Origin of the sequence: Spongiactinospora gelatinilytica (assembly GCF_003236385.1) — a bacterium.
Taxonomy (GTDB): domain Bacteria; phylum Actinomycetota; class Actinomycetes; order Streptosporangiales; family Streptosporangiaceae; genus Spongiactinospora; species Spongiactinospora gelatinilytica.
This window is the reverse complement of sequence record NZ_POUA01000010.1, coordinates 1-49,267: the sequence shown is the minus strand read 5'-3', so window position 1 is coordinate 49,267 and position 49,267 is coordinate 1. Positions and strand designations below refer to the sequence as shown.

Sequence of the window (49,267 nt, the reverse complement as noted above, 5' to 3'; positions counted from 1 at the left end):
CGGTGTTCCGGGTCGGTGTTCCGGGTCGGTGTTCCGGGTCGGTGTTCCGGGTCAGGGGGAGGGGGGCTCGCCGGCTTCGCCGCGTTCGTGGATGAGGGCGGTGAGTTCGGCGACCTGGCGGCGGGCTCGGCCCTTTTCCGAACCCTGGATGCCCATCGCGCCCACCGTGGAGCCGTCGGCGAAGTCGATCTTCGCCCAGGGCTCGCCTTCGATCAGGGTGACGTCGATGACCTCGGGCCAGGTGTAGCGGTGCGAGCGCAGGGCGTTGATCAGGGTGATCCCCGCGTCGTCGGCTTCGACCCGGCAGCGGCCGAGGAGGTGCAGCACCCCGGCGAAGACGCAGCCGAGGCCGACCATGGCGATCTTGTCGGCGAGGCCGAACGGCTCGGGGAGCGCGATCGCGAAGATCAGCGCCCCGATCACCGCGGCCGCCGCGAAGCCGTACGCCACCAGCCTGCCTCTGCGTGGCCGCCAGGTGACGGGCAGGCTGGGCGGAGTGACGATATCTGGCATCGGCGGCGCTCTCATCGGGTCGTTTCCTCGGATGCCGCCATGTGGGCGCGCGCCCGCACGGTGGCGAAGACGGAAGGCAACCTACCGCACCCGCCCACCGGTCCCGCGGATCACCTCACCCCGCCCCCGAAAGCCCTTCGGCCCGCGGACGCTCACGCCTGCCGCAGCCCGCGAAGGGTCAAGGCGGTCTCCAACGCCGCCACCGTCGCCTCGTAGCCCTTGTCCTCCTTGCCGTGCGGGCCGGAGCGGGCCGTGGCCTGGTCGAGGTCCTCGCAGGTGAGGACCCCGTTGCCGATGGGGGTCTCCTCGTCCAGGGAGATCCTGGTGAGTCCCGCCGTGACGGAGTCGCAGACGTACTCGAAGTGGGCCGTCTCGCCGCGGATCACCGCGCCCAGGGCGACCACGGCGTCGTGGGAGCGGGCGAGGGACTGGGCGACCACCGGGATCTCCAGGGTGCCCGCGACGCGCACCACGGTCGGTGTCGCGCCGCAGTCGCCGGCGGCCTGTACGGCTCGCTCCACCAGCCGGTCGGTGATCTTCTCGTGCCAGCGGGCGGCCACGATCCCCACCGTCAGCCCCGCCGCCGGCACGGCGTGGGCGTCCGGGCGTCCGCCTGAACTCATGAGATCTCCTGTGGGATGTCGTGGCCGAGGCGGTCGCGCTTGGCCATCAGGTACTTTCGGTTGAACGGTGTGACGGCCGCCTCCATCGGCTCCCGGCCGAGCACCTTGATGCCGTAGCCGTCCATCCCGCGCGTCTTGGCCGGGTTGTTGGTGAGCAGCCGGACCGACTTGACGCCCAGGTCGGCCAGTATCTGCGCGGCGTTGGAGAACTCCCTGGCGTCCACCGGCAGGCCGAGTTCCAGGTTCGCCGAGACGGTGTCGCTGCCCGCGTCCTGGAGGCTGTAGGCGCGGAGCTTGGCCAGCAGCCCGATCCCCCGGCCCTCGTGCCCGCGCAGGTAGACGATGACCCCGCGGCCCTCGGCGGCGATCGCCGCCATGGCCGCGTCGAGCTGGACGCCGCAGTCGCAGCGCAGCGAACCGAGCACGTCGCCGGTGAGGCATTCCGAATGCGCCCGGACCAGGACGTTCTCTCCGTCGGCGAGGTCGCCGTAGACGAGCGCGAGGTGTTCGCCGCCGTCGAGCGTGCTGGCGTAGCCGTACGCGCGCCACTGGCCGTGCCGGTTGGGCAGCGCGGTCTCGGCCACGCGGGTCACCATCCGCTCGGTACGGCGGCGGTGGTCGGCCAGTTGCTCGATGGAGATGAGGGCGACGTCGTGCTCGTCGGCGAACGCGCGCAGCGCGGGCAGCCGCTTCATGGTGCCGTCGTCGTTGACGATTTCGCAGATCACGCCCGCGGGCGGCAGCCCGGCCATGACCGCCAGGTCCACGGCGGCCTCGGTGTGGCCGCGCCGGGCCAGTACCCCGCCTTCGGCGTAGCGCAGCGGGAAGATGTGGCCGGGCCGCACCAGCTCGTACGGCTCGGTCGCCGAGTCGCACAGCGTGCGGATGGTCCGTGCCCGGTCGGCGGCGGAGATCCCGGTGGACACCCCGTCACGGGCGTCCACGCTGACCGTGTAGGCGGTGCGCATGCGCTCGCGGTTCTCGCCGACCATCAGCGGCAGCCCGAGGCGGTCGAGCTCCACCCCGCGCATCGGCACGCAGATCACGCCGCTGCCGTGCCTGATGGTGAAGGCGACCAGCTCGGGGGTGGCCTTGGCGGCGGCGAAGATGAGGTCGCCCTCGTTCTCGCGGTTCTCGTCGTCCACGACGATGACGGGCCTGCCGTCGCGGATGTCGGCCACGGCCCGCTCCACCGGGTCCATCTTGATGTCGCTCATGCGCTCACCACCTTCTCCACCGGCACCGCGGTACGGGACCGGTACTCACGCGTCCAGGTCACGAAGCCCACGGCGACGAGCACGAGGAACACCCCGTACACGACACCGGAGACCACCAGTCCGGCGCCGAAGGCCAACGGCACGCCGACCAGGTCGACGAGCACCCATATCCACCAGAAGTCGATCAGCGCGCGTCCCTGGGCGAACGTGGCCACCGCGCTGCCGACGAAGATGTAGGCGTCCGGGAGCGGGTTCCAGGAGATCTCGAAGAGGTTCTGGTTCACCAGGTGGAAGGCCAGCGCGACCACCCCGGTGCCGGCGATCATGACGCCGATCAGCGTCACCCGTTCGGCGATCGTGCCGGGGCGTACCGGCAGCGTGCGCTCGGCCCGGATGCCGCGCGACCACTTCCACCAGCCGTACACCGCAAGCGCCGCGAACAGCGCCTGCTTGAGCGCGTTGCCGGTCACGTGGGCGCTGATCGAGGCCGCGAACAGCAGCGAGGAGGCGAAGAGCTGGACCGGCCAGGTCCAGATGGTGCGCCGGATGGCCAGCATGACGGTCGCCAGGGCGCCGATGTTGCCCACCAGGTCGATCCAGACGACGTGCTGGCCGAACAGCTCGAAGCCCGCGGTCGCCCATGTGGTGCCGCCGCTCATGCCCGGCCCTTCGGGCGGTGGGCGACGGTCAGCCGCTCGACGTACTTGGCGATCACGTCGACCTCCAGGTTCACCGGCTCGCCGGGCGCGCGCAGGCCGAGCGTGGTCTCCCGCAGGGTCGTGGGGATCAGCGCGACGGCGAACTCGCCCGGGGCGACCGCGGTGACGGTGAGGCTGACGCCGTCGATGGCGATGGACCCCTTCTCCACCACGTAGCGTTCCAGGTTGTCGCCGAGGGAGAAGCGCACGTCGTGCCAGTCGGTCCCGGGCTCGCGGGAGAGCACCACGCCGGTGCCGTCCACGTGGCCCTGCACGATGTGGCCGCCGAGCCTGCCGTCGGCGCGCAGCGCGCGTTCCAGGTTGACCCGGTCGCCCGCGCCGAGCCCGCCGAGCGTGCTGCGCCGCAGCGTCTCCGGCATCACGTCGGCGGTGAACACGTCGCCGTCGAGTCCGGCGACGGTGAGGCAGACGCCGTTGACCGCGATCGACGCGCCGTAGGCGGCGTCGGCGGAGACGGTCGCGCCGCGGATCGACAGCCGCGCCGCGCCGTCGCGCGGTTCGACGGCGACCACCTCGCCGAGCTCTTCCACGATTCCGGTGAACATCCCCTTCAGTTCTCCTCACTGGGTGCCGGCCGGGCGGTGACCCGTAGGTCCGGCCCGACGCTGACGACTTCCTCGAACACCAGCCGGTGGGTCTGCCCGATCGTCCGCACCCCGGCGGGGCCGAGCGCGGCGGGCCCGTCGCCCAGCAGCGCGGGCGCGAGGTAGCCGACCACGCGGTCGATCAGTCCTTCCCTCATGAAGGAACCCGCGAGGGTCGGCCCGCCTTCCAGGAAAATGCCGACAATGTCTCTTTTGTGGAGTTCGGCCAGGAGGGCGCGCAGGTCGAGCCCCGTTCCGGGGGCGCGCGGCAGCCGTACGACCTCGGCGGCCCCCACCGGCCCCGGCGCGGCGTCCTCGGCGACGGCCAGCAGCGTGGGGGCCTCCCGCGACAGCACTTCGGCATCGGCCGGGACGCGCCCGCGGGTGTCCACCACGACCCGCAGCGGCGGCCCCGAGGGCCGCTCCAGCGGCGGGCGGGCGGTGAGCCGGGGGTCATCGGCCAGGACGGTGCCGACACCGGCGAGGATCGCGTCGCTGCGCGCACGGAGCAGGTGTACGTCGGCCCGGGCCTCGGCGGAGGTGATCCACCGGCTGGTGCCGTCGGCCGCGGCCGACCTGCCGTCGAGCGTGGCGGCGAACTTCCAGGTCACGTGGGGGCGGCCGCGGCGCACGAAGGTGAGCCATTCGGCGTTGCCGCGCTCGGCCTCCCCGGCCAGCAGCCCGGTCTCCACCGCCACGCCCGCGGCGCGCAGCCGGGCGGCCCCGCCGGCGGCGGCCGGGTTGGGGTCGGACACGGCCACCACGACCCGCCGTAGGCCGGCCTGGAGCAGCGCGAGCGAGCAGGGACCGGTGCGGCCGGTGTGGTCACAGGGTTCGAGGGTGACGTAGGCGGTGCCGCCCCGGGCGCGCTCGCCCGCCTGGCGCAGCGCGACCACCTCGGCGTGCGGCCCGCCCGCGCGGGCGTGGAAGCCCTCCCCCGCCACCCGGCCTCCGGCGTCGAGGATCACGCAGCCCACGACCGGGTTGGGACTGGTCGTCCCGCGCCCGCCCGCGGCGAGCGCGATCGCCCGGCGCATGTGCATGAGGTCGCTCACCCCTGGCCCTCCTGTTCGCCATCGGCTGCCGAGCCGTGGCGGGCCCCGGGGGTGTGGACGGGATGCGTCAAAGCACATCCGTCTGGCAGCGGACGCGCTCGTCGCGCGCGCCGCCACCCGCGTGCCGCCTCCCATCCGGACTTTCACCGTCGGTACCGGAATTTCACCGGATCCACCGGCCGATGGCTTCGGCCGGGTCGCGGACTGTAACCGCCGGTTCGGAATTACACCGACCCCGGAGCACGCTTGCTCACCTCTCAGTGTGCCATGCCGGGATAAAACGCGCGCCTGGGATGGGGTGGTGCCGGGATCGGGCACCCGAGCCGGCCTCGAAACGATCTTCCTCGGGGACTCCTCGGAGGTGCCGAGCCCCCGGCCGCGTTCGCGCGCGGGCCAGAATGGCACCGCATTGTCAGTGCCACGTCATGGTCGTGTCACAAATCCGTGAAATTGAATTTCCAGCCTTACCGGATTCTCCCGCGGCACAACGCCCCAGGTCAATACACCGATGACAACAAGCCCATTTACTTTGCACAACAAAGCACGCCTTATATCTTGATCCTGTGACAATCCATTGATTTGCGGCCAGGCGTTTTGCAAGGGTTCCTCGTAGCCGGAGAGGTCCGTCCCCGGCACGTGACTCGGGGAGTCCTCACAGCGATGACCATGCCTGCGCCGGCCCTACCGGAAGCGTCCGCCGCCCCTGGCGGGCGCCCGCCGGACGCCGGATCCGTCGGACGCTCACCGGGCCGGCTCACCTGGATGCGTTTCCGCCGGGACCGCACCGGAGTGCTCTCCGCTTTCGTGGTGCTGTTCTTCTTCGTGGTGGCACTGGCGGCCCCGCTCATCTCCATGGCATATGGAAACGACCCGTACACGCAGTACGGCCAGGAGCGCGAGGGCCTGCTCAACGAATTCGGCTATCCGCTGCTGCCCAACGGCGGAATCAGCGGCGAATTCTGGTTCGGCCTGGAGCCGGGCCTCGGCCGCGACGTCTTCATGCTCCTGGTCTACGGGATCAGGACCTCACTGCTGATCGCCGCCGCCGCCACCCTGCTGACCACCCTGATCGGAGTGGTCGTCGGCCTCGTCGCCGGATACGTGGGCGGCAGGACCGACTACCTGATCGGCCGGGGCATCGACATCCTGCTGTCGTTCCCCTCCACACTGTTCTTCATCGCCTTCATGCCGGTGGTGGAGTCACTGTTCGTGTCGCCGCGCGAGGAGACGCCGGTCTGGCTGCGCACGGTCTCGCTGATCACCGTGCTCACCCTCTTCGGCTGGGCGACGATCGCCCGCCTGCTGCGCGGCCAGGTGCTGTCCCTGCGCGAGCGGGAGTTCGTCGAGGCGGCGCGGATCACCGGCGCCTCACCGGCGCGGATCATCTTCAAGGAGCTCCTGCCGAATCTCTGGACGCCGATCATCATCCAGTCCACGCTGCTGCTCCCGGCGTTCGTGACCGCGGAGGCGGGGCTGTCCTTCCTCGGCGTCGGCATCATCGAGCCCACCCCGGACTGGGGACGCCTGATCCAGCGCGGCGCGGAGGTGTACCGCGACGACATCACCTTCCTCCTCTTCCCCGGCGTGTCCCTGGTGATCTTCGTGCTGGCCTTCAACCTGCTCGGCGACTCCGTCCGGGACGCGCTCGACCCCAAGACCCGCCGGTGACCCCCCGGCGCCACCAGACCTGAACGACAGGACCTCCCGGTAAGGAAGGACGAGATGAGATATCCACGCAAGCGGGCGGTCACCGCCGTCGCGACATTGGTGGCGGGCGCGCTGGCCCTTTCCGCCTGCGCGCAGGGGGGCGGGGGCGGGCCGAAGACGACCAACGCCGCGCCGACCAGGACGCAGGACGCCCAGGCGGCCAGCAAGGTCAAGGTGGGCACCGCGGAGGACTCCAAGGGCCCCGCCGCGGCCGAGCCCGGGGCGACCAAGGGCGGCACGGTCAACATGATCGACCGTGACGACTTCACCCACCTCGACCCGGCCCGCATCTGGCTGAACTACTACATGACCGCGTCCAAGCTGTTCACCAGGCAGCTCACCGAGTACAAGCTGGCGCAGGACGGCAGCCTCACGCTCGTGGGCGACCTGGCCACCGACGCCGGCACCACCGAGGACGGCGGCAAGACGTGGAAGTTCACCCTCAAGGACAACATCAAGTGGCAGGACGGATCGCCGATCACCACGGCGGACATCAAGCACTCGTTCGAGCGCATCTACGCCGACTTCACCCCTGAGGGCCCGCCGTACGCCGAGGAGTGGCTGCTGCCCGAGGGCAAGAAGTACAAGGGCCCCTACGACGGCGAGCACCTGGACACCGTCGAGGCGGTGGACGACAAGACGATCGTCTTCCACCTGAACTCCCCGCACCCCGACTTCAACTTCACCGTGGCGATGACCGGCTACGGGGCGGTGCCCAAGAAGCACGACACCAAGGAGAAGTACGACAAGATGCCCTTCTCCTCGGGGCCGTACAAGATCGTCAGCCACGTCACCGACAAGTCCATGGACCTGGAGCGCAACGAGCACTGGGACCCGGCCACCGACGCGATCCGGAACGCCTACCCGGACAAGTGGCACATGGAGTTCGGTGTGCAGGCGCTGCAGTCCACCGACCGGTTCATCGCCGACAACGGCGCGGACAAGCAGACGCTGACCTTCCACAACCCGGTCGCCACCGAGCGGATCCAGCAGGTCGTGGGCGACCCCGAGCTGATGAAGCGCACGGTCCAGGGCCTGACGCCGTTCACCACCTTCTACAACATCAACAACAGCCGGGTGAAGGACGTGAAGGTCCGCCAGGCGCTGATCAGCGCGTTCCCGATGCAGCAGGTGCGCCAGTTGCAGGGCGGCGAGCTGGGCATCGGCAAGTTCGCCAGCACGATCATCAGCCCGACGGTCCTCGGCCACGAGCCCTTCGACCTGTACGGCCAGCAGACCAAGCCGCAGGGCGACCCGGAGAAGGCCAAGAAGCTGCTCGCCGAGGCGGGCCAGCCCAACCCGACGATCGTGTACGCCTACAACCAGACCCCCACCCAGGAGAAGGTCACCGTCGCGATCAAGACGGGCCTGGAGAAGGCCGGGTTCAAAGTGGTCACCAAGCCGCTGAACCCCGCCACCTACTACGACGCGATCGGCAAGCTGGACAACCCCTACGACGTGTACTGGTCCGGCTGGGCGACCGACTGGCCGACCGGCTCGACGGCGATCACGCTGACCTACGACGGCCGTAAGATCGCCGCGCAGCAGCCGAACTACTCCCACTTCAACGACCCGGATGTCAACGCCGCGATCGACAAGGCCAGCGCGATCGTCGACCCGGCCGAGGCGGGCAAGGCGTGGGCCGCCCTGGATAAGATGATCATGGAGAAGGCGCCCATCATCCCCGAGTTCTACCAGTCCTACTTCGGTCTGTACGGCTCGGGCCTCGGCGGGGTGAAGTTCCACCCGGTCACCGGCGAGCAGTACCCGAACGACGTCTACGTCAAGCAGTGACCACTCGCGCGGCGGGCGCCGAGCCCGCCGCGCGACCCAGAGGCGGCCGGCGGCGGCCGCGCCCGGGCCCACCGCCCGGGGCGGCGGGCCGGCCGGTCCGCCGTGTGAACCCGCATCCCCGGCGGGCGGGCCACCACCGCCCGCCGTGGGCCCACCGGAGAATCCATGTACCGCTTCCTGGTCCGCCGGATACTCGGCGCCGCAATGATCCTGCTGATCATCAGCGCGCTCACGTTCTTCCTGTTCTTCGCCATTCCCAGAGACCCGGCCGCGTTCGCCTGCGGCAAGCTCTGCACGCCAGAGACGCTGGAGATCGTGCGGCGCAACCTGGGCATCGACGAACCGGTCTTCCTGCAGTACTGGCACTGGCTGGTCGGCATCTTCACCGGCCGGGACTTCACCTACGGCCACTGTGACGCGCCCTGCCTGGGGTACTCCTTCGTCAACCAGGAACCGATCTTCCAGGCGCTGGTGGACCGCTTCCCGACCACGCTGTCGCTCACCTTCGGCGCGGCCGTGGTCTTCCTGCTGTTCGGCATCGGCATGGGCATGATCGCGGCGGCCCGGCAGGGCCGCCCGGCCGACAAGATCGCCAGCTCCGCGTCGCTGATCGGCGCTTCCATGCAGATCTACTTCGTCGGCGTGCTCGCCACGTGGGTGCTGGTCGACCAGCTCCAGATCATCGAGCGGCCCTCCTACACGCCGCTGACCGAGAACCCGTTGCAGTGGTTCTACGGGCTGCTGCTCCCCTGGCTGGTGCTGTCGATCATCTTCACCGCCAACTACACCAGGATGACCCGATCGTCGATGGTGGAACAGCTCGGCGAGGACTACGTCCGCACCGCGCGGGCCAAGGGCATGTCCGCGCGGACCGTGTTCCTGCGCTTCGCCTGGCGCGGCGCGATGGGCCCGGTCATCACGATCTTCGGCGTGGACCTCGGCGTACTGCTCGGCGGCGCGATCATCACCGAGCAGACGTTCAGCCTGCACGGCATCGGCGAGCTGTCCATCAAGGCCGTGATCAACCAGGACCTGCCGATGCTGCTCGGCGTGATCCTGGTGGCGGCGACCGCCATCGTGCTGTTCAACATCGTCGTGGACGCCGCGTACGCGTTCATCGACCCCCGCGTACGGCTGAGCTAGGAGCCCTTCGTTGACTGCCCCTTTCCTGTCGGTCCGCGATCTGACGGTCGACTTCTCCACCGAGGACGGCGTCGTCCACGCGGTGAACGGCCTGTCCTTCGACATCGAGAAGGGCACCACGCTCGGCATCGTGGGCGAGTCGGGCTCCGGCAAGTCGGTGACCAACCTGGCCATCCTCGGGCTGCACGACCCGGACTTCACCAGCATCAGCGGTGAGATCGTGCTCGACGGCCAGGAGCTGATCGGCGCGAGCCGCCGGGAGCTGGAACGGCTGCGCGGCAACAAGGTCGCGATGATCTTCCAGGACCCGCTGACCTCGCTCTCGCCGTTCCACACGGTGGGGCGGCAGATCGGCGAGACCTACCGCAAGCACACCGGGGCGAGCCGGGCGAAGGCGCGGCAGCGGGCGATCGAGATGCTGGGCCGGGTCGGCATCCCGCAGCCGCAGAGCCGGGTGGACGACCACCCGCACCAGTTCTCCGGCGGCATGCGGCAGCGGGTCATGATCGCGATGGCCCTGGTCTGCGACCCCGACCTGCTCATCGCCGACGAGCCGACCACGGCGCTGGACGTCACCGTGCAGGCGCAGATCCTGGACCTGCTGCGCGACCTGCAGGAGCAGACGGGCACCGCGATCATCATGATCACCCACGACCTCGGCGTGGTCACCTCCGCCGCGCACGAGGTGCTGGTGATGTACGCGGGCAGGGCGGTGGAGCGGGGCACGGTACGAGAGGTGCTCGGCTCGCCGCGCCACCCCTACACCTGGGGGCTGTTGTCGTCGCTGCCGAGGCTGTCCGCGCCGGTGGACGTCCCGCTCGTGCCGGTGCGCGGCACCCCGCCCAGCCTGATCAACGTACCGCCCGGCTGCCCGTTCCACCCTCGCTGCGACTACGCGGCGCTGGCGGGTCCGGGGCTGTGCGGGCAGGAGCGCCCCGAGCTGTCCCCGCACCGGGGGCACGGCGACGCCTGCTACCTGACCCCGGCGCAAAAGCGTGACATCTTCCTGGAAAAGGTCAAGGAACACCTGTGACGGACACACTGCTGGAGATCTCCGGCCTGACCAAGCACTTCCCCGTCATGGGCGGGTTCCTGGTGAAGCGGCGGATCGCGAGCGTCCACGCGGTGGACGGCGTGGACCTGACCGTGCGCGCCGGGGAGAGCCTGGGGCTGGTCGGCGAGTCCGGGTGCGGCAAGTCCACCACCGGACGGCTCGCCGCCCGGCTGCTGGAGCCCACCTCGGGGACCATCCGCTACCAGGGCAGGGACATCAGCCACGCGTCCAGGAGCGAACTGCGGCCGATCCGGCCGGAGATCCAGATGATCTTCCAGGACCCGTACTCGTCGCTCAACCCCCGCCACACCGTGGGCGGCATCATCCGCGGGCCGATGGAGGTCAACGGGATCGACCCGCCCGGCGGCCGGAACGCGCGGGTACGCGAGCTGCTGGAGATCGTCGGGCTCAACCCCGAGCACTACAACCGGTTCCCGCACGAGTTCTCCGGCGGGCAGCGGCAGCGAATCGGGGTGGCCCGCGCGCTCGCGCTGCAACCCAAGCTGATCATCGCCGACGAGCCCGTCTCCGCGCTGGACGTCTCCATCCAGGCGCAGGTGGTCAACCTGCTCCAGCGGCTGCAACAGGACCTCGGCATCGCCTTCCTGTTCATCGCGCACGACCTCGCGGTGGTGCGGCACTTCTCCCAGCGGGTCGCGGTGATGTACCTCGGCAAGATCGTCGAGGTCGCGGACCGCGAGTCGCTGTACGAGCGGCCCCGCCACCCCTACACCCACGCGCTGCTGTCGGCGGTGCCCGAGGCGGGCCTTTCCGCGCCCGCCCGCGAGCGGATCCGCCTGGCGGGCGACGTGCCCTCGCCCATCGACCCGCCGTCCGGGTGCCGCTTCCGGACCCGCTGCTGGAAGGCGCAGGACAAGTGCGCGACCGAGGAGCCGCCGCTGGTCCGCCTCGACGGCAACGGCGAGGATCACCTCACCGCCTGTCACTTCCCGGAGGCGCCCGGTGTCCAGGGCGGTGACGTGGTGCTCGACCCGGCGCTGAGCTAGCCGGCGGCGCCCTCGGCCAGCGCCCGCAGCGCGTCCACGGCCCTGGCCGGGTCGTCCGCGCCGTACACCGCGCTGCCCGCGACGAAGACGTCGGCGCCCGCCTCCGCGCAGCGCTCGATGGTCTCGGCGGACACGCCGCCGTCCACCTGGAGCCACACCTGGCCGCCGTGCGCCGTGATCAGCTCGCGCGTCCTGCGCACCTTCGGCAGCACGACGTCCAGGAACCGCTGCCCGCCGAAGCCCGGCTCGACCGTCATCAGCAGCAGCATGTCGACCTCGCCGAGCAGGTCGGCGTACGACTCGACCGCGGTGGCCGGATTGAGCGCCAGCCCCGCCCGCGCCCCCGCCGAGCGGATCTGGCGCAGCGTGCGGACCGGGGCCTTGGCGGCCTCCACGTGAACGGTCACGCTCCCGGCCCCGGCCTCGGCGTAGGCGGGCGCCCAGCGGTCGGGATCTTCGATCATCAGGTGGCAGTCCAGCGGGGTGTCGGCCGCCTTGCGCAGGGCCTCGACCACGGGCAGCCCGATGGTCAGGTTGGGGACGAAGTGGTTGTCCATGACGTCCACGTGCAGCCAGTCGGCATTGGACACGGCGGCGGCCTCGTCGGCGAGCCTGGCGAAGTCGGCGGAAAGGATACTGGGCGAGATCTGTACGGCCATGATGGGAAAAGTCTATTGGGCCGGCGCGGGCCGCCGCGCTATCGGGGCGATACGGCGGCCTGCTCCCGGCGGTCCGGGACGGCCAAGCCCAGCCGCAGGAACACCAGCGGCGCGCCGAGCACGATCCACACGGCGACCGTGGTGTACCTGAAGGTGCCCGCCAGCACCGAGGTGCCGAGCGGCCAGCCCGCCAGCCACAGCAGTCCTGCGCCGGCCGCGCCGATCAGCAGACGCAGCGCCCGCCGGCCCAGGGTGCCCGCCACGGAGAACCAGCCCAACGCCCGCATCGCCGAGGCGCCGGCGAGCACGCCGAACAGCGCGCCGGCCATGGCGGTGACCCGGGTGAGGCCGGACGGCCCCGCCTGGCTCACCGACCCCCAGGTGGGCGGAGATGTCCAGCCCTGCCAGAAGACGTCGGCGGCGAGCCCGGCCGCCAGCAGCGCGCCCGCCGGCACGGCGGACAGCAGCACCTGCGCCCGCAGTGGCCGCCCCCGCCACCAAGCGCCGATCCGGTCGGCGTACAGCAGGTGGCCGCCCAGCACCAGCGCCCCGATCAGGACGCCGCCGAGGACGTCGGTCGGGAAGTGGACGCCCAGATGGACCCGGGACAGGCAGATGAGCGCGGCCACCGCGAACGCGCCCCACCAGGCGGCCGGGCGGTCGAGCACGCGGGCCGCGACGCCGGTCGCCACCACGGAGGTCTGCGCGTGCCCGGACGGCAGGCCGAAGGACCGCTCCCCCGACAGCGCCTCCACCCTCGGGTCGATCCAGGCGGGCCGCGGCGCGTGGAACACCAGCTTGGCCACGGCGTTCAGCCCGGCCGACAGCAGGACGGCCAGCCCCAGCCGGATGCCCAGCCGCGGGCTGACGCACCAGTACACGGTGGCCAGCAGCGCCAGCACCGCACCGTCCGTACCGACGGCGGAGGCCAGCCACATGATCGGGGTGAGCCAGCCGGGGAGGTCCTGGACCCACAGGACCGGCCCGATCTCCCACCGATGCAACTCCTCTAAGAGGTCCACCGCCACACCGTACCCAGCGGCGAGGCGATAAGGCCCCCGGTTCGCCGATGAGCCGGGGCGATCAGCCCCCGGTGCGGCGCAGCAGCGCGAGGAACATCGCGTCGGTGCCGTGCCGGTGCGGCCAGAACCCGGCGTAGGGCCCCTCGCCGAGGTCGGGCACCTCGGGCAGGAACTCCCCGGCGTCGAGCCGCTCGGCGTCGTCTCTGCCGCCGAGCACGGCCGCCACCACATCGCGGGTCTCGGCCAGGTGCGGCGAGCAGGTCACGTAGGCCACGACGCCGCCCGGGCGCACCGAGTCGAGTGCCGAGCCGAGCAGCGTGCGCTGCAGGGCGGTCAGCTCGGCCAGGCTGCCGGGGTCGCGCCGCCAGCGAGCCTCCGGGCGGCGGCGCAGCGCGCCGAGCCCGGTGCAGGGGGCGTCCAGCATGACCCGGTCGAAGGCGCCGGGACGCCAGGCGGGCTCGGCGCCGTCGGCGACGATGACCGCCGCCTCGCCGATGGTCTGCCGGACCAGCCGGGCCCGGTGCGGCTGCAGGTCGGCGGCCAGCAGCCGGCCGCCGCCGCCCGCCGCGACGGCGTCCAGCAGCCCGGCCTTGCCGCCCGGGCCCGCGCACATGTCGAGCCAGCTCCCGTCGGAGCCGGTGACCGGCACCCGCGTCAGGGCGAGCGCGACGAGCTGGCTCGCCTCGTCCTGTACCGCGGCCCGCGCCTCGGCCACCGCCGGCAGCGAAGCCGGGTCGCCTTCGGTCAGGTAGGCGGCGTACGGGGAGAACCGCGCGGGCTGCGCGCCGTCCTTGAGCAGTTCCTCGACCGAGGCCCGGCCGGGCCGGGCGACCAGGGTGACCTTGGGTCGCTCGTTGTCGGCCGCGAGCAGCGCCGCGGTCTCCTCCCAGCCGCCCGGCGCGCCGCCCTCTTCCAGGGCGTCGCGGAACGCCGAGACGATCCACCGGGGATGGCTGTGGGCGACCGCGAGGTGCCCCACGGGGTCGTCGTCCGGGTGCGGGGCGACGATCGTGAGCCACGCGGGGAGGGCGCGCGTCGCGACCCGGCGCAGCACCGCGTTGGCGTACCGGGACGGGCCGATGCCGACCCGCAGCCGTACCAGCTCGACCGTGGTGCCCACCGCCGCGTGCGGGGGGACCCGGGTGCGCAGGAGCTGGTGGACGCCGATCCGCACGGCGTCCAGCAGCGGCGGGTCGATGTCCTCGGGCGGCCGGTCGCTGCACGCGGCGATGATCTCGTCGTAGGCGCCGAGACCGCGCAGCGTGCCGTAGGCCAGCTCGGTGGCGAGCGCCGCGTCGCGGCCGCTCAGCCCGCGCTCGGCGAGCAGGCGGGGCATCAGCAGGTTGGCGTAGGCGTCTCGTTCGTCGACCGCGCGCAGCACGTCGTAGGCCGCGTTGCGGGCCTCGTCTCGGGCCGGCTTGCGGGACCGGACGGCCTTGCCCGCCCCGCGTCCCCCTCGCTGTGCCATTCCCGTCCCCACTCGACCTTTCTGGGAAAACCGCTGAAACTACTCGAAGCGCTCGCCTGAGGCGAGCCGGACCCCTCTGGCCCACTCGGCGGCCGTCATCGCGCGCTTGCCCTGGGGCTGGACCTCACCCAGCTCCACCGGGTGGCTGGTGGTGCCGGCCAGCACGCGGTCCTTGGCCACCAGGATCTCACCCGGGCCCAGCGCGGCCGCGTCGGGCGCGGGCCGTACCGGGCCGAGCTTGACGCGGGCGCCGCGGAACTCGGTCCATGCGCCGGGCGCGGGGGTGCAGGCGCGCACCAGCCGGTCGACCCGGAAGGCCGGGGCCTGCCAGTCGGCCCTGGCGTCCGCCACGTTGATCTTGGGGGCGTAGGAGACGCCGTCCGCCGGCTGGGGGCGGGCGGTGAGCGTGCCGTCCTCGATGCCGTCGAGGGTGGCCAGCAGCAGCCCGGCCCCGGAGATCGCCAGCCGGCCCAGCAGCTCGCCGCTGGTGTCGGCCGGGGCGACCTCCTCGGTCGCCACGCCGAACACCGGTCCCGCGTCGAGCTCCTTGACGATCTGGAAGGTGGTCGCGCCGGTGATCTCGTCGCCGCTGAGCACGGAGTGCTGTACCGGGGCCGCGCCGCGCCAGGCGGGCAGCAGCGAGAAGTGCAGGTTGACCCATCCCGCGGCGGGGATGTCGAGCGCGACCTGCGGCAGCAGCGCGCCGTAGGCCACGACCGGGCAGCAGTCGGGCCCGATCGCGCGCAGCCGGTCGAGGAACTCCGGGTCCGACGCCTTGGCCGGGCGCAGCACCTCGACCCCCGCCTCCTCGGCCACCTCGGCGACCGGGCTCGGGTGGAGCCTTCGGCCCCGGCCCGACGGCGCGTCGGGGCGGGTCACGACGGCGGCCACCTCGTGCCGCGACGAACCGAGCACCGCGCGCAACGACGGGACGGCGGTTTCCGGTGTTCCGGCGAAGACCAGGCGCACGCTTCTACAACGCCTTCCCGTGCATGGGGTGCGGGGACAGCTTGACCGCGGGCGGGGCCATCCCGCTCCACTCGGCCTCGCGGACGGCCTTCATCGCCTGCTTGCGCATGGCGGGGTCCATCCGGTCGATGAACAGGACGCCGTCGAGGTGGTCGGTCTCGTGCTGGAAGCAGCGGGCCATCAGGTCGGTGCCCGTAAGGGTCACCGGGTCGCCGTACATGTTGTAGCCCTTGGCCACGGCCCGGATCGCCCGCGGGGTCGGGAAGGACAGCCCGGGGAAGGACAGGCAGCCCTCCTCGCCCTCCTCGTCCAGCTCGTCGGACAGGTCGAGATCGGGGTTGATCAGGTGCCCCAGCTGCTCGTCCACGTGGTAGGTGAACACCCGCAGGCCGACGCCGATCTGTGGGGCGGCGAGCCCGGCCCCCGGCGCGTCCATCATCGTGTCGGTGAGGTCGCTGACGAGCTTGCGCAACTCCTTGTCGAAGTCGACGACGGGCTCGGCGGCGGTGCGCAGCACGGGGTCGGGGAACAGGCGAATCGGCTGGATAGCCAACGGGCCACTCCGTTTCACATCACGACGATCGGGATCTGCCCAGTCTACGGCGGGCCGCCGGCCGGGCGGACGATCGCCGCGTCGGGGCGGGCACGCCCGTGCCGGTCAGCCGATCGCCTGGGACCGGGCGCGCATGGCGGACTTGCGGGCCGCCTTGGCGATCTCGCCGTCGGGGTGGTGGGCGGCGAGCATGTCGAGCGCGGGCAGCGCGTCCGGGTGGTCGACCCTCGGCATCTCCTCCACCAGGCGGGCCAGCTCCTCCTGTGAGGCGAGCACGTCGAAGCCCGCCATCTCCTCGGGGCCGCCCTCGACGTAGAGCAGCGAGGCCAGCGTGTCCACCGCGATCCAGTCGCCGTCTTCCGGGGTGAGCGCGGGCGCGGGCAGGTCGCGGACGTGCAGCCAGGAGGCGGCGTAGCGCCACACGACCGGGTCGCCGAGCGCGGCCCGGAAGGGCTCCTCGGCCTCGGGGCCCAGCTCCGAAAGGACGGTCACGGCGGTCGCCCGCCTGCCGGGGGTGCCGGACGCGGCGACCTCGATCAGCTCGCGGGCGGCGGCCTCGGGGGTGCGCCGCTCCAGCCACACCGAGACCGCGCTCGGCGCGCCGTCGCCGGCCAGCAGGGTGTCCACCAGCTCGGCCGCGCCGAGGTCGGCGAACACCGCGACCTCCCCGACGGTGGGCGCGTCGTGGCCCTCGCGCAGAAGGTCCTGGCGCACCGCCCACAGCCCGAGGGAGGTGAGCCGGTGCCTGCCCTCCGCGGTCTCCTCCAGCAGGCCGCAGTAGGCCAGCAGGGCCAGGGCGCGGGACAGCTCGCCGGGGAGCGTCGCGGTCAGCCGGCGCATGTCGTCGGGGCGCGCCTCGCAGGCCACCTCGTGCGACTGGAGGATGCCCTTGACCAGGGTCGGCTCGGCGATGCCCGCGCTGACGGAGTACATCGTGGCGAGCATCTCGGCGAGGTGGTCATCGACGACGGCCGAACCGGTCAGGCCCTCGTCGGCGCGGTCCAGGACGTCCATGACCACGCCGTCCCAGAAGTCCATCGTGGCGGTGTCGGTGACCGGGCCGGGCTCGGCCAGCATCCCGGTGATCCGCACCAGGCCGGTGTTGACCGCGACCACCCACAGCAGGTGGAGCAGCGGAAGATCGCGCGCGGAGCCCGCGGCGGCCAGGACGTCGCCGGGGATCGGCAGCCGGAGATGGGCCACGGCCGCCCGGGCCTCGGGGAGCGGCAGCAGGCGCTCGGCGGTCAGCTCCCTGGCGCCGGTCCAGGCCGCGAGGCGGCGGGCGTCGGCGACCAGCGGCACCGCGGGCACCGCGGCGGCCAGCTCGGCCGCATCGGCCAGCGCGACCGGCGGGAAGCTCAGCACCTCCGCGTCGCAGTCGGGGCAGCCGCACGCCGCGGCCTCGCCTCCGGCGTGGTCCGGGCCCGCCGCGCCGACGCCGGCCATGCCGGTCAGGTCGTCGAGACCCAGGTCGCCGGCCGCTCTCCGCAGCTCGCCGAGATCAAAGACGTTTCCCTTGTTCGCGCTCTTTGCCACTCACGAAACTTACTGCACACCGGCCACAGCCGCGTACGTCATCCGATGGATCGGGACCGCGCTTTGAAGGCCGCCTTGCGCGCGATCTTGGCCACCGTGTCGTCGGTCAGCGCCCTGCCCAGCAACTCCAGGACCTCGGCGACATCGGGGTGATCGACCCGCCACATCTCCTCGATCATGTGGGCGGGCGGGCCGGAGGCGGCGATGTTGGCGGCGAACTCGTCGAGGTCGTCGCCGGCCGCCGGCATCGCGAGGGCCAGCATGTCCACGCTCATCCACAGCAGCTCCTCCTGGGTGAGCGCGGGGGTGGGCAGGCCGCGCGAGGTGAGCCAGTGGATGACGTACGGGCGCAGCTCCGGGTCGGCCAGGTGGCCGCGTACGGCGGGCTCGGCCTCCGGGCCCAGCCGGTCCACGATGGTCACCGCCAGGCCGCGGGCCACCGCGGGCTTGCCGCCGGCGGCGGCGAGCAGGTCGGCCGCCGCGCCTTCGGGGGTGCGGTGCGCCAGCCATCGGGAGATGTCCTGTTCGGCCTGCTCGGCGGGCGCCCCGCTGAGCAGCGCGTCGATCAGGTCGTGCGCGCCCGCCCCGGCGAGGTCGGGGGCCTCAGGGGCGTCGATGCCGAGGTCGCGGTACAGCTCGCGCATCCCCCACACGCCGAGCGGGGTCAGCGTCAGCATGTCGCCTTCGATGACCTCGACGAGCCCGCAGTAGGCCAGCCGGGCCACGGCCCGGCCGAAGTCGGGGGCCGCATCGGCCTCTCCGCCCTCGCCGGCCGCCCCGGTCTCGGCCAGGCGGTCGGCGACCACCTGGGTCATGACCGGCACCTGGACCCGGTAGAGCATGTCGCAGAGGTCGTAGAGCCGGTCGTCCAGGGCGGGGCTGCCGGTCACCCGCCCGGCGGTGGCCCGCTCGACCAGGAACTTCACCGTGCCGGCCCACAGGTCGAGCAGGTCGTCGTCGGCGCGCGCCGCGGGCGGGGCGAACCCGCCGCCCGCCGCGACGGACGCGCCGGTGACCTTCAGGACGCCCGTGTGGACGGCCAGGCCCCACAGCAGCGCCGGTTCGGGCAGCGCCAGCGCGGCGGAGGCCGCGGCGGCGTCCTTCACCCGCAGCCCGCCCTTGACGGTCGGGATGCGGCCCTCGGCGAGCATCCATTCGGCCAGCCGGTGGGCGTCGGCGAGCAGCGGTACCTCGCGGGCGGCGGCGGCCAGGCCGGTGCGCCCGGCCAGCCGCACGGCCGGCAGCGGCGAGCAGGACGCGCAGTCGCACAGCTCGTGGGCGTCGCCGGCCTGGGCATCGTCGGCGCGCTGCCCGGGAACGAGGGTCACCGGCGTCGGGTCGTCGAGCGCTTCGGGGCCGATCGCACTGAAGATGCTCTTGGCCATGCCGTAGCGCGAGGTGTCGGCGAGGGCGGCGGGCATCTCCGGCTCGACGCGATCGAGCGTGGCCCTCATCCGCACCGCGGTGGAGCCGGGAACGTGTCCGGCCGACTGGAGGAAGTCGACCAGTGTGCGAGCGGCGGCGAGCGTTTCGCGCGCGCTCTCCGGCGGGGCGATCACCTTGCGCGGGTAGATGCTGAGCAGCAGTTCGTCGAAGGTCTCGGGGGCGAAGTCGCCGAGCCGCCTGACCTCCAGATAGTCGCTCGCGTAGTCGCAGAGCAGCCGCGCTTCGTCAACGTCCACGTCGACGCCGTGTGCGCGCCCCCAGGCGCGCAGATCGTCGATGGCCCTATTCACCCATTCGATCGACACAGGGAGAAACTAACGGCTTACCGAGGGCGCGGCGAATCGGGGCGATTCGCGATACGCCGGAAAACCCGCCGACTAGATCCCTTCAACGGGATCGACGCATACCCGGACGACGTCGGGTGCCTTACGCGCCGAACGCGCGCCCGCGACGGACTTCAGGGCGGCGGCGAGCGCCGTGCCGTCCGCGCGCGGGACGCGGATCAGCGCGCGCTCCCTGGTGGTTTCCTCGCCCGTAGTACGGCGTGGCGCGTCCACCGGCACCGGGCCGAGCACCTGGGCCGCGGCGGGCAGGCGGGCCTCGCCCAGGAGCTCCCTGACCGCCTTGGGGACCCCGGTCAGCGACGCCAGGCGCACGGCCGGGGGGAAAGCGAGTTCTATCCGCTCGGACAGCTCGCGTTCGGCGTGGGTCACCGGGTCCCAGCGCACCAGGGCCTGCACGGCGGCCAGCCCCGCGTCGGCGGGCACGACCAGCTCCGCGCCGGGGCGCAGCAGGGCGGCGGCGTTCATCCAGCGGCGCACGGTCTCCTCGGCCGCGCGCAGGTCGGGCCGGCCCAGCAGGGCCCAGGCGTCCAGCAGCACGCCCGCCGCGTAACCGCCCGCCGCGTGCGGCTCGGCGCCGGGCGTGGCCACCACCAGCGCCCTGCCCTCGCCGACCCGCGCGAGCACTCCGTCACGCCCCGAGGTGCGGATCGTCACCTGCGGGAAGGCGCGGCCCAGCTCCTCGGCGGTACGCCGGGCGCCCACCACGGCGGCGCGCATCCGCGTGGCGCCGCAGGAGGAGCACCGCCACTGCCCCGCGATCCTGCCGCACCACCGGCAGTACGGCACGGCGTGCCCGCCGCGCAGCGCCAGCGGCCCGCCGCAGCGCGGCCCGCCCGGCGCGTCGGGCACCTGGGGGCAGCGGGCCGCGGCCCGGCAGTTCTGGCAGGCCAGCACCGGCAGGTAGCCCCGGCGCGGCACCTGGACGAGCACCGGGCCGCGTTCCAGGCCCTGCCGCAGCGCCCGCCAGGCGAGCGTGGGCAGCCGCGCCGCCTGCGCGGCCTCGTCGCGGGCAAGTTCGGCGTCCTCGCCGGCGGCCCGCACCCGGGGGGCGCGCGCCCTGACCGTCGCGCGGGCGGCGACGATCGGCCGCGCCCACCGCTCGCCGACCAGCCGGGTGGCCTCCGCCGTACGCGCGTAGCCGCCGATCAGCAGGCCCGCGCCGGAGCGGTGGGCGCGGATGGCGAGCACCTCGCGCGCGTGGGGGTACGGGGCGAGCGGTTCGGCGAGCAGGTCGTCGCCGTCGTCCCACACCACCGCGAGACCGAGGTCGCGCACCGGCGCGAACACCGCCGCGCGGGTGCCCACCACGATCCGCACCTGGCCGCGCAGCACCCGCAGCCAGCGCCGGTAACGCTCGGCGGGGCCGAGGTCGGCGGTCAGTGCGACGTGCCTGCCCGGCCCCAGGACGGCCGTCAGCGCCTCGTCGGCCAGCGCCACGTCCTTGCCGTCAGGCACCGCCACCAGCGTGCCCCTGCCGCCCGTCAGCGCCGCCCTGGCCGCCGCCGCCACGGCCACCGCCCACTCAGGGGCGGGATGCGGCCGGCCGCCCCACTCGCCCGGCAGCGCCGACCACACCGCGCGCGGCGCGCGGCCGTCGGCCAGCGCCGCCAGGAACGACGGCCCGGCCGGGTAGGCGTCCCACACCCCGGCCCCGGAGTCGGCGGGCAGGCCGGTCTCCTCCGGCGGGGCCGCCGGCGCCTCGGCCTCCACGCGGGCGTGGCGCGGCGGTACGGCCAGCCGCAGGACGTCGGCGCGGGTGCCCGCGTAGCGGTCGGCCACGGCGCGGGCGAGGGCGGCGATCTCGGGAGTGAGCACCGGTTCCGGGGAGATGACGCGTTCCAGGGGGGTCAGCCTGCCGGTGTGCTCGGTGTCCTCGGCGCGCTCCAGCAGGAAGCCGTCCAGCAGCTTGCCCGCGAACCTGACCCGGACCCGGCACCCCGGCACGGCGCTGTCGTGCAGCGCCGCCGGGACGAGGTAGTCGAACTCGCGGTCCAGGTGCGGCAGCGGGTTGTCCACGACGACTCTGGCCACCGGCGAGGTGGGGGCGGGCACCACCGCGCCCTTGGCGGCCCCGCCGCCCGGCCGTGCCGCGGGGGGCACGGGGGCGGCGATCAGCTCGCCCTGCTCTCCCCCGCCGGCGTCCGTCGCGCCCGGTGCGCCGCTCCCCTTGCTCACGCACCTGTCCTACCAGACCCGCGAAGGCGGGAAGTGTTTTGGCCAGTGGGTGCCGCCCGGAACTGGAGCGATCCACCCTAGTTTCCTCAGGCGGCGGGGGACCCCTCCCGCTCGGCGCCTGAGCGCTGCGGAAACACATTGGCACATCTCGTCACCCACTGGCCTCACATAGTGTTGTGGCCCGGGAGAAATCGCACATCCGGAAAAGTGCCTAGGCGTCGGCCCATTGGGTGCGTTCGGCGAACCAGGCGGCGACTTGGGTGCGGGAGGCGAGGCCGCCCTTGGCGAGGATGTTCCGGACGTGCGCGTCCACAGTACGCTTGGCGATCAACAGCCGCACGGCGATCTGCGGATTGGACAGCCCTTCCGCGATCAGCTCGGCGACCTCCAGCTCACGCGGGGTCAGCGTGGACGTCACGGGCCGGCCGATCCGGACCGGCGCGGGGGCCGGGACCGCCGCCGCGCCCTGCGGGAGGCGGCTCCACCGCCCGGCGCCGAGCCGGTGGCCGAGCACCGCGCGGCCGGGGCGGCCGAAGTTCGGGTCGAGCCAGAAACGACGGTAGGTCTCCAGCATCCGGTAGCGCCCCGGCCTGCCCGGATCGCCCGATCTGAGCAGGATCGACCGGTCCACCAGTTCGTCCAGGCTCTGCCTGGTCACCAGTACGCCCTCGCGGGTCACCGCCCGGCGCGCGGCCTCCACGCCGAACTCGCCCTCGATCACCGCCAGCGCCTCCCAAAGCGTGCGCTGGTCCGGGCGGCACAGCTCGTGGCTCCAGGCGATGGCGGCGCGCAGGTCGCGGTGGCGGGGCGCGGCGGTGTGGGCGCCCCAGCCGGGCATGGTGGTCATGTCGTCGAGCCGTTCCAGCAGCTCGGGGATGGACAGCGAGCGGGTGCGCGCCGCGGCCAGCTCGATCGCCAGCGGCAGGCCGTCCAGGCACCTGCACACCTGGGCGACGTCCGTGAGGGCGCACGAGGTGAGCGAGAAGTCCGGATCGACGGCCACGGCCCGCTCGGCGAACAGCGCCACGGACGGGCAGGCGGGATCGGGGTCGGCCGGGTCGGTGAGGGGCAGCGGGTCCAGCCGCAGCACCCGCTCGCCGGGCAGGCCGAGCGGGCTGCGGCCGGTGGCCAGCACGCGTACCCGGGGCGCGCCCCGGAGCAGCGCCTCCACCAGCGGCCCGATCTCGGTGGGCAGGTGCTCGCAGGTGTCGAGCACGAGCAGCGCCCTGCGGTCGCCCAGCGCCTCGGCGAGCCCGTCGCCGTCCTCGGCGTGCTCGCCGTGCCGCCCGAGGGCGGCGGCGACGGCGGCGGCCGGGCCCGGCCCTCCGGCCGGACGCAGGTGCGCGGGCGCCACCTGCGACAGCTCGACGTGCCACAGGCCGTCGGGGAAGCGCCTGCGCACGCCGTCGGCGACGCGCAGCGCCAGCCGGCTCTTGCCCACGCCCGCCGGCCCGGTCACGGTGAGCAGCCGCCCGCCCATCAGCATCCGCCCGCCCGCGGCCAGTTCACCGGTACGGCCGACGAAGCTGGTCATCTCCGCGGGGAGGTTGCCGGGCCTTCGCTCGGCCATGGTCAGCCTCCTTCCCGGTGCCTGATCGCCCAGGCGGCGATCTGGCTGCGCGAGGAGAAGTCGAGCTTGGCCAGGATGTGCTCGACGTGGGTGTCGATCGTACGGCGGCCGACCACCAGCCGTTGCGCGATCTCCTTGTTGGTCAGGCCGTCGGCCACCAGGTCGGCGACCTCCAGCTCCCGCGGGGACAACGGGGTCACACGCTCCTTGGGGGCGGCCTGCGGCGCGCCGGGCCGCTCGCCGAGGGCGTAGGCGATGGCCTCGTCCATCGACATCGCGCCGCCCTCGGCCGCGGCCTCCTCGTACTCGGCGGGCGCGAGCGCCCGGCGCAGGGTCTCCTCGCAGCGGGTGTGCTCGGCCAGGAAGTGCGGCGAGCCGTACAGGGGCCTGCGGACCTGCCGCCAGGTGCCGTGCGATGCGTGCAGCAGGCGGGCCGCCCAGGCGGGGTCCTCCTGGCCGGTGACCAGCCAGGCCACCAGCTCCAGGCACAGGGACGCGCCGCTGGCGTCGTGCAGCCGCCGCTGGGTGCGCAGCGCCTCCTTGGCCAGCGCGAGCGCGCCGGGCAGCTCGCCCCGCGCCCGTAGCACCAGGCTGAGCCCGAGGTCGGCCCACGAGCGCGCCCACGACTGGCCGGAGTCCTCGCATTCGCGCTTGCACTCCAGCAGCACCCCGGCCGCGTCGTCGGGACGCCCCAGCCACAGCCGGGTGATGCCCAGCTCCACCATCGCGGCAAGCACCGTGATGTCCGGGGACCCGCCGGCGCGCAGCCGGCCGATCGCCTCGGTCAGGTGGGCGTCGGCGGCGGCGAGGTCGCCCTCGGCGTAGGCCAGGGTGCCGCGCATCTTCTCCAGGTGGACGTGGCTGGGCGGAGCGTCGATCCGCGACACCAGGTCGGCGCACTCGTCGAGCGTCTGCCTGGAGGTGCGTAAATCGCCCTGGGCGACCATCACGTACGCGAGCAGCAGCAGGAGTCGTACCCGGGTCACGTCGTCCAGCCTGGCCACCCGGACGAACCACTCCATGTAGTGCCGGCCCTCGCGGCCCATCCCGCAGGCGACCCACAGGAAGGTCAGCGTGATGACGAGCTTGACCCCGTCGTCGGTCTCGGCCGGGTCGGTCGCGCAGAACTCCAGCGCGGCCCGCAGGTTGGGCCACTCCTCGCGGACCCGCTGCCACTCCTCGGCCTGGTCGCCGCGCGGCGGCACCGCCGAGGCGGCGGCGGCCAGCTCGGCGTAGTGGTCGCGGTGGCGGGCCAGCAGCACCCGGCGGCGGTCGTGCTCGTGCATCTGCGCCGCGCCGTACTCGCGCAGGCTGTCGGGCATCCGGTAGGTGGTGCGGTCCGGGCCCTTGATGCACACCAGGATCGACTTGGCCACCAGGCCGTCCAGCGCCGGGTAGACCTCGTGCGGGGGCAGGCCGTCCTGGGCGCACACGGCCTCGGCCGCGGCGAGGTCGAAACGGCCGGGGAAAACCGAAAGGCCCGACCACAGCAGTCGTTCGGCGCCGGTGCAGAGGCCGTGACTCCACGCGATCGCGGCCTGCATGGTGCGGTGGCGCGGGTCATCCGCGCAGGTGTCCTCCTCTTCGGCCCAGAACCGCTCGTCGAGCAGGGTCAGGATGCGCTCGATCGGCAGCGACCGCACCCGGCCCGCCGCCAGTTCCAGGGCCAGGGGGATGCCGTCCAGGCGGCGGCACAGCTCGCCGACCACGAGGGCGTTCTGTTCGGTCAGCTCGAACCCGGGATCGACCGCGCTCACCCGGTCCAGGAAGAGGGCGACGGACTCGCAGCCCGCCAGCTCCTGGACGGACTCGGCCGCCTCCGGGGTGGGGACCTCCATGGGCCGGATCACCAGGCAGTGCTCGCCGGGCGCGCCCAGCGGCTGCCTGCTGGTGGCCAGCACCCGCAGGCCCCTGGCGGCGGCCAGCAGCCCGCCCACCAGGCGCGAGCAGGACTCGACCAGGTGCTCGCAGGTGTCCAGGACGAGCAGGAGCTGCTTGTCGGCGAGGTAGTCGGCGAGCATGTCGAGATCGGGCACCGACTGGTCGGGGATCTCCAGGGCCCGAGCGACGACCTGGGCCAGCCGGTCGGGGTCGGACAGGCTGGAAAGCTCCACGAACAGCACGCCGTCGGCGAAGGCCCTGCGCATGCTCTCCGCCGCGCGCAACGCGACTCTGGTCTTGCCCACTCCGGCGATCCCGGTCAGGGTGACCAGACGGGATCTCTCCAGAGTGCGCCGGATGTCGGCGGTCTCCCTCCGCCTGCCGACGAAGGTCGTCGGGTCGGCGGGCAGGGCGGGCCGCCCACTCGGCATCATGCGCAGGTCACCAACTCCCCGAAGATCTGCGTTTTCCAATCCTGGAACGCCGGCCGCCGGATGTCCAGGCGTGCGCGCACTTCCGCCCCGCCCCTCGCGGCGGCGAGGACGGCGGGGCGGAGAAGTGCGAGTCCTTCGTGGCCGTGGGCGGTCAGGCGCCCACGGCGGCGCGCAGGGCCTCGGCGCGGTCGGTGCGCTCCCAGGAGAAGTCGGGCTCCTCGCGGCCGAAGTGGCCGTAGGCGGCGGTCTGGGAGTAGATCGGCCGCAGCAGGTCGAGGTCGCGGATGATCGCGGCCGGGCGCAGGTCGAAGACCTCCAGCACGGCCTTCTGGATGCTCTCGACCGGAGCGGTCTCGGTGCCGAAGGTCTCGATGAACACGCCGACCGGCTGGGCCTTGCCGATCGCGTAGGCGACCTGCACCTCGGCGCGCTCGGCCAGCCCGGCGGCCACGACGTTCTTGGCGACCCAGCGCATCGCGTACGCGGCGGAGCGGTCGACCTTGGACGGGTCCTTGCCGGAGAAGGCGCCGCCGCCGTGGCGGGCCATGCCGCCGTAGGTGTCGACGATGATCTTGCGCCCGGTCAGGCCGGCGTCGCCCATCGGGCCGCCGATCTCGAAGCGGCCGGTCGGGTTGACCAGCAGGCGGTAGCCGTCGCTCGGGATCTCCAGCCCGGCGAGCACAGGGTCGACCACGTGCTCCTTGAGATCGGGGGCCAGCATCTCCTTGAGGTCGATCTCCGCCGCGTGCTGGGTGGAGACCACGACGGTGTCCAGGCGGACCGGGACGACGCCGTCGTACTCGACGGTGACCTGGGTCTTGCCGTCGGGACGCAGGTAGGGGACGGTGCCGGACTTGCGGACCTCCGACAGGCGGGCGGCCAGCCGGTGCGCCAGCATGATCGGCAGCGGCATCAGCTCGGGCGTCTCGCGGCAGGCGAAGCCGAACATCAGGCCCTGGTCGCCCGCGCCCTGGCGGTCGAGGTCGTCGACGCCCAGGCCCTCGCGGTTCTCGTAGGCGTCATCGACGCCCTGGGCGATGTCGGGCGACTGTGCGCCGATGGACACCGACACGCCGCAGGAGGCGCCGTCGAAGCCCTTGTGCGAGGCGTCGTAGCCGATCTCCAGGATCTTCTCGCGGATCAGGGCCGGGATGTCGACGTAGGTCTCCGTCGTCACCTCGCCGGCGACGTGGACCTGGCCGGTGGTGATCAGCGTCTCGACGGCGACGCGGCTGGTCGCGTCGTCCTTGAGCATCGCGTCGAGAATCGCGTCACTGATCTGGTCGGCGATCTTGTCCGGATGGCCCTCGGTGACCGACTCGGAGGTGAAGAGGCGACGGGACAACTGAGTGGCTCCTCATGCAGCGGCTGCTGACGGGTGGGGTGCGGCGCGCGGGGGGCACGCCACAAATGCTTCGCCGCAGTGTAGCTTGACCTAAGGTCGCACGGCGAAACCCGGATCAAACCCGGCACGGCCGTATGAGGTCACGCCGCGCGGGCCGGGATCCGGTTACGTCGATAGTACGGCCTCGGCCGTATCCGCGGAGTGGCCCGGCGATCCGTCCCGCTTTGCCGCCCCTGCGGCGCGGATGCCGGCGTTCAGAGGTCCGGCAGCGGGTCGGCGGGCAGGGTCTCGGGGGCGAACACCTCGGCGTCGGCCGCGCACACCACCGGGACGTACTCCTCGTCGATCTCCAGCGACAGCCCGCCCAGGCTGATCACCGGGCCGAGCGAGTGGTCCACCGGCCCCAGGCGGGTGTGGCGGGGATGGGCCGCGTAGACCGCGACGGGCTGGTCCTTGCTGAACATCCGTGTGGAGATCACCAGGATGGACGTGTCGGTGACGGTGACGAGGAAGTGCGCCTCTCCCGGGGAGCCGACCGACAGCGCGGGGAAGATGTAGCGAATGGCCTCCCCCGGCCGCAGCAGCGCCCGGCAGCGTGCACGGACCGTGCTGCTCACCGGCATTTCCAGCCTCCTCCGCGACCCGCAGCGAACCGGCACCTGGGCGGCCCGACACCCGGCGTCACCGCGGGGTGGCCCTGCGGTGAGTATCCGCCTGCGCCAAGCATGCCGCAATGGCCACGCCTGCTCATATCACAGCACAGAGCCGACAATCCATCCACAGCGCTACAAAGAAGGAACGTCCCCGTGTCCGTCCGGGGCGGGCGGCGGTCAGGACAGGCGGGTGGAGACGAGATCCCACACGGTGTCGGCCAGGCCCTCCTTGGGGCCCAGTGGGATCTCCAGCGGCGGGGCGCCGGTGGACAGGATCGTGGCCGCGTTGTCGGGGGTGCCGAACGCCTTGCCCGCGCCGACCTGGTTGACGACCAGAAGGTCGCAGCCCTTGCGGGCCAGTTTGGCCGCCCCGTTGGCCAGCACGTCGTCGGTCTCGGCGGCGAACCCCACGAGCACCGTGGCGCCGGGCAGCCGCCCGGTACGGCGGCGCTCCCCCAGCTCGGCCAGGATGTCCGGGTTTTGGACCAGGCGGATGGGATCGGGCTCGCCGGCCGTCTTCTTGATCTTGGAGTCGCTGGTCGCGGCCGGGCGGAAGTCGGCCACCGCCGCCGCCATCACCACCGCGTCGGCCGTCTCGGCCGCGGCGAGCACGGCCTCGCGGAGTTCGAGCGCCGACTCCACGCGCACCACCTTGGCCCCCGGCGGGTCGGGCAGCGCCACGTTGGCCGCCAGCAGGGTGACCTCCGCGCCCCTGGCCAGCGCCGTCCGGGCCAGGGCCAGGCCCTGCAGCCCCGAGGAGCGGTTGCCGATGAAGCGGACCGGGTCGATCGCCTCGCGGGTGCCGCCGGCGGAGACGACCAGGTGCCGGCCGGCCAGGTCGCGGTCACGCCCGGCTAGGACGCGCACGCACAGGTCGAAGATCTCGCGCGGGTCGGGCAGCCGCCCGCGGCCGCTGTCGGCGCCGGTCAGCCTGCCCACGGCGGGCTCGATCACCACGGCCCCGCGCTCGCGCAGCGTCGCGACGTTGGCGCGGGTGGCGGCGTGCTCCCACATCTCGGTGTGCATGGCGGGCGCGAAGACGACCGGGCACCGGGCGGTGAGCAGGGTGTTGGTCAGCAGGTCGGAGGCGAGGCCGTGGGCGGCCCTGGCCAGCACGTCGGCGGTGGCGGGCGCGACGACCACCAGGTCGGCCTCCTGGCCGATGCGGACGTGCGGCACCTCATGGACCGAGTCCCACACCTCGGCGGAGACGGGATTGCCCGACAGCGCGGCCCACGTCGGCTCGCCGACGAATCGCAGGGCCTCGCGGGTCGGCACGACCCGGACCTGATGCCCCGACTCGGTGAACAGGCGGAGCAGCTCGCACGCCTTGTAGGCGGCGATGCCGCCGCTCACGCCGAGAACGAAGCGGAACACCCCGGCGATGTCAGCCCTCGATCGGGTCGGCGGTGAGCAGACCCTCGCTGACCTCGCGCAGCGCGATGGACAGCGGCTTTTCCTGGGCGTGCGTCTCGACCAGCGGGCCGACGTACTCCAGCAGGCCCTCGCCGAGCTGGGAGTAGTAGGCGTTGATCTGACGCGCCCGCTTGGCGCCCATGATCACAAGGCTGTACTTGCTGTCGACCACGTCGAGAAGCTGGTCGATGGGCGGGTTGGTGATGCCCTCGGCGACCGGGGCAGTGCCTGCCACGTTGGTGGACCTCTCATCTGGGTAGCTGCTACGCGCTCATCAAGGCTATCAGGCGGCGGCACACGTCAGGGACGGACGTGTTGACCAGCGTCACGTCGAACTCCTTCTCGGCCGCCAGCTCCACCCGGCCGGCCTCCAGCCGCCGGGCGATGACGTCTTCAGGCTCGGTGCCGCGGCCGCGGAGGCGGTTCTCCAGCTCCTCCCAGCTCGGCGGGGCCAGGAACACCAGCAGGGCCTCCGGCATGCTCTCCCGGACCTGCCTGGCCCCCTGGAGGTCGATCTCCAGCAGGGTGGGCACTCCGGCGTTCAGGCGTTCGAGCACGGGGCCGCGCGGCGTGCCGTACCGGTTGCCGGCGAACTCGGCCCACTCCAGCAGCTCCCCCTCGGCGACGAGGCGGTCGAACTCCGCGTCGCCGGCGAAGAAGTACTCCACTCCGTGGGTCTCGCCCGGCCTGGGACGCCGCGTTGTCACCGAGACCGACAGCCACACCTGCGGGTGCGCCCTCCGGAGCTCGGCGACGACGGTGGACTTGCCGACGCCGGACGGTCCGGAAAGGACCGTCAGGCGCCTCCCCGGGCCCCGGGGAAGATCCTCGGGGCGGCCGGGGCCTGCCAAGGAGGGCATGGAGTCACCGTCACGCGTGTCCGGACCGCCTGAGGCGGCGGCCTGGTGATCCCGGGTCTCCCCGGTCCACGACGTATCGGTCACTCCATACCCCCGATGAATCTCTTCGGCGCTTCCCAGATCAGTTCTCGGAGGCGCCGAACTCGCGCTCCAGGGAAGCGCGCTGGTTGGCTCCGAGCCCGCGCACGCGGCGGGACTCGGCGATACCGAGCCGCTCCATGAGTTGCTTGGCGCGGACCTTGCCCACGCCAGGGAGCGACTCCAACAGCGCCGACACCTTCATCTTGCCGATGACGTCGTCGGTCTGACCATCCTTCAGCACCTCAGCCAGAGAAACCGCGCCGTGCTTGAGCCGGTTCTTGACCTCGGCACGCTCCTTGCGAGCCTTGGCAGCCTTCTCCAGGGCTGCGGCGCGCTGCTCGGGGGTCAGGGGAGGAAGAGCCACGCCGGGTCACCTCGAATTTCTGTCGATGTACTCGGACGGGAAGGGAAACTAGCTGGTCATTGACCTTCAAGCAACGTCAAGGGGCGTTTCGGTGCCGACAAAATCTTCTTCATCACTTTCCGCGATGGTGAAATAACACGTTGTTCACCAAATGGCCCTCACCACCGTGGTTTCAGGGGGTCGGGATCATACGGCGCAGCGCAGCCGCTATGGTTGCCGCAGCGGCACCGGGATCGGCCGCGCCGGTGATGGGCCGTCCGATCACGAGGAGGTCCGCGCCGTCCGCGAGAGCCTGCTCCGGCGTCGCCACGCGCGCCTGGTCCTGGCTGGCGGCGCCGTCCGGCCGCACTCCGGGAGTGATCAACATCACGTCCGGGCCGACCTCGGCACGCACCGCGGCGACCTCGCGGGGCGAGCAGACCAGCGCCCGGGCGCCCGCGCCGACGGCGAGGACGGCCAGCCGCCGCACGGCGTCGATCGCCGGGCCGGCCAGGCCGATCCGGTCCAGGTCGGCCTCGGACAGCGAGGTGAGCAAGGTCACCGCGGCGATCCGGGTGCCGGGCGCGGAGTCGACCGCGGCCCGGATCATCGCCGGGCCGCCCGCCGCGTGGGCGGTCAGGATCGTGGGACGCAGCCTGGCGACGGCCTTGGCGGCCCCTGCGACGGTGTTGGGGATGTCGTGGAGCTTGAGGTCCAGGAAGATGTTCACGCCGCTGGCGCCGCGTACGGAGGCGATCACGTCGGGGCCGTACCGGAGGTAGAGTTCGAGGCCCACCTTGACGGTGCTGACGTGCGGGGTCACCAGTGCCGCCCAGCGGGCCGCGGTTTCGAGGTCGGGCGCGTCCAGGGCGACGGCGATGGGTGCGGGCGTCAAAGGGAACTCTCCTCCAGGTCTGATCCGCCGGGGGCGGCGCCGAAGCCCGGCGCGCCCGGGTCGGGCAGGACGTCGGGGCGGTGCCGGGTGCCGCCTCCCGGCGGGTGGTGATGGGCCAGGCCGACGGCGTCGGCCAGGCGTTGGAAGCCGCGGGCGGACAGCAGCTCCTCGAGCTCGCGCAGGATGCGCAGGCACACGTAGGGGTCGTGGAACAGCGCGGTGCCGACGCCGACCACGCATGCGCCGGCGAGGATCAGCTCGAAGGCGTCCCTGCCGGTCAGCACGCCGCCCACGCCGACGATCGGCACGCCGGGCAGGGCCGCGTACACCTGCCACACGCAGCGCACCGCCAGGGGCCGTACGGCGGGCCCTGACAGCCCTCCGGTGACCGCGGCGAGCGCGGGCCGCAGGGTCTCGGTGTCGATGCTCATGCCCACCGGTGTGTTGATCATGGACAGCGCGTCGGCGCCGCCGTCCACGCACGCCCGGGCGACCGCGACGATGTCGGCCACGTCCGGGGACAGTTTGGCGATCACCGGCACGTCGTAGCGCATCAGGGCGCGGACCGAGGAGACCACCTCGGCCGCCGCCGCGCCGTCCCTGGCGAAGACCCTGCCGCGGTCTTCGATGTTGGGGCAGGCGAGGTTGACCTCCACCGCGGTGACCCCGGGCGCGTCGGTGAGCCGCCGGGCGAGCGCGCCGTACTCGTTGACGGTGCCCCCGCCGATGGAGACCACCGTGCGCACGCCCCTGTGGGCCAGCCAGGGGAGTTCGCGATCGAGGAAGGCGTCTATGCCCGGCCCCTGCAGTCCGACGGCGTTGAGGAGCCCAGAGGGCGTCTCCGCCATGCGCGGGGTGGGGCGGCCGGCCCGGGGCGCCATGGTGATCGAGCGGGTCACCAGCGCGCCGATCCGGTTGAGGTCGAAGAACTGGGACAGCTCGCGGCCGGAGGAGGCGCAGCCGGCCGCCGTCGTGATCGGGTTGGCCAGCTCCACATGCGCCAGATATGTCCGCATATCAACTGACATTTCGGGGTCCGCCACCTCCGCCCGGCGACGCGGGCGACGTCGAAGCCGACGGCGCCCCCGGCGCGCCCGCCGCGTCGAACGGAATCGTCCCGACGTCCTCGAACCGCACCCGCTCACCGCGGAACACCGGCCCCTCCACGCACGCGCGGACCATCCGGGTGATCCCGTCCTCCCCGATCACCGGCAGCACGCACGTCATGCACACGCCGAACCCGCAGGCCATCGCCTCCTCCACGGACACCTGCACGGGAATGTCGAACTCGATGGCGACCGCGGTGACCCCGCGCAGCGTCTCCATCGGGCCGCACGCGTAGACGACGTCCGCGCGGACGTCGGCGATGACGCCGGGCAGCACGTCGGTCACCCTGCCGCGCATGCCCAGCGAGCCGTCCTCGGTGGTGAGCGTCGTGGTCTCGCCCATCCGGCGGGCCCGCAGCGCGCCGAAGACCCGTTCGGCCGACTCCGCGCCGATCACGAAGTCGACCCGGCAGCCCCGCCGCTGCAACGCGTCGGCCAGCCCGAACAGCGTCGCCGAGCCGTAGTCGCCGCCCACCAGCACGCAGTTGACCGGGTCACGGGGCAGCGGGAACGGCCGGCCGAGCGGCCCGACCACGTCGAGCGTGTCGCGCGCGCGCCGATCGGCCAGCCATGACGTGCCGGGCCCGCGTACCGTGAACACCAGCTCGACCGTGCCGCCGTAGTCGGGCTTGACGTCGTGGACGGAGAACGACCTTCGGGTCAGCATCGACGACCGCGGGCCGCCCACGGCCACGGCCACGAAATGGCCGGGCCGCAGGTGCTCCGCGATCCCCGGGGCCACCAGCGTCAGGGCATGGTAGGCATCGACCCGGCGCGTGGTCAGCACCGTGCCGGTCACCTGTACCGGGGTCGCAGCCGTCTTCCATCACCTCCGCGACGGGGCCGGTCAGCCCCGCAGCGCTCGCGCGTACTCCTGCAGGGACCGTACGCCCACATCGCCCCGGACGATGGCCTGGACACCCTGAACCGCCGCGGCGAGTCCCTGGACGGTCGTGATGCACGGGATGCCGCGGAGCACCGCGGCGGTCCGGATCTCATAGCCGTCCAGACGCGGCCCGGACTGTCCCGGGCTGCCGAAGGGCGTGTTCACGATGAGATCCACCTGACCGTCCAGGACCAGGCCCACGATCGTCGGCTCGCCGTCCGGGCCCGGTCCTTCGCTGTGCTTTCGCACGATCTTGGCACGGACGCCGTTGCGGCGCAGCACCTCGGCGGTGCCCTCGGTGGCCAGGATCTCAAAACCGAGATCGGCCAGCGCCTTGACCGGGAAGATCATCGCCCGCTTGTCGCGGTTGGCCACCGACACGAACGCGCGGCCCTTGGTGGGCAGCGAGCCGTAGGCCGCGGTCTGGGACTTGGCGTAGGCGGTGCCGAATACCTCGTCGATGCCCATCACCTCGCCGGTGGAGCGCATCTCCGGGCCGAGCACGGTGTCCACGCCGTCGTTGACCGCGTGGATGAAGCGGTTGAAGGGCAGCACCGCCTCCTTGACCGCGACCGGCGCGTCCAGCGGCAGGGTGCCGCCGTCGCCGGTGGCCGGCAGGATGCCCTCGGCGCGCAACTCGGTGATGGTCGCGCCCAGCATCACCCGCGCCGCCGCCTTGGCCAGCGGCACGGCCGTGGCCTTGGACACGAACGGCACCGTACGGCTGGCCCGCGGGTTGGCCTCCAGCACGTACAGGACCCCCGCCGACATCGCGTACTGGACGTTGAGCAGCCCGCGCACCCCCACGCCCCGCGCGATGGCCTCGGTCGCCGCGCGGATGCGCTTGATGTCGGCCGAGCCCAGCGTGATCGGCGGCAGCGCGCAGGCCGAGTCGCCGGAGTGGATGCCCGCCTCCTCGATGTGCTCCATGACGCCGCCGAGGTAGAGGTCGTCGCCGTCGAAGAGCGCGTCCACGTCGATCTCGATGGACTCGTCGAGGAACCTGTCGATCAGGACCGGGTGCTCCCCCACGACCTTGGACATGTAGGAGGTCAGGGTCTCGTCGTCGTAGACGATCGCCATCCCCGCCCCGCCGAGCACGTAGGAGGGCCGCACCAGCACCGGGTAGCCGATCTCCGCGGCGACGCCGCGGGCCTCCCCGGTGGTCAGCGCGGTGCCGTGCTTGGGCGCGGGCAGCCCGGCCTCGGCCAGGACCCTGCCGAACGCGCCGCGCTCCTCGGCCAGGTGGATGGACTCGGGGCTGGTGCCGACGACCGGCACGCCCGCGTCCTTCAGCGCCTGCGCCAGGCCCAGCGGGGTCTGCCCGCCGAGCTGCACGATGACGCCGGCCACCGGGCCGCTCTGCTGCTCGGCGTGGACGACCTCCAGGACGTCTTCCAGGGTCAGCGGCTCGAAGTAGAGCCGGTCGGAGGTGTCGTAGTCGGTGGAGACGGTCTCGGGGTTGCAGTTGACCATGACGGTCTCGAACCCGGCCCGCGACAACTCGAAGGAAGCGTGCACGCAGGCGTAGTCGAACTCGATGCCCTGGCCGATCCGGTTGGGCCCGCTGCCCAGGATGATGACCTTGGGACGCTCGCCGTAGGGGACCTCGTTCTCCTCGTCGTAGGTGGAGTAGAGGTACGGAGTGCGGGCGGCGAACTCCGCGGCGCAGGTGTCGACCGTGTTGTAGACCGGCCGCAGGCCCAGGGCGTGGCGCAGGTCGCGGACCCGGGCCTCGTCCATGCCGCGGATCTCGGCGATCTGGGCGTCGCTGAACCCGAGCCGCTTGGCCGCCAGGATGTCGGCTGCGGTCAGGTCGGCGGCCTCGGCCAGCGCGCGGGCCCCCTCGTCGATCGCCTGGAGCTGGTCCAGGAACCACGGGTCGATCGAGGTGGCCTCGTGGAGCTGCGCGAGGGTCGCCCCGGCCCTGATCGCGCGCATGACGTCGCCCAGCCTGCCGTCGTGCGGCCTGCGCACGGTCTCCAGGAGCGCCGGGAGGGCCCCGGGCGGGCCCGCCCAGGTGAACGGGGCGCCCTTCTTCTCCAGCGAGCGCAGGGCCTTCTGGAGCGCCTCGGGGAAGGACCTGCCGATCGCCATCGCCTCGCCGACCGACTTCATGTGCGTGGTCAGGGTCTCGTCGGCGCCGTCGAACTTCTCGAAGGCGAACCGCGGCACCTTGACCACCACGTAGTCGAGCGTGGGCTCGAAGGAGGCGGGGGTCTCCTTGGTGATGTCGTTGGGGATCTCGTCGAGCGTGTAGCCGACGGCCAGCTTGGCGGCGATCTTGGCGATCGGGAAGCCGGTGGCCTTGGAGGCCAGCGCGCTGGAGCGGGACACCCGGGGGTTCATCTCGATCACGATCATGCGGCCGGTGCCGGGGTCGACCGCGAACTGGATGTTGCAGCCGCCGGTGTCCACGCCGACCTCGCGGATCACCGCGATGGCGACGTCGCGCATGTTCTGGTATTCCCGGTCGGTGAGGGTCATGGCGGGCGCGACCGTGACGCTGTCGCCGGTGTGCACGCCCATCGGGTCGATGTTCTCGATGGAGCACACGATGACGACGTTGTCGTTCTTGTCGCGCATGACCTCCAGCTCGTACTCCTTCCAGCCGAGGATGGACTCCTCAAGGAGCACCTCGGTGGTCGGCGAGGCGTCGAGCCCGGCCCCGGCGATGCGGCGCAGCTCGCGCTCGTCGTGGGCGAACCCCGAGCCCGCGCCGCCCATCGTGAAGCTCGGCCGTACGACGACGGGGTAGCCCAGCTCCTCGGCGGCGGCCAGGCATTCGTCCATCGTGTGGCAGATCGCGCTGCGCGCCGACTCGGCGTTGAGGCCGTGGTCGGCGGCGACCTTGGCGACGATCTCCTTGAACTTCTCGCGGTTCTCCCCCGCCTGGATCGCCTCGACGTCGGCGCCGATCAGCTCGACGCCATAGCGTTCGAGCACGCCGGCCTCGTGCAGCGCGATCGCGGTGTTCAGCGCGGTCTGGCCGCCGAGCGTCGGCAGCAGCGCGTCCGGGCGCTCCTTGGCGATGATCTTCTCGACGAAGTCGGGGACGATCGGCTCGACGTAGGTCGCGTCGGCGAACTCGGGGTCGGTCATGATCGTGGCCGGGTTGCTGTTGACCAGGATCACCCGGAAGCCCTCGGCGCGCAGGACCCGGCACGCCTGGGTGCCCGAATAGTCGAACTCGCACGCCTGACCGATCACGATCGGCCCGGAGCCGATGACCATGATCGACTGTATGTCCGTGCGCTTAGGCACCCTGCTTCGCCCCCATCAGGTCGCAGAACTCGTCGAACAGGCCCGCCGCGTCGTGCGGCCCCGCCGCCGCCTCCGGGTGGTACTGGACGCTGAAGGCCGGGCGGCCGAGCAGCCGCAGGCCCTCGACGCAGTCGTCGTTGAGGTTGACGTGGCTGACCTCCGCCCTGCCGTACGGCGTGTCGAACGGCCCGTCCAGCGGGGCCCGTACGGCGAAGCCGTGGTTGTGGGCGGAGATGTCGACCTTGCCGGTGCGCCGGTCCTGGACCGGCTGGTTCACCCCGCGGTGGCCGTAGCGCAGCTTGTAGGTGCCAAGGCCGAGCGCGCGCCCGAAGATCTGGTTGCCGAAGCAGATGCCGAAGAACGGCCGGCCCGCCGTGAGCACCCCGCGCAGCGCCTCCACCTGGGCGTCGGCGGCGGCCGGGTCGCCGGGGCCGTTGGAGAAGAACACCCCGTCGGGGTCGCGGGCGAGGATCTCCTCGGCCGTGGACCACGCGGGCAGCACGTGCACCTCACAGCCGCGCTCCGCCATCCGGTGCGGGGTCATCGCCTTGATGCCGAGATCGACCGCGGCGACGGTGAAGCGCCGTTTCCCGATCGCCGGCACCACGTACGGCTCGCGGGTGGAGACCTCGGCGGCGAGGTCGGCCCCCACCATGCCGGGCGAGTGGCGCACCCGCTCGACCAGCTCCGCAACCGGCGCCTCGGCGCCCGTGCCGGAGAAGATCCCGGCGCGCATGGCGCCGCGCTCGCGCAGGTGCCGGGTGAGCGCCCGGGTGCCCGGCATGGCGATGCCGACCACGCCCTGGTCGGCCAGGTAGTCGTGCAGGCCGCGGGTGGCCCGCCAGTTGGAGTGGACGCGGGCGGGCTCCCTGACCACATAGCCCGCGACCCACACCTTGGAGGACTCCGGGTCGTCGTCGTTGACGCCGGTGTTGCCGATGTGCGGGGAGGTCATCGCCACGATCTGGCGGTGGTAGGAGGGGTCGGTGAGGGTCTCCTGGTAGCCGGTCATGCCGGTGTTGAACACCATCTCGCCGAACGTCTCCCCCCGCGCGCCGTACGGCGCGCCGCGGAAGACACGCCCGTCTTCGAGAACGAGGACGGCCATCAGACCAGCTTCCCTTCCATGACGGTCGGCCTGCCGCGCAGCAGCGTGGCCACCACTCGGCCGGGCAGTGACATGCCTTCGTAGGGGGTGTTACGGCTCTTGGACGCGAACCCGTGCGGGTCGACGGCCGTGCGGGGGGCGGGGTCGTAGAGGGTGATGTTGGCCGCGGAGCCGGCGGCGAGCGGCCGGCCGTGGCCGGTGAGGCGGCCGATGCGGGCCGGGCGGGCCGACATCCGGTCGGCCACCCCCGCCCAGTCCAGCAGCCCGGTGTCCACCATCGCCTCCTGGACCACGGAAAGCGCCGTCTCCAGGCCGATCATGCCCATCGCGGCGGCGGCCCATTCGGCCTCCTTGTCCTCGACCGGATGCGGCGCGTGATCGGTGGCCACGCAGTCGATCGTGCCGTCGGCCAGCGCGTCGCGCAGCGCGAGAACGTCGTCGCGGGTGCGCAGCGGCGGGTTGACCTTGTAGATCGGGTTGTAGGAGCCCAGCGGGGAGGTCTCCACCAGGTCGTCGGTGAGCAGCAGGTGGTGCGGGGTGACCTCGGCGGTGATGTTGTTCCAGCCCTTGGACTTGGCCCAGCGCAGGATCTCGACCGATCCGGCGGTGGAGACGTGGCAGACGTGCAGCCGGGAGCCGACGTGCGCGGCGAGCAGGCAGTCGCGGGCGATGATCGCCTCCTCGGCGACGGCCGGCCAGCCGGTCAGGCCGAGCCTGCCCGACACCGAGCCCTCGTTCATCTGCGCGTCCTCGGTGAGGCGCGGTTCCTGGGCGTGCTGGGCGATCACGCCGTCGAACGCCTTGACGTACTCCAGCGCGCGGCGCATCAGCACCGCGTCGGAGACGCACTTGCCGTCGTCGGAGAAGACGCGCACCCCGGCCGCCGAGTCGGCCATCGCGCCCAGCTCGGCCAGGCGTTCGCCGGCCAGGCCGATCGTGACCGCGCCGACCGGCCGCACGTCGCAGTGCCCGGCCTCCTGGCCGAGCCGCCACACCTGCTCGACCACCCCGGCGGTGTCGGCCACCGGCGAGGTGTTGGCCATCGCGTGGACGGCGGTGAACCCGCCGAGCGCGGCCGAGCGGGTGCCGGACTCGACGGTCTCGGCGTCCTCGCGGCCGGGCTCGCGCAGGTGGGTGTGCAGATCGACCAGGCCGGGCAGGGCGATCAGCCCGGCGGCGTCGATCGCCGTGCTCCCCGCGGCGGTCAGACCCGTGCCCACCTCGGCGATCACGCCGTCGCGGACGAGGAGGTCCACGGGGTCGCCGCCGAGCACGCGGGCGTTCTTGATCAGGATCACTGGGTCTCTCCCCCGAGCAGCAGGTACAGAACAGCCATGCGGATGGTCACGCCGTTGGCGACCTGTTCGACGATGGTGGAGCGGGGCGAGTCGGCGACCTCGGCGGCGATCTCCATGCCGCGGTTCATCGGCCCCGGGTGCATCACGATGGCGTCCTCCGACATCCTGGCCAGCCGGTCGCGGTCGAGCCCGTAGCGGCGGCTGTACTCCCGGGCGCTCGGGAAGTAGGCGTCGTTCATCCGCTCCTTCTGCACGCGCAGCATCATCACCGCGTCGGCCTTGGGCAGCACGGCGTCGAGGTCGTAGGAGACCTCGCACGGCCAGGACTGGACCGTCACCGGCAGCAGGGTCGGCGGCGCGACCAGCGTCACCTCTGCGCCGAGCGTGTGCAGCAGCAGCACGTTGGAGCGGGCGACGCGGCTGTGCAGCACGTCGCCGACGATCGTGATCCTGCGGCCGTCCAGGGCGCCCAGCCTGCTGCGCATGGTGAAGGCGTCCAGCAGCGCCTGGGTGGGGTGCTCGTGGGTGCCGTCGCCGGCGTTGACCACGCTGCCGTCGACCCAGGTCGCCAGGCGGTGCGGGGCGCCCGAGGCGCCGTGCCTGATGACCACCGCGTCGGCGCCCATCGCCTGGAGGGTCAGCGCGGTGTCCTTCAGGCTCTCGCCCTTGGACACGCTCGACCCCTTGGCGGAGAAGTTGATCACATCGGCGGACAGCCGCTTGGCCGCGGCCTCGAAGGAGATCCGCGTCCGGGTGGAGTCCTCGTAGAACAGGTTGACCACCGTGCGGCCGCGCAGCGTCGGCAGCTTCTTGATGGAGCGTTCCGAGACCCTGGCCAGCTCGTCGGCGGTGTCCAGGATGAGCAGCGCGTCGTCCCTGGTGAGGTCGGCGGCCGAGATCAGATGCCGTTTCACCCCTCGCTCCCCTCGGCCGCGCCGGGCCGCTGCTTGGGCCCGGGTTTGAACAGCAGCACCGCGTCACGCCCGTCGATCTCGGTGAGGTGGACCTTGACCTGCTCGCTCTTGGCGGTCGGGAGGTTCTTCCCGACGTAGTCGGCGCGGATCGGCAGCTCCCGGTGGCCGCGATCGACCAGCGTCGCGAGCTGCACGGCTCGGGGGCGGCCGACGTCGCCCAGGGCGTCGAGGGCGGCCCGGACCGTCCGGCCGGAGAACAGGACGTCGTCCACCAGGACCACGGTCTTGTCGTCGATGCCGTCGGGCGGCAGCTCTGTGCGGCCCAGCGGGCGGGCGGGGCGCAGGCGCAGGTCGTCACGGTACATCGTGATGTCGAGGTAGCCCACGGGGACCTTCAGTCCCTCGAACTGGGCGATGCGGTCGCCGAGGCGGCGCGCGAGCGTGGCCCCCCGGGTGGGGATGCCGAGCAGCACGACGCCCTCCGCACCCTTGGTACGCTCGATGATCTCGTGCGCGATCCGGGTCAGCGCCCGGTTGATGTCCGGTCCGTCGAGGACCGCCCTGGGGGCGTCGGACATGCGGAACTCACCGCCTTTCCCGCCTCACGGGACGGGTCTTAAAGGATTCGTGGCCCCATCACCCTAGCAGTTCCATGGAATCGGCCCGCATCGCCCTCACGCACCTCTACCAGCCACGATGCATGAAACCGCGCTGAGCGCGGCGTTTGACGCCCGTCTCGGGCGGGGAGGGTCTGTAAGTCGTCAAGGGGGGTCAGATGAGCTTTCGCGTCGATTCCGAGGTGGGCCGGCTGCGCCGGGTGCTCGTGCACAAGCCCGAGCTCGCCCTCAAGCGGCTGACCCCGAGCAACATGCACAGCATGCTGTTCGACGACGTCCTGTGGGTGCAGCGGGCCCTGGAGGAGCACGAGCAGTGGCAGCGGGTGCTGCGCGAGCGCGGCATCGAGGTCCATCTGCTGGCCGACCTGCTGCGCGAGACGGTCGAGATCCCCGAGGCGCGCAAGCACATCCTGGACAAGATCGTGGACGAGCGCTGGTTCGGCCCGCTGGCCACCGACGCCATCCGCAACACCCTCGACTCGCTCGACTCGGCGGCGCTGCAGACGTACCTGACCGGCGGCATCACCAAGCGCGAGCTCATGGAGCACGACTGCGCCCCCAAGAGCCTGGCCTTCCACTGCCTGGCCCCGGACGACTTCATCCTCCAGCCGCTGCCCAACCACATGTTCACCCGCGACAACTCCTCGTGGATCTACGACGGCGTCTCGATCAACGCGATGCGCAAGAAGGCGCGGATGAACGAGACCGTCAACATGGAGGCCGTCTACCGCTGGCACCCCATGTTCGCCGCGGAGCGGGCCGATGGCGGCTTTCGGGTGTGGTACCCGGGCACGGCGATGGCCCCCGCCACCATCGAGGGCGGCGACGTGCTGGTCCTCGGCAGGGGCGCGGTGCTGATCGGGGTGAGCGAGCGCACCCAGCCGCAGGCGGTCGAACTCGTCGCCCGCAACCTGTTCAAGGCCGGCTCGGCGACCACGATCGTGGCGCTGAGCATGCCGAAGGCCCGGGCCTTCATGCACCTGGACACGGTCATGACGATGGTCGACGACGGGCGTTTCACGAAGTACGCGGGCCTGGGCATGCTGCCCTCCTACACGATCGAGCCGGGCGACAACGACAAGGAGCTGAAGGTCACCGACCACGCTCCGGAGGACATGCACCGCGCGATCGGCAACGCGATCGGCACCGGCGACATCGAGGTCCTCACCGCGCAACAGGACGTCCACGCCGCCGAGCGCGAGCAGTGGGACGACGGGTGCAACGTGCTGGCCATCGAGCCCGGCGTGGTGATCGCCTACGACCGCAACACCACCACCAACAACTTCCTGCGCGACCGGGGCGTGGAGGTGGTGACCGTGCCCGGCGGCGAGCTGGGCCGCGGGCGCGGGGGCCCGCGCTGCCTGAGCTGCCCGCTGGAACGCGACGGCATCTGACCCGCGAGCGGCCCGGAGTACCCATGGACGGCACCGCGCGGCCGAGAGGCGGCGGGTGAACGGCTGGCGGCGGGTGCTGCGCACCAAGCCCGCCGAGGAGATCGTCGCCGAGGGCGGCCAGGGCGAGGGCGGCGAGCTGCGCCGCACGATGACGCTCACGCAGCTCACCCTCTTCAGCGTGGGGGCCACGCTCGGAACCGGCATCTTCGTGATCCTCGGCGAGGCCACCCCGCTGGCCGGTCCGGCCGTCGTGCTGGCCTTCGTCCTGGCCGCGGTGACCGCGCTGTTCTCGGCGCTGTCCTACGCCGAGCTGGCCGGCACGATCCCGATCTCCGGGTCCTCCTACTCCTACGCGTACGCGACGCTGGGCGAGCTGGTGGCGTGGGTGGCGGGGTGGTGCCTGATCCTGGAGTACGCGGTGTCGGTCTCGGCGGTCGCGGTGGGCTGGGGCCAGTACCTCAACGAGTTCCTGCGGCAGGTCGCCGACGTCGTCATCCCCGAGGCGCTGGCCGGGCCGCCGGGGTCGGGCGGGGTGGTCAACGTCCCCGCCCTCGTGGTGGTCGCGCTGGCCACCTCGCTGCTGCTGCGCGGGGCGTCGGAGAGCGCCACCGCCAATGTGATCATGGTGTTCGTCAAGGTCGGGGTCCTGCTGTTCTTCTGCGTGGTGGCGTTCAGCGCGTACGACGCGGGCGACCTCACCCCCTTCGCCCCGATGGGCGCGGCCGGGATCAGCGCCGCCGGAGCGAAGGTGTTCTTCTCCTACATCGGCTTCGACGCCGCCTCCACGGCCGGTGAGGAGTCCAGGAACCCGCGGCGCGACCTGCCGCTGGCCATCCTGCTGTCCCTGGCCATCGTCACCGTCGTCTATGTGCTGGTGGCGCTGTCGGCGGTGGGCGCGATGCCGTGGCAGCGGCTGGCGGGCTCTGAGGCGTCGCTCGCCAAGGTCCTCACCGAGACCACCGGCGCGACCTGGCCCTCGGCGGTGCTCTCCGCCGGGGCGGTGATCGCGATTTTCAGCGTCGTGCTCACCGTCATGTACGGCCAGACCCGCATCCTGTTCGCGATGTCCCGCGACGGGCTGATCCCCCGGATCTTCCAGCGGGTCAGCCCGCGCCGCCAGGTACCGGCCGCCAACACCCTCATCGTGGCCGCCTTCATCGCGCTGTTGGCCGGGCTGGTGCCGCTCGGCCGGCTGGCCGACGCCACCAGCATCGGCACGCTGTTCGCCTTCGCCGTGGTCAACGCCGGGGTGGTGGTGCTGCGCCGCACCAAGCCGGGGCTGCGCCGGTCCTTCCGCACGCCGCTGTACCCGCTGACGCCGATCCTCGGCGTGGTGTTCTGCCTGTTCCTGATGAGCCGGCTGGACTCCGCGACCTGGCTCACGTTCCTGGCCTGGACGGCGTTCGGCCTGCTGGTCTACATCGGGTACGGCTTTCGCCACTCCCGCCTCGCCAGAGGTGCGCGATGAGGTACGCCAACGTCCTCGCGGGCTACACGCCGGACCGGGGCGGCAGGGACGCGCTCGCCCTGGGCGCCCTGCTGGCCGGTCACGACTCCCGCACCCTCACCGTCGCCGCCATCAGGCCGCCAGGATGGACCACGCCGGGCAGCGCGAGGGTCGACGCCGAATGGACCCGCTACCTGCGCGAGCGGGCCGAGGAGGCGCTGGAGGAGGCGGCGGGCCTGGTCTCCGGGGACGGGCCGGGCGAGCCGGAGCGCATCATCGGCGTGGACCGCGGCAGCGGCCACGGCCTGGCCGCGGTGGCCCGCCGGAGCGGCGCGGAGGTCATCGTCATCGGGTCGCCGCCGCGCGCGGCCCGCGGGCGAATCGCCGTCGGCAGCACCGCCGACCAGTTGCTGCACTCCTCCCCCGTGCCGGTCGCGCTGGCCACCGCCGGGTACGGCGAGCGTCCCCCGCCCGCGATCGACCGGCTGACCGTCGCCTACCGGCGCAGCCCGGGTTGCGACGCCGCGGTGCGCCTGGCCGCGGCCGGGGCGGCCCGCCTGGGGGTGCCGTTGCGGCTGCTCACGCTGGTGGTCCCGCGCCCGGCGGTGCGCGGCGCCCGGCGGGCGGCCCTTGAGGAGGACATGCTGCGCCGCTCGCGCGAGCAGTACACCGAGGATCTGGCGCTGGCCGTCCGCGGGCCGGGGCTGCCCGGCTCGCCGGAGGTGACGGCGGAGATGGCCGAGGCGAGGAACGTCGGGGCCGCGCTGGCCTCGGCCGGCTGGCTCCCCGGGGAGCTGCTGATCTGCGCCTCCAGCGACTCCGGGCCGCTGCGCAGAGTGTTTCTGGGGGACACCTCATTGAAGATCGTTCGGTCTGCCACACGTCCTGTTATGATCTTGCCCAGGACCCCCAAGTTCGAGCCGAGCGGCAGAAGCAGGAATGTCAAACCCTGACGAACCCATGTTTCATATGGGATCTGAGTAACGAATGCGGCGTACTTCACCGGACCGGATTCGGCATCTTTTTTCCAATCAGCTTGACCTTCGGCGTCCACCGCTTTACCGTCACTGTGCGTAACCACTCCTCGTGGCGTACCGGGCTAAACCCCAACGCTATGGTCACCGTTGGTGCCTGCCCCTGGCACCACCCCCGGTGGTCAGGGCATAAGCCGCGAGGTAGGACAATCTAGAGAGAGCGCTACATAGAGAGCCGGGGGGCCACAGGATGCCGTCTGAGTATGCCAAGTCGCTGGGTGCACGACTCCGCGCGATCCGCACCCAGCAGGGGCTGTCCCTGCACGGAGTCGAAGAGAAGTCACGCGGCCGATGGAAGGCCGTTGTCGTCGGCTCCTACGAGCGCGGCGACCGCGCGGTCACGGTGCAGAAGCTGGCGGAGCTCGCCGACTTCTACGGCGTGCCCGTTTCGGAGCTGTTGCCCGGTGGCGCCGCGCCGAGCCCGCTCGGCCCGACGCCGAAGCTGGTCATCGACCTGGAGCGGCTTTCCCAGTTGCCCAAGGAGAAGGCCGGCGCGCTCGCCCGTTATGCCGCGACCATTCAAAGCCAGCGCGGCGACTACAACGGCAAGGTGCTGTCGATCAGGCAGGAAGACCTGCGCTCGCTGGCGGTGATCTATGACAAGTCGCCCGGCGAGCTGACCGAAGAGCTGATCAGCTGGGGCGTCCTCGACGCCGAGGCGAGGCGCGCGGTCGAGTCCTTCTGATCCGTCCCCGGCTCGGCTCGCCGCACGTCCGATGCCCCTTTAGGAGGCGCCGCCGCCTCGGCGCTTCTTAGAGGGGCACGTCCGCGTCAGGGCCGGGCGTCGGCGCACGCCACCGCGGCGCCCCGCCGCACGGTCGCATTACCCCTTTCGTGCCCGGTAACATCAGGCGGCGATTTCAAGATCTTGCCATAGGGGAGCACGATCAAGGCACGGGCACGAGAATCGGTGGGTATGGCGCGCGTTTCAGACGGGGGGCGAGACGGCCCTCGCCGCGGCCAGGCGGCGCACCGCGCCACGCCGTCAGCCACGCGTTCGCTGCTGCTGGTGCTCCCGTACGTCGTGATGGCGATCGTGGCGATCGCCGACTGGCTGATCGTCCCCGACATCGGTCTGCTGCCGCTGCTGGCCCTCGGCCCCGCGTTCGCCAGCGTCGCCTGCGATCTGCAGCGCACCGGGATGGTCGGCATCGTCGCCGTCGCCCTGTGCCTGCCGCTCTCCACCCAGGGCCCCAGCGGCCAGTACCGCCTCCATGTGGCGCTCACGGCCATCGCGGGCGTGACCCTGGCCAGTCTGGTCGCCAGCGCCGCCCGGACCCGCCACGAACGCCGCCTGGCCGACGTCCGCTCGGTCGCCGAGGCCGCCCAGCGGGTACTGCTGCGGCCGGTGCCCCGCAGGGTCGGTCCCGGCCTCGGGGTCGCGGTGTCCTACACCTCGGCGGTCGCCGAGGCCCGCATCGGCGGCGACCTGTACGAGGTGGTCACCCACCCGCGCGGCGTACGGGTCATCGTGGGCGACGTACAGGGCAAGGGCCTGGAGGCGGTCGAGACCGCGGCGATCGTGCTCGGCGCGTTCCGGGAGGCCGCCTACGACGAACGCGACCTGCTCGGGGTCGTGACCCGCCTGGAGAACGCGCTGGCGCGGCGGCTCACCGGCGAGCAGTTCGTCACGGCGGTGCTGGCCGAGGTACGCGACGAGGACGAGATCGCCATCGTGAACTGCGGGCACCCGGCCCCGCTGATCATCCGCGCGGACGGCGGCGCGGAGTTCGCCGAACCGCCGGAGGAGACGCCGCCGCTCGGCCTGGCCTGGCTCAAGCCCGACGAGCCCACCGTCCTCGTGGAACGGTTCGCCGAAGGGGACCAGATCCTGCTCTACACCGACGGGATCGTGGAGGCCCGCGACCACGGCGGCGCGTTCTATCCGCTGACCGACAGAGTCCACCTGCTGACCGGCCCCGACCCGCAGACCTCCCTGGACACCCTCCGCGCCGACCTGCTCAAGCACGTAGGCCGCCCCCTCGGCGACGACGCCGCCATGCTCCTCCTCCGCCGCAGCTCCGCCCCTCTCCACCCCGACCCCTCACCTTCGGCCGAAACGCCCTAAGCCTCGGCCCTCGCTGCCGCTCGGACGCTCTTCCTCGTGTCGGGCTCCGCCCGACGCCGTGGCTCGTCGTGTGCCGTAGGTGGCGGCCCGCCAAGTAGGTGTAGCGGGAACTGTCAAACGGGACAGCTGGCAGGTCGGCCGCTCCGGCTGAGGGAATGTCCCGCCACTTCGCGGGACGCGATCGTGGCGTACCTACCGGATCTCAATTGATCATTGCAAGGCCCCGCTACGTGCTTGCCTGTCCGCATGCCCACTGCTCTGGTGGCCAGGCTTCGCAGGGCCACGCCCTTGCTCGCCGTTCCCGCACCGACCACATCGCCCGCCGCCTACCGCATCCAGGTACCCATCCTCAACAGGCACACGCTAGGGCGTACGTCGGGCAGATCATCAACGGGTCCGACGTCAAGGGATCACCTACGCCGACGATTCCCGAGCTGTGACCCAAGCCGACAGACGCAGTGGGCAAGGTCATGTCCGGCAACGTGCTGGTGCCGTTCGTCACGTCGGGCAACATGCCCACCAACCTCGGGGCGGGCACGAACGAGCCGAGGATCATCGTGGCCGACTTCCGCGACTGCATCCTCATGGGGGAGGGCAACGCCGCGCCCGCCCAGCTCCGCTTCGATGAGCCGCTATCGGCCAGCCTGGGCATCCGCCTAGTGTCCTACGGGTACAGCGCGTTCGCCCCCGGCCCTCAGCCGAAGGCGATCAGCGTCATCTCGGGTACGGGCCTGATCGTGCCCGCGCTGTGATGACACCGAAGAGCCCCCAACCGGACCGGCTCCGGTGGGGGCTCGCTCATGTTCTCGGCGGGGCGCTCGCTCGAACATCCCGCCGAGCGGGTCAGGCCGCGCCCATCCGGGCGAGGATGCCGAGCTGCACGTTCAGCGCGGCCACCATCTCGTGCGGCCCCGGGCGGGCGAACTGGGTCAGTACTCCGGCCTTCTTCTGCTCCCGAGTGGGCGGGGTGTGCTTGGTGGCCCACCACCATCCGTTTTGCACCACGATGTGCCAGCCGGGATAGGTGGTCTCGATGGCGGTCAGGTAGGCGTGCTGGTCGGGCGTCAGATCGTCCACTGCACACCTCCGAGAAGAAGGCGCGGGCGGGCGCTCAACCACGGCCCGTCCGCGCGGCACGAGGAACTACCAACCCCTCGTGCAAGACGGTACGGCCCCGGGGCGATGGGGCGGGGCCGTACCGCGGTCTGGATGGCGCGGGCAGCCTCCCAGCCGTGTTCTGGCTGCCCGCGCCGGGCGGGCCCGCGCCGGCCCGCCGTACGGCACGACAGCGCGCCAAGCTCCCTCGCCGCGCCGCCGTACCCGCTCACAGGGCGTCCTCCCACGCGTCCCCGGCGACGGAGACGGTCACGCCGTCCGCCCGGTGCGCGGTGATGAGGGTCGTGCCGTATCGGTAGTCGTAGACGGCGCCGGGCGCCGGGGCGAGCCGCGCGTACCGGACCCGCCCACGCCCGTTTCGGAACGCCGCGAGAGCACGCAACATGTCCTTCTCAGCGGCGGCCTCATCGTTGATCACGCCACTCGCGCCGGACTCACCCGCCTCAACTTCCCAGACGAGGAACAGGCCGTCGTCCTGGGCGGTAAACCCGATCATGCCCCCTTTGGGCACTACGGGCGGCCTATCATCGCTCACGGGTCGCACTCCTCTGCGGCCAAGGCCCCGGCCGGTGGGTGAGATCACCACGCTCGGGCCGCCCTGCGTTATCGAACGGACACAATCGGTGAAGCGATGGCAGGAGTCAGCAGCGAGAGGCAGGATGGGTTGGGAAGGGGCCAGCCTAGGGGCTCCAACCCACTCCCCGGTGAAAGGTGCATCGGGATATGTCCGCCGATGAGACTTTTGCTGTCCGCCTCCGCGAATTACGCGAAGCACCCCCGTACTGGTCCAGATCCGACCTCGCACGACGCATCCGAGCTGTCGCGCATCCAGACGACGACATCCCCCACGTACCGAGCCTCGTCGGCTCGATCAAACAGTGGGAAAGCGGAATCCATATGCCAGGGCGCAAATACCGCCCACTGCTCGCCCGCGCGCTCGGTATATCTGAGGGCAACCTGTTCGGCGATATCGGGATATGGCATCCCCAAGGGCTCGAAGATGAGCTGAACGAGGACGACCATGACCGGCTCGCCAGCGCCCTTGCTCGTCCATCACGCTTGGACAGGCCGGTCGTCGAAGCGCTCGCGACTATCCTGGCCCGGCAACGGCGGCTCGACGACATGCTGGGACCGAACGCCATCATGGCCGCGACCGCTGCCGAAGCCGATGCTGTGGTCGCGCTGTTGCGCGAGGCGCATGGACCCGCGCGAGGACTATTGCTCCCCGTAGCCGCCGAGTATGTGCAATTCCATGGCTGGCTGAATGCGGAAGCACGGAACGATCAAGCCGCACTGCATCTACTGACGGACGCCGAAAGCCTGGCCGACGAAACCGGCGATGGGAGCCTGGTCGCCCAGGCCACCGATTTCAAGGGCTGGCTCGCACGCCAGCAGGGCGTACCACGGGCCGCCGTCCGGAACTTCCTCGCCGCACACCACACGCCCGGAGCGCACCCTGCCCAACGGTTAGGGGATGCCGTGCAGGCGGCACATGGCCTGGCGCTGCTCGGGGACACCGGTGAGGCGCGGCGAATGCTGGACGTCGCAGCGGCGCTTGAAGAGGACGCGCGGTCCCAAGCCCCAGGGACGGCGTACTGGCTAACCCCGGACTACCACCACCTCAACATCGGCCTCGCACTGCTGGCCCTCGAAGAGGGTAGGGCGGCTGCGGAGCACCTACGGCATGGCCTGGGCACTCTGCCCGCCGATCAGCACGGCGCGGAGTGGGCGCAGGAGTACCACATGGCCCTGCACCGCACCGAGGCACACGCATAGCCCTCGCGCGTGCTTGCGTGGACTTCGCTGATTGCCAGGCCATCTACGCCACCCATGGGGGCGCGGCTGGTCCGGCGATCTGGAGTACGGGATGCGGCGTCGCGCGCCTGTTGTACGGCGACCTGCGCAAGCGGCCAAGGGGACTCGCCGGCAACTGTCTCGTATACACATCT

Annotated in this window: 44 protein-coding genes and 1 riboswitch; of the genes, 12 read left to right on the top strand and 32 right to left on the bottom strand. The window is 72.1% G+C overall.

The window, feature by feature from the left end; genetic code table 11:
- Window positions 1-51: 51 nt before the first annotated feature.
- From C1I98_RS02580 to ribD, 6 genes are all read right to left on the bottom strand, one after another.
- Window positions 52-513, bottom strand: coding sequence for a PH domain-containing protein (locus C1I98_RS02580; protein WP_111165427.1), 462 nt, complete (start codon window positions 511-513; stop codon window positions 52-54).
- 152 nt (window positions 514-665) lie between these two features.
- Window positions 666-1,136: a 6,7-dimethyl-8-ribityllumazine synthase gene (ribH, locus tag C1I98_RS02575; protein WP_111165426.1), complete on the bottom strand. Its 471-nt coding sequence runs from the start codon at window positions 1,134-1,136 to the stop codon at window positions 666-668.
- On the bottom strand, window positions 1,133-2,353 hold the full coding sequence (locus C1I98_RS02570) for a bifunctional 3,4-dihydroxy-2-butanone-4-phosphate synthase/GTP cyclohydrolase II (protein ID WP_111165425.1): 1,221 nt from the start codon (window positions 2,351-2,353) through the stop codon (window positions 1,133-1,135). Before C1I98_RS02570 ends, ribH begins: the two co-directional genes overlap by 4 nt.
- Window positions 2,350-3,012 (bottom strand): nicotinamide mononucleotide transporter family protein, encoded by a 663-nt coding sequence (locus tag C1I98_RS02565; protein ID WP_111165424.1) that lies wholly within the window; start codon window positions 3,010-3,012, stop codon window positions 2,350-2,352. Before C1I98_RS02565 ends, C1I98_RS02570 begins: the two co-directional genes overlap by 4 nt.
- Window positions 3,009-3,617 carry a riboflavin synthase gene (locus C1I98_RS02560; RefSeq protein ID WP_111165423.1) on the bottom strand — a complete coding sequence of 203 codons (609 nt, stop codon included), beginning with the start codon at window positions 3,615-3,617 and terminating at the stop codon, window positions 3,009-3,011. Before C1I98_RS02560 ends, C1I98_RS02565 begins: the two co-directional genes overlap by 4 nt.
- A 5-nt stretch (window positions 3,618-3,622) precedes the next feature.
- Window positions 3,623-4,711, bottom strand: coding sequence for a bifunctional diaminohydroxyphosphoribosylaminopyrimidine deaminase/5-amino-6-(5-phosphoribosylamino)uracil reductase RibD (gene ribD / locus C1I98_RS02555; RefSeq protein ID WP_233507061.1), 1,089 nt, complete (start codon window positions 4,709-4,711; stop codon window positions 3,623-3,625).
- A 117-nt stretch (window positions 4,712-4,828) separates the two neighbouring features.
- Window positions 4,829-4,959, bottom strand: a riboswitch (FMN riboswitch).
- Between the two features lie 412 nt (window positions 4,960-5,371).
- Here ribD and C1I98_RS02550 point away from each other — a divergent pair.
- The 5 genes from C1I98_RS02550 (at window position 5,372) to C1I98_RS02530 (ending at window position 11,416) form a co-directional block, all read left to right on the top strand.
- Complete coding sequence (locus tag C1I98_RS02550) at window positions 5,372-6,379, top strand: ABC transporter permease (RefSeq protein WP_306461836.1); 1,008 nt, start codon at window positions 5,372-5,374, stop codon at window positions 6,377-6,379.
- A gap of 54 nt (window positions 6,380-6,433) precedes the next feature.
- Complete coding sequence (locus C1I98_RS02545) at window positions 6,434-8,212, top strand: ABC transporter substrate-binding protein (RefSeq protein ID WP_111165421.1); 1,779 nt, start codon at window positions 6,434-6,436, stop codon at window positions 8,210-8,212.
- Between the two features lie 165 nt (window positions 8,213-8,377).
- Window positions 8,378-9,355 (top strand): ABC transporter permease, encoded by a 978-nt coding sequence (locus C1I98_RS02540; protein WP_111165420.1) that lies wholly within the window; start codon window positions 8,378-8,380, stop codon window positions 9,353-9,355.
- A gap of 10 nt (window positions 9,356-9,365) precedes the next feature.
- Window positions 9,366-10,388 carry an ABC transporter ATP-binding protein gene (locus C1I98_RS02535; protein WP_111165419.1) on the top strand — a complete coding sequence of 341 codons (1,023 nt, stop codon included), beginning with the start codon at window positions 9,366-9,368 and terminating at the stop codon, window positions 10,386-10,388.
- Entirely contained in the window at window positions 10,385-11,416 is a 1,032-nt protein-coding gene (locus tag C1I98_RS02530; protein WP_306461835.1) for an ABC transporter ATP-binding protein, read from the top strand. Before C1I98_RS02535 ends, C1I98_RS02530 begins: the two co-directional genes overlap by 4 nt.
- Here C1I98_RS02530 and rpe read toward each other — a convergent pair.
- The 24 genes from rpe to pyrR form a co-directional block, all read right to left on the bottom strand.
- The gene (gene rpe / locus C1I98_RS02525) at window positions 11,413-12,075 is read right to left on the bottom strand and encodes a ribulose-phosphate 3-epimerase (protein WP_111165418.1); all 663 of its coding nucleotides are present in this window, start codon (window positions 12,073-12,075) and stop codon (window positions 11,413-11,415) included. The two genes, C1I98_RS02530 and rpe, sit on opposite strands and share 4 nt — an antisense overlap.
- A 38-nt stretch (window positions 12,076-12,113) precedes the next feature.
- Entirely contained in the window at window positions 12,114-13,097 is a 984-nt protein-coding gene (locus C1I98_RS02520) for a phosphatase PAP2 family protein (protein WP_146607256.1), read from the bottom strand.
- A 61-nt stretch (window positions 13,098-13,158) separates the two neighbouring features.
- On the bottom strand, window positions 13,159-14,565 hold the full coding sequence (locus C1I98_RS02515; protein WP_111165416.1) for an RsmB/NOP family class I SAM-dependent RNA methyltransferase: 1,407 nt from the start codon (window positions 14,563-14,565) through the stop codon (window positions 13,159-13,161).
- Between the two features lie 39 nt (window positions 14,566-14,604).
- Window positions 14,605-15,534, bottom strand: coding sequence for a methionyl-tRNA formyltransferase (fmt, locus tag C1I98_RS02510; RefSeq protein WP_111165415.1), 930 nt, complete (start codon window positions 15,532-15,534; stop codon window positions 14,605-14,607).
- Window positions 15,535-15,538: 4 nt separating this feature from the next.
- Complete coding sequence (gene def / locus C1I98_RS02505) at window positions 15,539-16,087, bottom strand: peptide deformylase (protein WP_111165414.1); 549 nt, start codon at window positions 16,085-16,087, stop codon at window positions 15,539-15,541.
- A gap of 105 nt (window positions 16,088-16,192) precedes the next feature.
- The gene (locus tag C1I98_RS02500; protein ID WP_111165413.1) at window positions 16,193-17,623 is read right to left on the bottom strand and encodes a hypothetical protein; all 1,431 of its coding nucleotides are present in this window, start codon (window positions 17,621-17,623) and stop codon (window positions 16,193-16,195) included.
- Between the two features lie 38 nt (window positions 17,624-17,661).
- Window positions 17,662-19,359: a hypothetical protein gene (locus C1I98_RS02495; RefSeq protein WP_146607255.1), complete on the bottom strand. Its 1,698-nt coding sequence runs from the start codon at window positions 19,357-19,359 to the stop codon at window positions 17,662-17,664.
- A gap of 87 nt (window positions 19,360-19,446) precedes the next feature.
- Window positions 19,447-21,513: a primosomal protein N' gene (locus tag C1I98_RS02490; protein WP_233507063.1), complete on the bottom strand. Its 2,067-nt coding sequence runs from the start codon at window positions 21,511-21,513 to the stop codon at window positions 19,447-19,449.
- A gap of 286 nt (window positions 21,514-21,799) precedes the next feature.
- Window positions 21,800-23,158: a LuxR C-terminal-related transcriptional regulator gene (locus tag C1I98_RS02485; protein WP_111165412.1), complete on the bottom strand. Its 1,359-nt coding sequence runs from the start codon at window positions 23,156-23,158 to the stop codon at window positions 21,800-21,802.
- A gap of 2 nt (window positions 23,159-23,160) precedes the next feature.
- Window positions 23,161-25,473 carry an ATP-binding protein gene (locus C1I98_RS02480; RefSeq protein WP_111165411.1) on the bottom strand — a complete coding sequence of 771 codons (2,313 nt, stop codon included), beginning with the start codon at window positions 25,471-25,473 and terminating at the stop codon, window positions 23,161-23,163.
- Between the two features lie 151 nt (window positions 25,474-25,624).
- Window positions 25,625-26,818, bottom strand: a complete 1,194-nt coding sequence (gene metK / locus C1I98_RS02475) for a methionine adenosyltransferase (RefSeq protein ID WP_111165410.1) — start codon at window positions 26,816-26,818, stop codon at window positions 25,625-25,627.
- Between the two features lie 254 nt (window positions 26,819-27,072).
- Complete coding sequence (locus C1I98_RS02470; RefSeq protein ID WP_111165409.1) at window positions 27,073-27,441, bottom strand: hypothetical protein; 369 nt, start codon at window positions 27,439-27,441, stop codon at window positions 27,073-27,075.
- 207 nt (window positions 27,442-27,648) lie between these two features.
- A complete protein-coding gene (gene coaBC / locus C1I98_RS02465) occupies window positions 27,649-28,848 on the bottom strand; it encodes a bifunctional phosphopantothenoylcysteine decarboxylase/phosphopantothenate--cysteine ligase CoaBC (protein WP_111165408.1) in 1,200 nt (399 codons plus the stop codon).
- Between the two features lie 10 nt (window positions 28,849-28,858).
- Window positions 28,859-29,122: a DNA-directed RNA polymerase subunit omega gene (gene rpoZ / locus C1I98_RS02460; RefSeq protein WP_111165407.1), complete on the bottom strand. Its 264-nt coding sequence runs from the start codon at window positions 29,120-29,122 to the stop codon at window positions 28,859-28,861.
- Window positions 29,123-29,150: 28 nt separating this feature from the next.
- Complete coding sequence (gmk, locus tag C1I98_RS02455; RefSeq protein ID WP_111165430.1) at window positions 29,151-29,747, bottom strand: guanylate kinase; 597 nt, start codon at window positions 29,745-29,747, stop codon at window positions 29,151-29,153.
- A 121-nt stretch (window positions 29,748-29,868) separates the two neighbouring features.
- Window positions 29,869-30,192: an integration host factor, actinobacterial type gene (gene mihF / locus C1I98_RS02450; RefSeq protein WP_111165406.1), complete on the bottom strand. Its 324-nt coding sequence runs from the start codon at window positions 30,190-30,192 to the stop codon at window positions 29,869-29,871.
- Between the two features lie 172 nt (window positions 30,193-30,364).
- Window positions 30,365-31,066, bottom strand: a complete 702-nt coding sequence (gene pyrF, locus C1I98_RS02445; RefSeq protein WP_111165405.1) for an orotidine-5'-phosphate decarboxylase — start codon at window positions 31,064-31,066, stop codon at window positions 30,365-30,367.
- Window positions 31,063-32,094 carry a dihydroorotate dehydrogenase gene (locus tag C1I98_RS02440; RefSeq protein WP_111165404.1) on the bottom strand — a complete coding sequence of 344 codons (1,032 nt, stop codon included), beginning with the start codon at window positions 32,092-32,094 and terminating at the stop codon, window positions 31,063-31,065. Before C1I98_RS02440 ends, pyrF begins: the two co-directional genes overlap by 4 nt.
- The gene (locus C1I98_RS02435) at window positions 32,084-32,971 is read right to left on the bottom strand and encodes a dihydroorotate dehydrogenase electron transfer subunit (RefSeq protein ID WP_111165403.1); all 888 of its coding nucleotides are present in this window, start codon (window positions 32,969-32,971) and stop codon (window positions 32,084-32,086) included. Before C1I98_RS02435 ends, C1I98_RS02440 begins: the two co-directional genes overlap by 11 nt.
- 48 nt (window positions 32,972-33,019) lie before the next feature.
- Window positions 33,020-36,322: a carbamoyl-phosphate synthase large subunit gene (gene carB / locus C1I98_RS02430; protein ID WP_111165402.1), complete on the bottom strand. Its 3,303-nt coding sequence runs from the start codon at window positions 36,320-36,322 to the stop codon at window positions 33,020-33,022.
- Window positions 36,315-37,430: a glutamine-hydrolyzing carbamoyl-phosphate synthase small subunit gene (gene carA, locus C1I98_RS02425; RefSeq protein ID WP_111165401.1), complete on the bottom strand. Its 1,116-nt coding sequence runs from the start codon at window positions 37,428-37,430 to the stop codon at window positions 36,315-36,317. The genes carB and carA overlap by 8 nt, the downstream gene beginning before the upstream one ends.
- Window positions 37,430-38,728 (bottom strand): dihydroorotase, encoded by a 1,299-nt coding sequence (locus C1I98_RS02420; RefSeq protein ID WP_111165400.1) that lies wholly within the window; start codon window positions 38,726-38,728, stop codon window positions 37,430-37,432. Before C1I98_RS02420 ends, carA begins: the two co-directional genes overlap by 1 nt.
- A complete protein-coding gene (locus C1I98_RS02415; protein ID WP_111165399.1) occupies window positions 38,725-39,642 on the bottom strand; it encodes an aspartate carbamoyltransferase catalytic subunit in 918 nt (305 codons plus the stop codon). Before C1I98_RS02415 ends, C1I98_RS02420 begins: the two co-directional genes overlap by 4 nt.
- Window positions 39,639-40,220 (bottom strand): bifunctional pyr operon transcriptional regulator/uracil phosphoribosyltransferase PyrR, encoded by a 582-nt coding sequence (gene pyrR, locus C1I98_RS02410; protein WP_111165398.1) that lies wholly within the window; start codon window positions 40,218-40,220, stop codon window positions 39,639-39,641. The genes C1I98_RS02415 and pyrR overlap by 4 nt, the downstream gene beginning before the upstream one ends.
- 197 nt (window positions 40,221-40,417) lie before the next feature.
- On the opposite strand from pyrR, the gene C1I98_RS02405 reads away from it, so the two are divergent.
- The 6 genes from C1I98_RS02405 to C1I98_RS02380 all read left to right on the top strand — a co-directional run bounded on the left by C1I98_RS02405 (window position 40,418) and on the right by C1I98_RS02380 (window position 46,954).
- Window positions 40,418-41,653, top strand: coding sequence for an arginine deiminase (locus tag C1I98_RS02405; protein WP_111165397.1), 1,236 nt, complete (start codon window positions 40,418-40,420; stop codon window positions 41,651-41,653).
- A 55-nt stretch (window positions 41,654-41,708) separates the two neighbouring features.
- Entirely contained in the window at window positions 41,709-43,121 is a 1,413-nt protein-coding gene (locus tag C1I98_RS02400; RefSeq protein ID WP_233507060.1) for an amino acid permease, read from the top strand.
- The gene (locus C1I98_RS02395; protein ID WP_111165396.1) at window positions 43,118-44,053 is read left to right on the top strand and encodes a universal stress protein; all 936 of its coding nucleotides are present in this window, start codon (window positions 43,118-43,120) and stop codon (window positions 44,051-44,053) included. The genes C1I98_RS02400 and C1I98_RS02395 overlap by 4 nt, the downstream gene beginning before the upstream one ends.
- Window positions 44,054-44,324: 271 nt before the next feature.
- Window positions 44,325-44,819: a transcriptional regulator BldD gene (gene bldD, locus C1I98_RS02390; protein ID WP_111165395.1), complete on the top strand. Its 495-nt coding sequence runs from the start codon at window positions 44,325-44,327 to the stop codon at window positions 44,817-44,819.
- 231 nt (window positions 44,820-45,050) lie between these two features.
- On the top strand, window positions 45,051-46,202 hold the full coding sequence (locus C1I98_RS02385) for a PP2C family protein-serine/threonine phosphatase (RefSeq protein ID WP_199536672.1): 1,152 nt from the start codon (window positions 45,051-45,053) through the stop codon (window positions 46,200-46,202).
- Window positions 46,203-46,672: 470 nt separating this feature from the next.
- Window positions 46,673-46,954, top strand: coding sequence for a hypothetical protein (locus C1I98_RS02380; protein ID WP_146607254.1), 282 nt, complete (start codon window positions 46,673-46,675; stop codon window positions 46,952-46,954).
- 91 nt (window positions 46,955-47,045) lie between these two features.
- Here the strand turns inward: C1I98_RS02380 and C1I98_RS02375 are convergent, their stop codons facing one another.
- Window positions 47,046-47,279, bottom strand: a complete 234-nt coding sequence (locus tag C1I98_RS02375) for a hypothetical protein (RefSeq protein ID WP_111165393.1) — start codon at window positions 47,277-47,279, stop codon at window positions 47,046-47,048.
- Window positions 47,280-47,526: 247 nt separating this feature from the next.
- Window positions 47,527-47,814 carry a hypothetical protein gene (locus C1I98_RS02370; RefSeq protein ID WP_111165392.1) on the bottom strand — a complete coding sequence of 96 codons (288 nt, stop codon included), beginning with the start codon at window positions 47,812-47,814 and terminating at the stop codon, window positions 47,527-47,529.
- A gap of 227 nt (window positions 47,815-48,041) precedes the next feature.
- On the opposite strand from C1I98_RS02370, the gene C1I98_RS02365 reads away from it, so the two are divergent.
- Complete coding sequence (locus C1I98_RS02365; protein ID WP_111165391.1) at window positions 48,042-49,094, top strand: NsdA family TPR-like regulatory protein; 1,053 nt, start codon at window positions 48,042-48,044, stop codon at window positions 49,092-49,094.
- Window positions 49,095-49,267 lie beyond the last annotated feature (173 nt).

Coding starts and splice junctions, on each gene's coding strand:
- C1I98_RS02480 (WP_111165411.1), bottom strand. CDS start 25,473: ATGATGCCGAGTGGGCGGCCCGCCCTGCCCGCCGACCCGACGACCTTC.
- C1I98_RS02380 (WP_146607254.1), top strand. CDS start 46,673: ATGTCCGGCAACGTGCTGGTGCCGTTCGTCACGTCGGGCAACATGCCC.
- rpe (WP_111165418.1), bottom strand. CDS start 12,075: ATGGCCGTACAGATCTCGCCCAGTATCCTTTCCGCCGACTTCGCCAGG.
- C1I98_RS02540 (WP_111165420.1), top strand. CDS start 8,378: ATGTACCGCTTCCTGGTCCGCCGGATACTCGGCGCCGCAATGATCCTG.
- C1I98_RS02570 (WP_111165425.1), bottom strand. CDS start 2,353: ATGAGCGACATCAAGATGGACCCGGTGGAGCGGGCCGTGGCCGACATC.
- gmk (WP_111165430.1), bottom strand. CDS start 29,747: ATGCCCTCCTTGGCAGGCCCCGGCCGCCCCGAGGATCTTCCCCGGGGC.
- C1I98_RS02365 (WP_111165391.1), top strand. CDS start 48,042: ATGTCCGCCGATGAGACTTTTGCTGTCCGCCTCCGCGAATTACGCGAA.
- C1I98_RS02550 (WP_306461836.1), top strand. CDS start 5,372: ATGACCATGCCTGCGCCGGCCCTACCGGAAGCGTCCGCCGCCCCTGGC.
- bldD (WP_111165395.1), top strand. CDS start 44,325: ATGCCGTCTGAGTATGCCAAGTCGCTGGGTGCACGACTCCGCGCGATC.
- C1I98_RS02580 (WP_111165427.1), bottom strand. CDS start 513: ATGCCAGATATCGTCACTCCGCCCAGCCTGCCCGTCACCTGGCGGCCA.
- C1I98_RS02515 (WP_111165416.1), bottom strand. CDS start 14,565: ATGGCACAGCGAGGGGGACGCGGGGCGGGCAAGGCCGTCCGGTCCCGC.
- C1I98_RS02545 (WP_111165421.1), top strand. CDS start 6,434: ATGAGATATCCACGCAAGCGGGCGGTCACCGCCGTCGCGACATTGGTG.
- ribH (WP_111165426.1), bottom strand. CDS start 1,136: ATGAGTTCAGGCGGACGCCCGGACGCCCACGCCGTGCCGGCGGCGGGG.
- C1I98_RS02565 (WP_111165424.1), bottom strand. CDS start 3,012: ATGAGCGGCGGCACCACATGGGCGACCGCGGGCTTCGAGCTGTTCGGC.
- C1I98_RS02470 (WP_111165409.1), bottom strand. CDS start 27,441: ATGCCGGTGAGCAGCACGGTCCGTGCACGCTGCCGGGCGCTGCTGCGG.
- carA (WP_111165401.1), bottom strand. CDS start 37,430: ATGGCCGTCCTCGTTCTCGAAGACGGGCGTGTCTTCCGCGGCGCGCCG.
- C1I98_RS02560 (WP_111165423.1), bottom strand. CDS start 3,617: ATGTTCACCGGAATCGTGGAAGAGCTCGGCGAGGTGGTCGCCGTCGAA.
- C1I98_RS02485 (WP_111165412.1), bottom strand. CDS start 23,158: ATGGCCGAGCGAAGGCCCGGCAACCTCCCCGCGGAGATGACCAGCTTC.
- C1I98_RS02440 (WP_111165404.1), bottom strand. CDS start 32,094: ATGTCAGTTGATATGCGGACATATCTGGCGCATGTGGAGCTGGCCAAC.
- C1I98_RS02370 (WP_111165392.1), bottom strand. CDS start 47,814: ATGATCGGGTTTACCGCCCAGGACGACGGCCTGTTCCTCGTCTGGGAA.
- C1I98_RS02395 (WP_111165396.1), top strand. CDS start 43,118: ATGAGGTACGCCAACGTCCTCGCGGGCTACACGCCGGACCGGGGCGGC.
- C1I98_RS02405 (WP_111165397.1), top strand. CDS start 40,418: ATGAGCTTTCGCGTCGATTCCGAGGTGGGCCGGCTGCGCCGGGTGCTC.
- pyrR (WP_111165398.1), bottom strand. CDS start 40,220: ATGTCCGACGCCCCCAGGGCGGTCCTCGACGGACCGGACATCAACCGG.
- C1I98_RS02385 (WP_199536672.1), top strand. CDS start 45,051: ATGGCGCGCGTTTCAGACGGGGGGCGAGACGGCCCTCGCCGCGGCCAG.